Raw genomic sequence first — 57671 nt, 5'->3', positions numbered from 1 at the left:
ACCCTTCGATCGATATCCACGATCAGACAGTGGATCAGCGCGACGATCGCGGAAAGCTCTGCACGACTGGGGACTCCGTCACACACCCGGACCTCGATGGTGCCCCACTTGGGTGCGGGACGGATATCCCAGTGCATCCCGCCGAGCTGTTCGAACACCCCGGTCTTGGTCTCGTCGCGCACGAAAGCCTCGAACTGCGACCAGTTCTCGAACTGGAACGGCAATCCGGCGGTGGGCAGCTGCTGGAACATCATCGCCCGATTGCTGGCATAGCCGGTGTCCACACCCGTCCACATCGGCGAGGAGGCGGACAGCGCCAGCAGATGCGGATAGGACAGCAGCAGTGTGTTCAGGATCGGAAAGACCTTCTCCGGGTGCGAAACTCCCACGTGCACATGCACGCCCCAGATCAGCATCTGCCGCCCCCACCACTGGGTGCGATCGATCAGCTCGTCGTAATGCTCTGTGCGGGTGAGCAATTGAGCCGACCACTGGGCGAACGGATGAGTTCCGGCACAGAACAGATCCACGCCGAGTCGATTCGCGGCGCGACGCACGGTGTCCATCGTGCCGCCCAGATCGTCGACGACCTCACCGACGGTGTCGTGCACCCCGCTGATGATCTCGACGGTATTGCGCAGCAGCTCCTTGGTGAGCTGCGGCCTGCCGTCATGCGCCCGCAGATCTCCGACCTCGTCGAATACGGCCGCGGCGGTATTCGACAGATTGCGGGTCTGCTTGTCGACGAGTGCGATCTCCCACTCGACGCCGAGCGTCGGGCGGGGCGAGCCGTGCCAGTGAACCCGACTGATGCTTGCCCCGCCCATGGCGTACCTGCTACCCGATGACACCGCAGGCGATACGCCCGCCCGCGTCGCCGGTCGCCTGAGTGTCGGCGTCCGGGCCGGGCGTTCCGTTGGCCTGGGTGTATCGCGTCGGAATGTTGCCGAAGTTGTCCTCACCGGCGTGGATGATCAGGGCCTTGCCCTTGACCTGGTCCAGCGTGACCGCGTCGCTGGTGGTGACCAGATGCGCCGAACCGTCCTTGCGGACCTGCAGCGAGGTCAGATCACCACTGGCGGGCATCGCGTGCGCGTCGCCGACCTGCAGATGTCCGCCCGCGGACAGGAAGTTGCCGGGCGCGCCGCCCGCGGGGGCGACCGAATTGGGCTCGCACTTGCCGACCGAGTGGATGTGCAGGCCGTGGAATCCGGGCTGCAGACCGTGCGCGTCGACGGTCAACTCGAGGTGGCCGCCGGAGGAGGCGATGGTGGCCGTGCCGACCTGCTGACCGGAGGGATCCTTCAGCGGCACCGACACCGAATCACCCGCGGGCGCGACGCTCTCGGTCGGGTTCTCGGCCCCGGTCGGACCCGCGGTACCTGTCCACACCGGCGGCGTCGTCCCCTTGACGTTGCTCGACTCCTGACTGTTGGTGCAGGCTGCGAGCCCGAAGACCGCGACCGCCAGCACCGGGGTCACAATCCGCCAGGACGGGCGGCGTGTCGTGAACGGGGCCATCGGGGAACTCCTTTACGAGTACCGAGTTTACGAGTAAAGCTGGATGGACAAATTCGTTACCGGTCAAGATGATGCCAGAGCCGTTACGCAGTGCAGGCGCGGGGCTACTACACAACGTAGGCGCGTGGCATCGTGCCACCGGACTCAACCACCGGTGACCACGACGATGATGCCCGGGGGCGTACCCGAGAGCGCCGAGGTGCGGGGCTCGGCGATACCGCCGAGCTGACTGGCGATCGCCTGGGCAGTCGCCTGCTGATGTGGCGAATTCTCGTAGAAGACAGTCGTTTTCGACAACACGCCGGTGGCGTAGTTACCCGTCGAGGTGACGTTCCAGCCGCTCGCGGTGAGCTTGGCCCCGGTCTTGGCGGCCAGGCCCGCGACGGTGCTGTTGTTGAGCACCCGCACCGGGATCGACTTGTCGACCCCCGCGGCGGCGGTCGTGGTGGGCGCGGTCGTACTGGTCGTCGTCTCGGCCGCGGCGGAGGTGGTGCTGTGCGCGGTCGTGGCAGCGGGCTGCGCCGAGGTGGCCGCGGCCTGCGCGGTCGTCGAGGTGGCCGAATCCGAGGACGCCGTGCTGTCGGCCTGCGAACTCGACAGCGACATCGCGCCCAGGCCGGCGAAGACGATCGCCACCGCGATCAACACCATGGCGAGCGCACGCAGCGGCAGTCCACCCGGGGCCGGATTCTGGTTGCTCACGGTTGCAACCCTAACCGTCCGCGCATCCGAACGCGCGGATCACACCTGAAAGCCCAGTCGCCGTGCCGCCCTGGCTTTCTGACGGCTCGCCCGCAACCGGCGCAGGCGCTTGACCAGCATCGGGTCGGCGACCAGCGCCTCGGGCTTGTCGACGACGGCGTTGAGCACCTGGTAGTAGCGGGTGGCGGACATGCCGAACAGTTCGCGGATGGCCTCTTCCTTCGCCCCCGCGTACTTCCACCATTTGCGTTCGAAATCGAGGATCTCGAGCTCGCGACGGCCGAGTCCGTCGACGAGCTGTTCCGCACCCGGTGTGCCGAGGACCTCGCTCGCGGAAGAGCTGTCCTCGCTTGCGGAAAGATTCCGGGCCGCTGCGCTGTCCATAATGCTCCCTCGCCGAGTAACCACCAGACGATACGTCGTGGCTCATTCAATCACGGATACCGGAGATACAAGATGTGTCACACGGCGTGTCGGGACCCGCCACGACGCCGCGTAAAGTGTCCGACCATGGCGATTCTCCCCATTCGCATCGTCGGCGATCCGGTGCTGCACAATCCGACCGAACCGGTCACCCGGTCACCGGACGAGCTCGCCGAGCTGATCGCGGACATGTACGAGACGCTCGATGCGGCCAATGGTGTTGGCCTGGCGGCGAATCAGGTGGGCGTGGCATTGCGCCTGTTCGTCTACGACTGCCCCGACCTCGACGCGGACGGGACGATGCACCGCCGGCGCGGCGCGGTGGTCAATCCGGTGCTGGAGACCTCGGAGATTCCCGAGACCATGCCCGACCCCGATGACGACGAGGAGGGCTGCCTGTCGGTGCCCGGTGAGCAGTTCCCCACCGGCCGCGCCGACTGGGCGCGGGTGAGCGGCACCGACGAGAAGGGCGAGCCGGTCACCATCGAGGGCAACGGTTTCTTCGCCCGCATGTTGCAGCACGAGGTGGGCCATCTGGACGGCTTCCTCTACGTCGACGTGCTGATCGGTCGCAATGCCCGCGCGGCGAAGAAGGCGATCAAGCGAAATGGTTGGGGCGCACCGGGTTCGAGCTGGCTGCCCGGATCGGTAGCGGACCCGTTCGGACATGACGACTGAGCCCGACGACCTGGTTCCGGGGCGGCGCGTGGTGGTCCGCTATCGCCTGCCCGCCGACGATCCACATCAGTTCACCGACGTCATCGGCGAGTTGGTCACACTCGATCCGTTGACCGTGCGCACCCCGGACGGCGGCGTGATCACCGTTCCCGCCGAACGGGTCGTCGCGGCCAGGACGTTGTCCCCCAGGCCGATTCGCACCCGCGAGATCCGCGCGCTGGAGTCCGCGGCGGCCGACGGCTGGCCGGGTGTGGAGCGGGCCTGGATCGACGGCTGGCTGGTGCGCGCCGGAAACGGCTATACGCGACGGGCGAATTCGGCTCTGCCACTGGGGACGGTCGACGGTCCGGTGCAGCTGACCCCGGGCGCGCTGACCCGGATCGCCGAGTGGTACGCCGAGCGCGATCTGCCGATGCAACTGGCGCTGCCGGATCGGCTGGTTCCGGAACTGCCCGGGTACCGCACCTGGTGCGAGGTGGTGGTACTCGGCATCGATATCGACAATTTCGTTCTGCCGCAAGGTCCTTCGATGGTGCGCATCGATACCGTGCCGAATGCGGCCTGGCTGGATCTGCATCGATTCAAGGGTGAGGACACCACGCCGGTCGCGCCGATGGAACCCGATCGAGACGTGTTGACCGCGGTCCATCAGGGCGAAGTGGGTTTCGCGACACTGGGTATGCCCAGCGTGCTGGCGATCGGGCGCGGCGCGGTCACCGTCGCGCCGGACGGACGCCACTGGGTCGGGTTGAGCAGTATCGCGGTCGCCGCACCGCACCGCCGGCACGGACTGGGCACGCTGGTCTGCGCGGAGCTGATCCGCTGGGGCCAGCGGCGCGGCGCCACCCACGCCTATCTCCAAGTGGAGGTGGAGAATACGGGAGCGCTGGCGCTGTATCGGGAGATGGGTTTCATCGAACACCACCGGTACCGGTACGCCGCGCCCGACTGAACATCCGCACGGCCGCGCCGGGCCGGGAAGCGAAAGAGGTGAGCCGGCAGTGCGTCTGGCGACATGGAACGTGAATTCGATTCGGTCCCGGGTGGATCGGGTGATCGCCTGGCTGGATCGCGCCGATATCGACGTGCTGGCGATCCAGGAAACCAAGTGCCGCGACGACCAGTTCCCTTTCGAGCGTTTCGAAGAGGCCGGTTACGAGATCGCGCACGTCGGCTTCAACCAGTGGAACGGCGTGGCGATCGCCTCGCGCATCGGCCTGGACGAGGTGGAGATCGGCTTCCCCGGGCAGCCGGGTTTCGACAAGGATGCCGAGGCATCCCTGTTGACCGCGCCGGTGGTCGAGGCTCGCGCGATCGGCGCGACCTGCGGCGGGGTCCGGGTGTGGAGCCTGTACGTCCCCAACGGCCGCGCCCTGGACGATCCGCACTACACCTACAAGCTGCAATGGCTTGCCGCCCTGCGTGATTCGGGTGAACGCTGGCTGACCGAACACCCCGACGCGCAGATCGCCCTGGTCGGCGACTGGAATATCGCCCCCACCGACGACGACGTGTGGTCGGCGGATTTCTTCGAGGGCAAGACCCATGTCTCCGAACCGGAACGCACCGCGTTCACGGCCATGACCGACGCCGGTTTCACCGACATCATGCGCCCGTTCGCCCCCGGCCCCGGCGTCTACACCTACTGGGATTACACCCAATTGCGCTTCCCCCGTAAGGAAGGCATGCGCATCGACTTCATCCTCGCCTCCCCCGCGCTGTCCGCCCGCGTCACCGACGCGAACGTGGACCGCGAGGAACGCAAGGGCAAGGGCGCCTCCGATCACGCTCCGGTCGTCGCGGAGATCGCGGAGTGACCTCGCCCGGCTAGGCCGGGCGGGTCTTGATGGCGTCCTGGGAGATGTAGACGTCGTAGGCGCCGGTTGTGGCTATGACGGCGTTGCCGTAGGCGGAGCGGACGAAGGGGTGGGTGTACCAGGTGTGATTCTGCATGTCGGCGAAGAAGTCCCGATCGCTGCCGTTGAGGAAGATCTGGTTCTGCTTCACCGCCGTGCCGTCCTGACGCTCGCCGAACAGGCGGGTGAGTTTGTAGCCCGAGTGGAAGCCCAGGGCGTTGACCCACGGCTCGAGTTCGACGATATCGGCCTGTAGCGCCCACATATCGCCCTCGACCAGGTAGGTGGCGTGGGTGTCGGCGTGGTCGCGGTCGCCGTAGACGGTCACCTCCACGTCGAGCATATGTGGGCTGTTGGCAATGGATTTCGCGACGACGTGCGCCGCCTTCACCTCACCGGTCAGGCCGAGGTAGGCGCGCAGCAGCGTGGTCACCCACAGGATCAGCACCGCGATCAGGACCAGAACCAGTGCGCTGCTTCCCCTTCGGGCCAGCACCCGCCATCCGGCCCGGCGCGCTTTGAGCAGCGCGGTGACGAGCAACAGGACCGCGACCGCGAACAGCAGTCCCAGCAGCACTTGAATCCAGCCGAAATCCACCGGGAACACCATGTGGCTAGTTGTACCGCGCCACCGGCCGGAATGGGTGGTCGGTAGGTGAAGTTCGTCCGTATTTCCCGGCGCGTCTCCCGACACACGCCGGGAACGCGATCGTGCCCCTCGGCCGAAGCGACCCAGGGGCACGATCATTCGCGAATCGGCCCGCTAGAAGGCGGCCTCTTCCAGCTGCATGATGTCGTTGTCCAGATTCTCGATCACCGTGCGCACGCTGCTCAGCAGCGGCAACTGGTTCTTCGCGAACCACGAAGCGACAGCGGCCTTTCCGGTGTAGAACAACCGATCCTTCTCGGTCGGGCTGCCCTCGAGCGCGACCAGCGCGATCGTCGCGGCCTCCAGCAGTCGCCATCCGATGACCAGATCGCCGACCGCGTGCAGGAAACGCACCGAGCCCAGGCCGACCTTGTAGATCTCCTCCGGATTCTGCTGCGAGGCCATCAGATAGCCGGTCAGCGCGGCCGCCATGGCCTGCACGTCGGCCAGCGCGGCACCGAGCAGTTCCCGCTCGGCCTTCAGCGCGGCTCCGTCGGCCTCGACGAACTTCCCGATCAGCCCGGCCACATGCCCCAGTGCGACGCCCTTGTCCCGAATGATCTTGCGGAAGAAGAAGTCCTGCGCCTGGATCGCGGTGGTGCCCTCGTACAGCGAATCGATCTTCACATCGCGGATGTACTGCTCGATCGGGTAGTCCTGCAGATAGCCCGAACCGCCCAGGGTCTGCAGCGATTCGGTGAGCGTCTCGTACGCGCGCTCGGATCCGACGCCCTTGACGATCGGCAGCAGCAGGTCGTTCACCCGCGCGGCCACATCGGCGTCCGCGCCGAAATTGGCCTGTGCCACATCGGCATCCTGATACGCCGAGCAGTACAGATACAGCGAGCGCAGCCCCTCCGAATACGCCTTCTGCAACGCCAGGCTGCGGCGCACGTCCGGGTGGTGGGTGATGGCGACGCGCGGCGCGCCCTTGTCGCTGTTCTGCGTCAGGTCCGCGCCCTGGACGCGAGTCTTGGCGTATTCCAGCGCATTCAGGTATCCGGTCGACAAGGTCCCCGCCGACAGTACGCCCACCATCATCCGCGCGTGCTCGATCACCTTGAACATCTGCGCGATGCCGTTGTGCTCGTCACCGACCAGGTAGCCGATCGCGGGATGGTCGCCGCCGAAGGTCAATTCGCAGGTGGGCGAGGACTTGATGCCCATCTTGTGCTCGAGATTGGTGACGTACACCCCGTTGCGCTCGCCCAATGTCATCGTCTGCGGATCGAACAGGAATTTCGGGACCACGAACAGCGACAGTCCCTTCGTGCCGGGACCGGCGCCCTCGGGACGGGCCAGGGTCAGGTGGATGATGTTGTCGGCGGTGTCGCCGACGTCGCCGCCGGAGATGAATCGTTTGACGCCCTCGATGTGCCAGGTGCCGTCGGGCTGCTGGGTCGCCTTGGTGCGGCCCATGCCGACGTCCGAACCGGCGTCGGGCTCGGTGAGCACCATCGTTCCGCCCCAACGGTTCTCCCACGCGTGCGCGGCCCAGCGCTGCTGCTCCTGGGTGCCCTCGCGGAACAGCACCTCGTGCATGAGCGGGCCCATGTTGAAGAAGCTCGCAGAATTATGCGCTGCCACAAGCATTTCCTGCGTCGCCCAGATCAGCGCAGAGGGTGCGGGGACCCCGCCCATCCCCTCGGGCATGCCCAGTCCGGACCAGCCCGCCTCGTTCACCGCGGCCACGGTCTTGCGCATCGAATCGGGGACGATGGCCGAATGGGTGGCGGCGTCGAAGGTGACCGGGTTGCGGTCGGCGTCGACGAACGACTCGGCGACCGGCCCCTCCGCCAGGCGCAACACCTCGCCCAGCATGCCTCGCGCGGTGTCGGCGTCCAGATCGCCGTAGGCGCCGCCGTCCAGCAGCGCCCCGATTCCCAGCACCTCGAACAAGTTGAACTCGATATCACGAACGTTCGCCTTGTAGTGCGACACGGAACGGCCTCCTCGGCGGAATTGCAGCGTGCGAGGACGAAAATCCGATCCGCGAATCCGGCCCCGCGCACTGGTCGACAGTTACAACTGGAGGTTGCCGTACAACCGTCAGGCTACGCAACCGTAGGCTGACAGTCTCCCGAATCGTTAACTCGCCCAGCTGCCGAACAGGCGATTACTTCCTGCTCAGAGGCGTACCGGCCTTCACATCCGAATATTTGCCAGAAGTTATCCACATGCGACCGAAGGTTCACCCGCCCGATGCCGCACGCGGGTGCCCGATCAGTTCACAGCACTGCGGCGCGGCCGGCGTCCACCGCCGTGATGTAGCGGTCGAGATCCTCGATCAGGGATTGCAGCGTGTCCGGGCAGCCGCCGTCGTCGTGATGGCACAGCCAGTCGGTGACGAGTTCGAAGAGTCCGCCGATCGCGCCCAGGGCCAGTGCGAGCCTGCGGCGCTGCCGATCCGGCTCCGGATCCGGATCGCCGGACCACTGGGCGTCCAGGAAGGCCGCGGCCCACCGGCGGTAGCCGCGACGCTGCCGTTCCACGGCCGGCGAGATGCCCCCGGCCTGACCGAATCCGACGGCCGCGACTCGTGGATCGTCCGCGATGGCGTGCACGAATGCGGCGATCACCACCGGCGAGCGCTGCGACCAGGGCAGTTCGGCCACTGCGGCGGCACGCTCGGCAACATGTTGCTGAGTATGTGCCGTGACCTGATCGAGCAGTGCCCGATAGCAGGCCTCCTTACTCTCGAAGTGTTCGTAGAAAGCCTTCGTGCCCACATAGGCCGATTGACAGATGTGCTCGATCGAGGTGCTCCAAAACCCATGCTTCGCAAATAAATCCATCGCAGCATCCAGAATTTTCCGGCGGCGTCGAACGCTGCGCTGCTCCGCGTCCAGACCGCGGGTCCGCTGATTCACCGATGCGGATTCCGTCTGTGCGGAAGGTTTGCTGTGGGCCATTCCTTGACCATAATCGGTACCGAGCAAGCCAGTGAGCCGGCTGTCGTCGATCAGCTTCCCGTCGCGAAATTCCTGCCCGGGTCCGCTGACGCGCCCCGCCGGGGGCATGTACTCTCGGCCGGGTACCACAACCGAACATGCGGGGGCTCGCACCAGCGGGCTGAGAGGACGGCTAGCCCTTCCGGGCGAATCAGGGCCGTCGACCGTTCGAACCTGACCGGATAATGCCGGCGTAGGGAGGCTTCACATGTCATCGAATCATGTCCAGGGCACGGTCGACACCGTGACCACCGGTCCCGTTCAGGGCAGTGTCAAGCACTATCTGCAGGTCGATGACCTGCGTGTTCCGGTTCGCCGGATCAATCTCACCAATGGTGAGCACTTCGACGTCTACGACACCTCGGGCCCGTACACCGACGATGCGGCCGTGATCGATCTCGACGCCGGTCTGCCCGAACTGCGCGACGGCTGGGCCAAGCCCGACCTCGCCGGTCCGCCCACCCAGCTGGCCTGGGCCCGGCAGGGCATCGTCACCAGCGAGATGCGGTATATCGCTGCGCGCGAAGGGGTTTCGCCCGAGCTGGTGCGCGATGAGGTCGCCGCGGGACGCGCGGTGATTCCGGCCAATCACAAGCATCCCGAATCCGAGCCGATGATCATCGGCAAGAAGTTCGCGGTGAAGATCAATGCGAACATCGGCAATTCGGCCGTGAGCTCCTCGATCGCCGAGGAGGTCGAGAAGATGGTGTGGGCCACCCGCTGGGGCGCCGACACGATCATGGACCTGTCCACCGGCAAGAACATCCACGAGACCCGCGAGTGGATCCTGCGCAATTCGCCCGTGCCCGTGGGCACCGTGCCGATCTACCAGGCGCTCGAGAAGGTCAACGGCGATCCGACGCTGCTGACCTGGGAGATGTACCGCGACACCGTGATCGAGCAGGCCGAGCAGGGTGTGGACTACATGACCGTGCACGCCGGGGTGCTGCTGCGCTACGTGCCGCTGACCGCCAAGCGGGTGACCGGCATCGTCTCGCGCGGCGGTTCGATCATGGCCGCGTGGTGCCTGGCGCATCATCAGGAATCGTTCCTGTACACGCATTTCGACGAGCTGTGCGAGATCCTGGCGAAGTACGACATCACCTTCTCCCTGGGCGACGGCCTGCGTCCCGGCTCGATCGCCGACGCCAACGACGAGGCCCAGTTCGCCGAGCTGCGCACCCTGGGGGAGTTGACGAAGATCGCGAAATCCCATGGCGTGCAGGTGATGATCGAGGGCCCCGGCCACGTGCCGATGCACAAGATCGTGGAGAACGTGCGCCTGGAAGAGGAGCTGTGCGAGGAGGCTCCGTTCTACACCCTCGGACCGCTGGCCACCGATATCGCGCCCGCGTACGACCACATCACCTCCGGAATCGGCGCGGCGATCATCGCCCAGGCCGGTACCGCGATGCTGTGCTACGTCACGCCCAAGGAACATCTGGGCCTGCCCAACCGCGATGACGTGAAGGTCGGCGTCATCACCTACAAGATCGCCGCGCACGCGGCCGATCTGGCCAAGGGTCTGCCGCACGCGCAGGACCGGGACGACGCATTGTCCAAGGCGCGCTTCGAATTCCGCTGGCACGACCAGTTCGCGCTGTCACTGGATCCGGACACCGCGCGCGAATTCCACGACGAGACCCTGCCCGCCGAACCCGCCAAGACCGCGCACTTCTGCTCGATGTGCGGCCCGAAGTTCTGCTCCATGCGCATCTCCGCCGACGTGCGCGAATACGCCGAGAGCCACGGCCTCACCGACGTCGACGCGATCGAAGCCGGCATGGCCGAGAAGTCCGCCGAATTCACCGAGTCCGGCAACCACGTCTACCTCCCGGTCGTCTCGTAAACCGTTCCCCCACAATCGAGCCCGGTTCCGGCCTCCCAGCGGAGGTCGGGGTCCCGCCTGACCCCGACCTCCTCCGGGACGACGGACCCGGGTTCGCGTGCGTGTTCCCCACGGTACGAATGCCGTTATCTGGTGCGCACGCAGACTCGGCACCATCCGACCGCGCTCGCCGGGGGCCGTTGTCGCGGGGCCGATGCTCCACCGCGGGGGCTCCGCGCGATGATCTGATAGCCCCGACGACAGCGGGCCCGAGATCGCATATGAGCGCAGGGAGGACCGGCATTGGTTCGGGTTGGGATGCCACAGTGGGTACTGGTCGGGATAACGTGCGCCGCGGTGGTCGCGGGCATCACTCCGGCGACAGCGACGGCGCCTTCGGTCGCCACCGCGGGGTGCGGGATACCGCTGTCCGACCGCGAGGTCGAAGCGATTGCCGCACTCTCGGACACGAGCACATTGTCGGGCACTCCGATACGGCGATTGAGCGATGCCATCGAACGGCATCACCGCATCACCGACATTCTGGTGCGGCATCGGGATCGGCGAGGACTGTTTCCGATCGGGCTCGATCTGTCCGAACAACAGGCCGTGATGCCGTTACAGCGTGCCCCGGCGGCATTCGCCCACCCCGCGTACGCGCACGCGGTCAGCCTGGAGCTCGCCCGGCGGTTCCTGGTCGCGTTCCACCGCGAATTCACCGGTGGGATGCTGGAACCGCAGTGGGCTCGATACTTTTCCCAGGCAGCGGACTGCGGCATCTCCGGCGCCCGGGTGGCGATGGCCGGTTACAACGCCCATCTCACGGTCGATCTGGCGTATTCGGTTGCGGCGGTGGGCGCGCGGCCGGAGGATGCGGGCGACCACTTCGCAATCGTCGATGCGATCGCTCGACAAGGGTTGCCGATCACCGATCGCACCAAGGCTGCCTATGGTGTCGACATCGGCCCGCTGTGGCGATTCTACTTTCTCGGCGAGGGGCTGGATCAGCTTGTCGGACAAGGCGTTGCGACCGGTCCCATGCTCCGGGCCACAGACGACGGCTACAACGTGATCGTGTTCGGCAACGGGCTGACGCTGCAGGACCCGGCCCTCCACGACGCGACCGTGGGGGAGATTCGCGCACTGCACGAGTCCGCCGAAGCCGCGTTCGACGTCCTCACCCGACTCGACAAATTATGAGTACCGGTGCGGGCGTGACGGGCTTGTTCGTGCGGCTCGCCGGGCAACGCTCCGACCACCGGGTCGGGCAAGCCGCACGGAGCTGCACGAACGCGCCCCTCATGCGTGTTCGTGCAGCTCGCCCCAGGACGGGAAGGGGTCCGGATACTGTTGCCAGACAGCGGGTCCGGCCGCCAGTTCGGTGTCGGTGAGCAGGGCGGTGTTCAGCAGGTCCCGGATGTGCGGGCGGTTCAGGCGGACGCCGATGAACACCAGTTCCTGGCCGGGCGTCATCTCCAGCGAGGTCCAGTAGGCGGCGGCCTCGAAGGTCAGGTTGGGGCCCGCCTGCGACCAGATCGCGGCCATGTGAGGGCGGGTCGCGAGCCAGAAGAAGCCTTTGCTGCGCAGCAGCCGATGCAGTTGTGCCAGAGCCGATTCCAGCCGTTCGGGGTGGAAGGGGCGATCGGCGGTGAAGGTCAGGCTGCTGATGCCGTATTCCTCGGTTTCGGGGGTGTGGCCACCGGCGAGTTCGTCCTCCCAGCCGTCGAACTGGGCCGCGATGTCGGGGTTGTAGCGGCCGGTGCCCAGCACCTCGGCCAACTCGACGACGCCGTGCGCGGACCGCACGATGTGCGCGGCCGGATTGAGCCGCCTGATCGTCGCCTCCACGGTGCCCGCGGCATTCGCGCTCACCAGGTCGGTCTTGTTGAGCACCAGCACATTCGCGAATTCGACCTGATCGATGAGCAGATCGGCGATGGTGCGCTCGTCGCCCTGCGCGGCCTGCATGTCCCGGTCGGCCAGGGCTTGGCCCTTCACGACCTCGGCCAGGAAGGTGGAGGCGTCCACGACGGTCACCATGGTTGTCCAGCCGCGCGATGTCGCCGAGCCGGAAGCCGTCCTCGAATTCCCATTCGAAGGTGGCCGCGACCGGCATCGGTTCGGAGATCCCGGTCGATTCGATCACCAGCTGGTCGAAACGCCCCTCGCGGGCCAGCGCGCCGACCGATTCGATCAGATCCTCGCGCAGCGCGCAGCAGATACAGCCGTTGGTGAGCTCGACCAGTTTCTCCTCGGTCCGGTCCAGGCTCGCCTGGCCCGCGACCAGGGCCGCGTCGATGTTCACCTCACTCATATCGTTCACGATCACCGCGACGCGGCGGCCCTGGCGATTGGCCAGGATGTGGTTGAGCAGGGTCGTCTTACCCGCGCCGAGAAATCCGGACAGGACGGTCACGGGCAGCGGAGCGTTCGTCGATGCGGTCACGAGCTAATGATAATCGTTTTCATTAAAGAACTTGCAGCGGGGCCCGGATCGGCGCGACGTAATGTCTGAGGGTGTGAGACTTCTGCCCCTGACTCCCGATGGCCGCACGCCGGTCCGTGCGCTGACCATTGCCGGGACCGATTCCGGCGGCGGCGCGGGCATCCAGGCCGATTCCCGCACGATGGCCCTGCTCGGCGTGCACGCCTGTGTCGCGGTGGCGGCGGTGACGGTGCAGAATTCGGTGGGCGTCAGCGGATTTCACGAGATCCCGCCCGAGGTGGTCGCCGATCAGGTGCGCGTCGTCGTCAGTGATATCGGCATCGGCGCGGCCAAGACCGGCATGCTCGCCTCGACCCCGATCATCGAGGCGGTCGCAGACGTGTGCCGGGAGCTGGGCATCGGCCGCGACGGGCACATCCCGCTAGTGGTCGATCCCGTCGCGGCCTCCATGCACGGCGACCCGCTGCTGCACGCCGAGGCGCTGGATGCGTTGCGGCACACGCTGATTCCGTGTGCCACCCTGGTCACTCCGAATCTGGACGAGGTACGGCTGCTCACCGGGATCGAGGTCGTCGACGACCGCACGGCGCACAAGGCGGCCGAGGCACTGCACGGACTGGGACCGCGCTGGGCGATCGTCAAGGGCGGGCATCTGCGTTCGTCGGCGTTCAGCACCGATCTGCTCTACGACGGCGACACGTTCGTCGAACTGTCCGCCCCGCGCATCGAGACCGGCAACGACCACGGCGGCGGCGACACCCTGGCCGCGGCCACCGCCTGCGCGCTCGCGCACGGCTACACCGTTCCCGAGGCGGTGGAATTCGGTAAGGAGTGGACCAGGCGCTGCCTGGCCGCGTCCTACGACCTGGGCGCCGGCCACGGACCGGTTTCACCGCTGTGGCGGCTGCATTCCCACGATTGAGGGGCCAAATATTCTTTGTTTGAAACTTGAATCGCGCAACCCCTGCGGCCACTCTCCCAGGAATCTCCCAGCTCTGCCGCAGCCAGAACCAAGGCTGGTCCTCAACGGTGGAGCCCATGACCGACACCGCAACGGCGGCTCACGAGTGCGATCCGGACGATGCCGTACTGACGCCGGTGCTGGATGTGGTGATCCCGGTCTACAACGAGGAGCGTGATCTCGGCGTCTGCGTGCGGCGCCTGCACGAGTTCCTCGGTGACGGCTTCCCGTTCAGTGCGCGGATCACCATAGCGGACAACGCCTCCACCGATACCACTCTGGCCGTCGCCCAGGGGCTGGCCGACGAGCTGGACGACGTGCATGTGGTGCATCTGGATCGCAAGGGTCGCGGCCGGGCGCTGCGCGCGGTCTGGGAGGCATCGGACGCGCAGGTCGTCGCCTACATGGACGTCGACCTGTCTACCGACCTCAACGCGCTGCTGCCACTCGTCGCACCGCTGGTGTCCGGACATTCGGATCTGGCGATCGGCACACGACTGGCCAAGTCCTCGCGCGTGGTGCGCGGACCCAAGCGCGAATTCATTTCTCGTAGCTACAACCTGATCCTGAAGGCGTCGCTGCAGGCGCGGTTCTCCGACGCACAGTGCGGATTCAAGGCCATGCGCACCGACGTCGGCCAGCTGGTACTGCCGCTGGTGCAGGACGGGGAATGGTTCTTCGACACCGAACTGCTGGTCATCGCCGAACGCGCCGGCCTGCGGATCCACGAGGTTCCGGTGGACTGGATCGATGATCCCGATTCGCGCGTGGACATCATCGATACCGCCCGCAAGGATCTGCGTGGCATCTGGCGGCTCGGGCGCGCCCTGGCGACCGGTCGGCTGCCCATCAACGAACTGCGTATCGCGATCGGGCGGGAGCCGCTGGTGGAGGGCGTGCCGCTGGGCATGGTCGGGCAGGTGGTGCGATTCGGCATCGTCGGGGTGATCTCGACGCTCGCCTTCATGGTCCTGTACCTGGTGTTGCAGCCGCTCACCGGTGCGCAAGCGGCGAATTTCCTGGCGCTGCTGATCACGGCCATCGGCAATACGACAGCCAACCGGGCGTTCACCTTCGGTGTGCGCGGTTCCAGCAAGGCCGTCTCGCATCAGATCCAGGGGTTGTTGATCTTCGTCTTCACCTGGTTCCTGACCAGTGGTTCGCTGTTCGCGCTGCATCACTGGGCTCCCGGCGCGGCCGTGCACCTGCAACTGTTCGTGCTGGTGGTTGCCAATCTGGTCGCCACATTGATCCGGTTCATCGCGCTGCGCTGGGTGTTCCGCAATGCGGTCGGCGGCTCGCGGGCCGCCGAGAACGTCGCATAGCGACCCGAATTCGACCGGCCGCCAAGCGGATTCGTCGAGAAAGGAAAAAGCCGCGCACACTGTGCGCGGCTTCTCGATGTAGCCCCGACGGGATTTGAACCCGCGCTACCGCCTTGAGAGGGCGGCGTCCTAGGCCGCTAGACGACGGGGCCAGGAACAACCCGCCTAGCGTAACCGCGATCGGGCCGCCAGCCAAATCAAGTTGGGCCGGTCACACCCCGTCGACCAACCAAATACACAGCACAACTGAAATCACCTGAGAGCCGCCCACCCCGAGGCACGCCCACCCCAAGGCCGCGGCCCGCCCCGGTCCTGGACTGAGTGGAAGCGCAGGAGCGAAGCGGGGGAGCGGAGGGAGGGAAGGAGCGGGGTTAATAGGGCCCCGGCCCCGCCGCAGCGGAGCGGAGGCCGAATAACTCAGCGTGCAGGGTTTTGGCCCATTGGGCGACGATTTCCTTGCGACGGGACGAGTCGTCGGTGAGGACGTCGGCCAGGCCCAGTCCGCGGGCCAGGTCCATGGTGGCCTGGACGAGATGGTGGGCGACCGGATCGGAATCGTCGACGCCCAGCGCGCCCACGGCCATGCGGTGTGAGACTCGGCCGAAGCGGGCCTCCAGCGGGACGATGCGTTCGCGCAGGGCGGGGTCGGCGGCGGCGTGCGTCCACACCTGTAGAGCGGCCTTGAACAGCGGACTCGTATACGACTCGACCAGCGAGCCCACCACTGCCTCGGTGCGGCCGACACCCTCCGCGATCCGCCGCAGACTGCGCGCCTCCGTCTCGGCCTGCGCCATGCGGATGTCGAACATGTACTCGAGTGCCGCGGTGATCAGATCCTCTCGGGTCGGGAAATGATGTTGTGCCGCACCGCGTGACACCCCGGCCCGTTCGGCCACCACGGCCACGGTGGCCGCCGCCCAACCGGTTTCGGCCAGCGTGTCGATGGTCGATTCGAGCAGCCGCTGCCGGGTGGCCCGGCTGCGGTCCTGCTTGGGTTCGTGCGGGGTAGCCATGACGAGCTATTCTGCCCAGCTCGGCGGACGACGCTGAAAGAAGGCCGTCATACCCTCGACCACCTCGGGCGTTCCGAAATACGAGGCGGACCGTTTCGCCAGTTCATCCGCCGAACGATCGAACTCGGCGAGCAGGGACGCGTTCACCAGACGCTTGCTCTCGGCCAGACCCTGGGGTGAGCCCTTGCGCAGTTCGCCGCGCAACCGGTTCACCTCCGCGCCCGCGTCCTGCGCCGCCACGGTGATCAGGCCGATGCGTTCGGCTTCGGCGGCGTCGAAGGTTTCGCCGGTCTGGTAGTAACGCCCGGCCGCGCGGGAGGTCGTGCGCGGCAGCAGCGTCAGCGAAATCATGAAGGGGGCCAGGCCGATTCGTGCTTCGGTCAGCGCGAAGGTGCTGGACGGACCGGCCACGGCGATGTCGCACGCGGCCAGAATGCCCATACCACCGGCGCGGACATTGCCATCGACCTGCGCCACAACGGGTTTGGGAAGTTCCAGGATGTCCCGCAGCACCCGGATCATCCATCGGGTCCGGATATCCGCCGCCGCGGCCGGGTCGGCATCCAGGGCCTCCTTGAGATCCGCACCGGCGCAGAAGGTATTGCCGGTGTGGGTCAGGACGACACCGCGTGCGGACTCGTCGGCGGCGGCGCGCTCGAGACCCGAGAGGAGTTCACCGACCAGACGCGAGGACAGCGCGTTGCGATTGTGCGGCGAATCCAGGGTGAGCACGGCGAATCCGTCACTCACCTCGTAGTGCACGAAAGGTGAATCGGCACCGGAAGTTTCGCTCATCATCACCCCTCAGTAGGACCTGGGCAGGCCCAGCGAGTGCTGGGAGACGAAGTTCAGGATCATCTCGCGACTGACCGGCGCCACGCGCGCGATGCGGGCCGCGGCGAGCATCCCGGCCAACCCGACGTCACTGGTCAGGCCCGAGCCGCCGTGTGTCTGGATGGCCTGGTCCAACGCCTTGATACTCGCCTCCGCCGCAGCGTATTTCGCCATGTTCGCCGCCTCGGCCGCACCGAAGTCGTCGCCGGAGTCGTAGAGCACCGCGGCCTTCTGCATCATCAGCTTGGCCAGCTCCAGTTCGATCTTCACCTGGGCGAGCGGATGCGAAAGACCCTGGTGCGCACCGATCGGCACACCCTTCCACACCGCGCGTTCCTTGGCGTATTCGACCGCGCGGTCGATGGCGTAGCGGCCCATGCCCACCGCCATCGCCGCACCCATGATCCGCTCGGGATTCAGGCCCGCGAACAGTTGCGCGATGGCCGCGTCCTCCTGGCCGACCAGCGCGGTGCCGGGCAGGCGCACATCGTCGAGGAACAGGGTGAACTGGTTGTCCGGCTCGATGATGTCCATCTGCTGCGCCGTCTTGACCAGTCCGGGGGCGTCGGTCGGCACGATGAACAGGGCGGGCTGGAGGTTGCCGGTCTTGGCGTTCTCGGTGCGGGCCACGATGAGCACCGCCTCGGCCTGGTCGACGCCGGAGATGAAGATCTTGCGGCCGTTGAGGATCCAGTCCTCGCCGTCGCGGCGGGCGGTGGTGGTGATCTTGTGCGAATTGGATCCGGCGTCGGGTTCGGTGATGCCGAAGACCATCTTCGACGAGCCGTCGGCCAGGCGGGTGAGCCAGTACTTCTTCTGATCCTCGGTGCCGTACTTGGTGATGATCGTGCCGCAGATTGCCGGGGACACCACCATGAGCAGCAGGCCGCAGCCGCGCGCGGACAGCTCCTCCTGCACCAGCGCGAGCTCGTAGATGCCCGCACCGCCACCGCCGTACTCCTCGGGCAGATTCACGCCCAGGAAGCCGAGTTTCCCGGCCTCGGACCACAATTCGTCGTACGGCTCGTTGCGCCGGGCCTTGGGTCCGGCGTAGTCGCGGAAGTTGTACTTCTCGGCCAGCTTGGCCACCGCGGCCCGCAGCGCCTTCTGCTCGTCGGATTCGATGAAACTCATGGGCTACTCCTGATCTTCGCTGTGGACCACGGCGAGCACGGCGCCGACCTCGACCTGCTGACCGGCAACGACATTCAATTCGGCGAGGATCCCCGCGGCCGGGGCGGCGATGGTGTGCTCCATCTTCATCGCCTCCAGCCACAGGATCGGCTGCCCCTTCTCGACCGGGTCACCCGCCGCTGCGCCGAGACGGATGACCGCGCCCGGCATGGGCGCGAGCAGCGAGCCCTCGGCCACCTGATCGGCCGGATCCTCGAAGCGCGGCAGGCGTTTCACCGCTACCGGGCCCAGTGGCGAGTCGATCGTCACCAGATCGCCGTAGCGGGCGATCTCGAAGCGTCGGCGAACCCGGCCTCGGTCGCCGGGAACGGTCAGGGTGACCGAATCCGGTGTGGCCTCGATCAATTCGAGGCCGTCGACACCGTCGACCTCGAGGCCCGCGCGGGTGAGGCGGTAGCGGATCTCGTGCTTACCGCTGATCCGGGACTCGTAGGACTTGGCCTGCGGCTGAGAGGGAAGATTGCGCCAGCCGCTGGGCAGGCCCGCGCCGATGCGGGCCGCGGCGCGATTGGCCGCGGCGTCGGACAGGGCGGCGGCCACGATGGACAGCTTCTCGTCGCCTTCGGAAATCAAAGGAGCGGAAAGCTTTTCGAGTCCGTGTGTGGCGAAGAACGCGGTATCGGTATCACCTGCGAGGAAGGCCGGATGCCGCAGAACCCGGACCAGCAGATCGCGGTTGGTCACCAATCCGTGGATCTTCGCCCGCTGCAACGCCGAGGCCAGCAGATGCGCTGCCTCGTCCCGGGTTTCGGCATAGGAGATCACCTTGGACAGCATCGGGTCGTAGTGCACTCCGACCTGCGAGCCGTCCACCACACCGGTGTCCAGGCGCACGCCCGGTTCGGTCAGGACGGTGAACTCCCCTGTGGCGCCGGGAATGTCGAGCCTATACACCGGACCGCTCTGCGGCTGCCAATCCTGCGCCGGATCCTCCGCGTACAGGCGCACCTCGATGGAATGCCCGCGCAGACCCGGCTGCCGGGCGGGCAACGGACGTCCGGCGGCAACCTGCAACTGCAACCGGACCAGATCCAGTCCGGTGACCTGCTCGGTGACCGGATGTTCCACCTGCAGACGGGTATTCATCTCCAGGAAGAAGAAATCGCCCTTCTCGTCGGCCAGGAATTCGACCGTGCCCGCTCCCTCGTAACCGATCGCTTCCGCGGCCAGCCGCGCCGCGGTGAACAACCGCTCGCGCATGCTCGGCCCATCTGTCACACGGGCGCCGGGCTCTGCGTGGTTACGCTCCGCTGCCGCCTCCGAGCCCGCCGCCCGCATGCCGTCGATCTTCTCCACCAGCGGCGAGGGAGCCTCCTCCACGACCTTCTGATGCCGCCGCTGAATGGAGCATTCGCGCTCCCCCACCGCCCACACCGCGCCGTGCGTGTCGGCCATGACCTGCACTTCGATATGCCGTCCGGTCTCGAGATACCGCTCGCAGAACACGGTCGGATCGCCGAAGGCCGATTCGGCCTCACGCTGCGCCGCCTCGAGCTGCGCGGCCAGATCGGCCACCTCGCGCACCACCCGCATACCGCGGCCGCCACCGCCCGCCGACGCCTTGATCAGCACCGGCAGCACCTCGGCGGTGACCTCGGCCGGGTCGAGCTGCTTCAGCACCGGGACCCCGGCCGCGTCCATCATCTTCTTGGCCTGGACCTTGGAGCCCATCTGCTCGATGGCCGCGACGGGCGGGCCGATCCAGATCAGCCCGGCCTCCTGCACGGCCTTCGCGAATCCGGCGTTCTCCGAGAGGAATCCGTAGCCGGGATGAATCGCGTCCGCACCGGCGGCCAGCGCCGCCTCGATGATCAGCTCACCACGCAGATAGGTCTCACCCGGAGCGTTGCCGGGCAGCCGGACGGCCGAATCCGCCTCCACCACATGGGGCGAATTCGCGTCGGCGTCCGAATAGACGGCGGTGGTGGCGATTCCCATGCGGCGACACGTCGCGAAGACGCGCCGGGCGATCTCCCCGCGATTGGCGACCAGAACGTTCGTGATTTCCATACCTCGCCTCACATCCGGAAGACGCCGAAGCCCGCGGCGCCCTCGATCGGGGCATTGTGGATGGCGGACAACGCCATTCCCAGTACCGTGCGGGTGTCGCGGGGGTCGATGACGCCGTCGTCGTACAGGCGGCCCGACATGAACATGGGCAGTGATTCGGCCTCGATCTGCGCCTCGATCATCGCGCGCATCCCCTTGTCGGCCTCCTCGTCGAACGGCATCCCCTTGGCCTCGGCGGCCGCGCGCCCCACGATCGAGATGACGCCCGCCAGCTGCGCGCCACCCATCACCGCGGATTTCGCACTGGGCCAAGCGAAGACGAAGCGGGGATCGTAGGCCCGCCCGCACATGCCGTAGTGGCCCGCGCCGTAGGACGCGCCCATCAGCACCGAGATGTGCGGCACCTTCGAATTGGAGACCGCGTTGATCATCATCGCGCCGTGCTTGATGATGCCCTTCTGCTCGTACTCCTTGCCGACCATGTAGCCGGTCGTGTTGTGCAGGAACAACAGTGGCGTATCGGACTGATTGGCCAGCTGGATGAACTGCGCCGCCTTCTGCGCCTCCTCGGAGAACAGCACGCCGCGGGCGTTGGCGAGAATGCCGACCGGATAGCCGTGCAGTTCGGCCCATCCGGTCACCAGGCTGGAGCCGTAGAGCGGTTTGAACTCGTCGAAATCCGAGCCGTCCACCACCCGGGCGATCACCTCGCGCGGATCGAACGGAATCTTCAGATCCGTCGGCACGATGCCGAGCAACTCGTCCTGGTCGTGCAGCGGTTCGACGACCTCGGCCCGCGGCGCCGGACCGCGCTTGGTCCAGTTGAGGCGCTTGACGATCGACCGTCCCAGGCGGATCGCGTCCTGTTCGTCCGCGGCCAGATAATCGGCCAGACCCGAGACGCGCGCGTGCATTTCCGCGCCGCCGAGGGATTCGTCGTCGGATTCCTCACCGGTGGCCATCTTCACCAGCGGCGGACCACCCAGGAACACCTTGGAGCGTTCCTTGATCATGACCGTGTAGTCGGACATACCCGGGATGTACGCGCCACCGGCCGTGGAGTTGCCGAAAACCAGTGCGATAGTGGGTATTCCGGCTGCCGACAGGCGGGTCAGATCCCGGAACATGCGGCCGCCGGGGACGAAGACCTCCTTCTGCGTCGGCAGATCCGCGCCGCCGGATTCGACCAGTCCGATGACCGGGAGCCGGTTCTCCAGCGCGATATCGTTCATCCGCAGGTTCTTGCGCAACGTCCACGGATTCGAGGTACCGCCGCGCACGGTCGGATCCGGGGCCACGATCATGCATTCGACGCCCTCCACGATGCCGATGCCCGCGATGACGCTCCCGCCCACATGAAATTCGCTGCCCCAGGCGGCGAGTGGAGCCAGTTCCAGAAACGGCGAATCCTCGTCGATGAGCAGCTCGATGCGCTCACGCGCGGTCAGCTTGCCGCGCTTGCGATGTCGCGCCAGCTTGTCCGGGCCGCCGCCGGCGATGTTCTTGGCGTACTCGGCCTCCACCTCGGCCAGTTTCGCCGTCATGGCCTCGGCGGCGGTGGCGTAATCCGCCGACGCCGCGTCCAGGGAACTACGCAGGATACTCAAGACTGGAACCCCAATCGCTTGGCCGCGAGGCTGGTCAGGATCTCGTTCGTGCCGCCGCCGATACCGAGGATGCGCACATCCCGATAATGCCGCTCGACCTCGGACTCGCGCATGTAGCCGAGCCCGCCGAACAGCTGAACCGCCTGGTGCGCAACCCATTCCGCGGTCTCCACCGCGGTGTTCTTGGCGAAGCACACCTCCGCGATCAGATCGGTGTCACCGGCCGCCGCGCGCTCGACCACGTGCCGGGTGTACACCCGCGCCACATCGATCCGGCGGGCCATCTCCGACAACGTGTTCTGCACCGCCTGACGGCTGATCAGCGGGCGGCCGAACGTCTCCCGATCCCGGCACCACCGCAGGGTCAGGTCCAGGCAGCGCTGCGCATGCCCGTACGCCTGCGCGGCCAGGCCCGCCCGTTCGCTCACGAATGCCTGTGCGATCTGGGCGAATCCACTGTTCTCGACCCCGACCAGATTCGACACCGGTACGCGCGCATCGACATACGACAGTTCGGCGGTGTCCGAGGCGAGCCAGCCCATCTTCTCCAGTTTGCGGCTGACGGTGAATCCGGGCGTCCCGGACTCCACCACCAGCAGCGACACACCGGATGCGCCGGGACCGCCCGTGCGCACCGCGGTCACCACGTAGTCCGCGCGCACGCCCGAGGTGATGAACGTCTTCGAGCCGTTCACCACGTATTCGTCGCCGTCGCGCACCGCGCTGGTGCGCAGATGCCCGACATCCGAGCCGCCGCCGGGTTCGGTGATGGCCAGTGAGCCGATCTTCTCGCCCGCCAGCGTCGGTTTCACCCAGCGCTCGATCTGCTCGCGGTTCCCGGACGCGGCGATGTGCGGCACCGCGATACCGCAGGTGAACAGCGATGCGAACAGGCCACCCGAGCAGCCCGCGTAGTGCATCTCCTCGCACACGATCGCGGCATCGAGGCCGTCACCGCCGGAACCGCCCACCGATTCGGGGAACTGGATGCCCAGAAGGCCCAGCGCGCCCGCCTTCTTGTGCAACTCGCGCGGAATCTCACCAGCGCGTTCCCACTCGTCCAGCTGGGGCAGCACCTCGCGCTCGGCGAAACCGCGCACGGTGGCGCGCAATTCACGTCGCTCGGGAGTCTCCCAAGGGTTCACATAGGTCATAGCTGCGTCCTCCTGCGCTGCCGCCTCCGGCCCCTGACCGTTCACGGCAGCAGCTCCACGGGGATATCGATGTGCCGGGCACGGAGCCATTCCCCGAGCCCCTTGGCCTGTGGATCGAATCGGGCCTGATAGGCCACGCCCTCGCCGAGCAGTCCCTCGACGATGAAGTTCACCGCACGCAGATTCGGCAGGACGTGCCGGGTGACGGCCAGTTTCGAGGTCTCCGGCAGCAGTTCGCGTAGCGTATCGACGGTCAGAGTCTGTGTCAGCCAAGCGAATTGCTCGTCGGTGCGGACCCAGACGCCGATATTGGCATTGCCGCCCTTGTCGCCGGATCGGGCCAGGGCGATGCTCCCCAGCGGTTTTCGCTCGAATCCGCCCGCTGGAAGATACTGCGGCACAGCAGGTTCGGGAACGTCGGTGAGCTCGGACGTTTCGGCGGCGGGCGCGATGGCGACCTCGCGACCGTCCGGCAGCACCGCGACGTGCGGCACCTGCGCCGCGTCCACATACCCCGCGGTGAACACCCCGTAGGGACTGCCGTTACCCGGCGGCGCGGTCAGCGAGAATCCGGGATAGCTCGCCAGCGCCAATTCCACTGCCACACTGGAGAATGTCCGCCCGACCTTGTTCGGATCCGGATCGCGGACCACGCAGCGCAGCAGCGCGCTGGCCTGTTCCTCGGTCTCGGCGTCCGGCCGGTCCAGGCGGCTGAGGGTCCAGTCGAGTTCGGCCGGGCGCACGGTCAACCAGGACTCCAGCTGCCGACGCGCCAGCGCGGCCTTCTCCTCGATGTCCAACCCCGTGAGGATGAAGGCCATCTCGTTGCGGAATCCGCCGATGGTGTTGAGCGAGACCTTGGTTCGCGGCGGCGGGGCCTCCCCCGTCACGCCGTCGATCAGCACCCGGTCCGGCCCCTGCTGGGTGAGCCGGATGCTGTCCAGCCGCGTGGTCACGTCCGGTCCGGCGTATCGCGCGCTCTGGATCTCGTACATCAGCTGTGCGGCAACGGTATCCACGGTCACCGCGCCATCGGTACCGGCGTGTTTGGTGATGACGCTGCTGCCGTCCCGCCGCACCTCCGCGAGCGGAAATCCCGGACGTCCCAGATCACCGAGTTCGGTGAAGAACGCGAAATTGCCGCCGGTGGCCTGGGTTCCGCATTCGATCACGTGACCCGCCGTCACCGCACCGGCCAGCGCATCGTAATCGCCGCGCCCCCAACCGAAATGGGCCGCGGCGGGGCCGACCACCAGCGAGGCGTCGGTGACCCGGCCGGTCACCACGATATCCGCGCCCGCGGTGAGCGCCTCCGCGATACCCCACGCCCCCAGATAGGCGTTGGCGGTCAGCGGCGATCCGAGCCCGAGTTCACTCGCCCTCGGCAGCAGATCATCTCCGGCCACGTAGGCGATCTTCGGTGCGAGCCCGAGCTTTTCGGCCAGCTCACCGACCCGTTGCGCCAATCCGGCCGGATTCAGCCCGCCCGCGTTGGCGACGATCCGCACGCCGCGTTCCAGCGCCGTGCCCAAGCAGTCCTCCAGCTGCCGCAGAAATGTCTTGGCGTACCCGAGCGAGGGATCCTTCATTCGATCCCGCCCCAGGATCAACATCGTCAATTCGGCGAGATAATCGCCGGTCAGCACGTCGAGCCGACCGCCGTCGAGCATCTCCTGCATCGCGCCGGCCCGATCGCCGTAGAACCCGGAACAGTTCCCGATCCGGATCATCTCCGAATCGCTCGCCAAACCGCTCATCCGCGTGCCGCCTCCCAACCCGAGCCGAGACCGTGCGGCGTCCTCGCCGCATCGCATACAGGGTCACACCGGCCCGAGAAAAAATCAAGCCCGCGTGCTTGTTCTGTGTTTGATGGCCTCCGCTTCGCTCCGGCGGGGCCGCGGCCCCCAAGGCTCGATTCTTCCCTCCTCCGCTCCGCCGCTTCGCTCCCCCGCTCCGTCAGTCCAGAATCGAGCCGGGCCGCGACCCTCGGAGCTGGCGTTATTCGAGGCGGGCGGAACTTTGTGGTCCTGGGTGGGTGATGTCGACAGGGCGGGATCAGATGACGTCGAATCACCGGATGGCGTCGGCGTTCGGGGGGGGCCGCAGGTCCGCCGCAGCCGCGCGGAGGCAAGATTTATCCCGTGTCGCATTCCGTGATCGTGGTGGTACTTCTGGCCCTCGCCGGTTTTCTGGCCGGCGGGGCCTTCACCACCTGGAAGAACAACAGCAGGTTTCTCGCCGCCATCCTGGGCATCTGTGCCGTGCTGGCGGTGGTCGGCGCCGTGCTGTGGTGGCGGTAGGCGCGGTCAGGCGCCGTCCAGGCGGAAGATCTTCAGGTCCTCCGGGACGCCGCTGAGCGGTGCGGCGAACAGGCCGCGGCGATAGGGCCGCGCGGTGTGACCGAGGTCGGCGAGGGTGTCCGGGCGCAGTGCGTCCAGGGTGGTCTGCGAAATCATGGTGTTGCCGTTGCCGCCGGCCTCCATGACGCGCGCCGCGATGGTGACGTCCACGCCCAGCCAGTCGCCGCCGATCTCGCGCGGTGACCCGGTGTGCAGGCCGATCCGCATCTGCGGCCGATAGCCCGGCACATCCAGCGCGGTCAACTGCCGTTTCGCGGCGATGGCGGCACGCACGGCGGCATCGGGACTCAGGAAGACCGCCATCACGCCGTCGCCCATGCGTTTGATCACCCGGCCGCCACGGTCCACGATCGGCGGTTCGATCGCGGTCGCGACCCGACGCAAGAATTCCAGCGTCGCCTCATCCCCGGCGGTCAGCGACCAACGGGAGAACGACACCAGATCGGTGAACATCACAGTTATCGGCTCGCTACCTTTTCCGCGGCCGACCCGCTCCAGCATCGCCTGCCAGACCTGCAGCGCGCCGAGGCCGATCTCCTTGGCCGCACTGGGCGTATCGCCGACCAGTTTGTCCGCCGCGCGCGCCACCGCCTGCGGCCCGCCGGGACCGGAAACCGACAGCGGATCACCGAAAGCCGGGTCGCCGGGCAGATTTTCGCGCGCCTTGCGGATCACGCCGATCAGGTCCGTGCGCTGATTCGCGGCGGACATCAGCGCGGACAACTGTCCGGCACGCAACCGGGCGCTCGACCGGCGACCGGTCGGCTCCGCGTCGACCGGCGTGAGCGGAATCACCACGTCCGGGCCGGTTTCCGGACGTCCGTCACGCGACGGTGGACCGCCGTTCACAGCTTCCTCACTCTCGCCGCCCTGCTGCGGCTGCTCCAACTTGCGACGGCCGGAGGATTTACCGGCATCGCCAGCGCGACGCGCATTTTCGCCGTCGGCGGAGGAGGATTCACTCACGCCCCGAGGGTATCTCAGACGCCCCCCGGTAGGTGGATCGTCGATAATCGCCACCGTTCACCTCTCTATCGGACGGAGCGAACACGGCACTGGGTCCGCCGATGGATAGTGTTTGGTTGCTGACACGATGCTACGCACCGGTATTTCGGTGTCAAAGGGCTGCACTCAACAGTTAACCGAGGATTTCCATACGCACATCGGCCCGATGCGCCGAAACGCATCGGGCCGATGGTGTCACGCCGAGCGGGCAGTGCGCGGCATGAGGAGGGTGCGGCGATCGCCCGACGCGACCGCCTCCCACCCCGGGCAGCGAGGGAAGCTCCCGGGGAGTCGTGCGACTCAGGCGTCGCGTTTGTTCACCACGAACAGGGCCCCGCCGAAGATGATCGCCACGACGACCGCGAAGTAGACCAGCGCGCCCCACGGACCCCAGTGCCAGGGCAGATCGCCGCCACCGGCTGTGCCCAGGAATCGTCCGGCGTTCTGGAACGGCAGGAAGACCTCGATATTGCGGCCGACCTTGCCGAACGCGCCGACGATCGGCTCGATCAGCACCGGCCACACGATCAGCAGCGACAGCGCACCGGCCGACTGCCGGATCAGCGTGCCCACGCCGACCGCGAGGAACACCACCAGCGCCACGAAGATCGGCACCGAGTAGAACACGTGCGCGTCACCGTGCGACAGGCTCATGTTCCGGCCCGCGTCCTGGGAGAGCATCACCTTGAAGATGAGGAAGCTCAAGAGGGTCAGCACCACCGAGAGCACCGCGGCGGCCACGGCGATCAGCCCGGCCTTGGCCAGCAGGACGACGGTGCGGTTCGGCGCGGCCAGGAACGTCGCGCGGATCGTGCCGAAGCGGTACTCACTGGTGATCGCGAGCGCGGCCAGGATCATGATCATGATGTAGCCGAATCCGGGCATCCCCTGCGAGGCGCCGGTGATCCCCAGTCCCGCAATGGAATTGCCCGGCGAGGGATCTTCGGCGAGCATCGGATGCCCGTTGGCGAGCTGCCGGTGATATTCGTTGACGCTGACATTGACCAGCAGGCTGAACAGCGCCGCCATACCGAGCGCGAACACGACGGTCAGCGCCGTGCACCACATCGGCGACCGTGTCGAGGTGAGTTTGATCCGTTCCGCTGTCAACACGCCCATCAGAGCGCACCTCCCATCACCTGATCGAGACCTTCGCCGTGGTACTGCACCGCGCCTCCGGTCAGCCGCATGAACGCCTCCTCGAGCGAGGCACGTTGCGGCGCGAGCTCGTACAGTGTGATGCCGTTCGATCCGGCCAATTCGCCGACGGTATCGCTGGTTTCGCCGATCACCGTGAGCGCCGGGACCGGATCGACGGGACGGCCGTCGGGGCTGACCCGCTCGTTCCCGTCCTCGCGCACCGTCATCCCCTTGGAGGTGAGCAGGCTGCGCAGCTGATCCAGCTGCGGACTACGCACGCGCACAGTCGCTTCCGAGGCACGTTCGATGAAATCGGCGGTGCTGGTGTCGGCGATGAGCTTGCCACGACCGATCACGACCAGATGATCGGCGGTCTGCGCCATCTCCGAGAGCAGATGACTCGACACCAGGACGGTGCGGCCCTCCGCTGCCAGTCGCTGCATGAACCGGCGGATCCACAGGATGCCCTCCGGGTCCAGACCGTTCACCGGCTCGTCGAACAGCAGGATCTGCGGATCACCCAGCAGCGCCGCGGCCAGTCCCAGCCGCTGGGACATGCCCAGGGAGAACCCACCGGCCTTCTTGTCCGCTGCCTCGGCCAACCCGACCAGCCGCAGCACCTCCTCGACCCGCGCGTCGGGCAGATCGTTGGAGGCGGCGAGCCAGCGCAGATGGGCCCGCGCCGACCGGTTCGGATGCACCCATTTCGCATCGAGCAGCGCGCCGACGATGTGCAGCGGATGATCCAGCTGCTGGTACGGCTTCCCGTCGACCAGCGCGACACCGGCCGTCGGCCGGTCCAGCCCCAGAATCATCCGCATCGTGGTCGATTTGCCCGCACCGTTCGGACCGAGGAATCCGGTCACCTGGCCGGGCTCGACCTTGAAGGACAGATCGTCGACCGCGACGGTCGCACCGAACCGTTTGGTCAAGCCCTTGACTTCGATCATGCGACCAGTCTCGCCGACGATCCCCCCAACGACCATCGCTCCCAGGTCGCGAGTCGGTCATCCCAGCGGATGATTTGTCAGAGACCGGGGGACGAGGCTTGGGCCCAGAATCTCTTGGGGATGCGGCCTGCTTCCCTGGCCAGATACCCCGCTCGGACCGCGTCTGCCATGGCGGCGGCCATCAGGGCCGGGCGGCGGGCCCGGGTGACGGCGGTGGCCAGCAGGACGGCCGAGCAGCCCAGTTCCATGGCGAGGGCGGCGTCGCTGGCGGTGCCGATACCGGCGTCGAGGATGACCGGGACGCCCGCGTCGGCGACGATCATCTCGATATTGTGCGGATTGCCGATGCCCAGGCCGGTGCCGATGGGTGCGCCCAGTGGCATGACCGCCGCACAACCGGCGTCCTCGAGGCGGCGGGCCAGGATCGGATCGTCGGTGGTGTAGGGCAGGACGGTGAAACCGTCGTCGACCAATTGTTCTGCGGCGGTGACCAATTCGATGGCGTCGGGCAGCAGGGTGCGTTCGTCGGCGACGACCTCGAGTTTGACCCAGTCGGTACCGAGGGCCTCGCGGGCCAGCCGCGCGGTCAGCACCGCCTCGGCCGCGGTGCGGCATCCGGCGGTATTGGGCAGCGGGGCGATGTCGAGGCTGCGCAGCAGGTCCAGGACTCCGGTGCCGCCCGCGGCGTCCACCCGGCGCATGGCCACGGTCGTCAACTCGGTGCCCGAGGCCACCAGCGCCTCGGACAGCACGGCCAGATTCTCGGCGCCGCCGGTGCCCATGATCAGCCGCGAGCCGAATTTCCGGTCGGCGATCTGCAGAGGTTCGATCGCCGGATGTCCGGCGGGGATCAGCTCAGCCACCCTGCACCGCCGTCAGCACCTCGATGTTCCAGCCGCGGCCGACCGGGGTGTCCCATGCCGATTTCGGGAACACCGCGCCGTCGACCGCGATCGCGACGCCCTGACAGGGCAGATCCAGCCGGGTCAGCAGTTCGCGCACGGTGAGTTCGTCGGCGAACTCGTGGTCCTCGCCGTTGACGGTCACGCCGATCGGGATCGTGGTCATCGATTACCTCCTGCCGAGGGCGCCGCGCCGGTGAGATCGACAGCGCCGGAAACGAGTGGGGATGTCTGCGCCGAAAAGCGTTGCGGATCAGCCGCTTTCGCCTCGGGGAGTACGTCGTCGGCGAGCAGCGCCAGCACCGCGTCGACGGTGAGCGGCACACCCAGGATGCCGTTGCGGCCATGTCCGGCGGCCACGACGACGCGCTCGCTCAATCGACCGATCAGCGGCAGGTTGTCCGGGGTGGCGGGCCGCGATCCGGCGCTCGCTTCGGCCAGTTCGTATTCGCCGAGGGCGGGCAGTACGGCCTCGGCGTCGGCGATCAGATCGCGCACACCGGCCACGGTCACCGCGGTATCGAAACCGGCCTCGTACTGGGTCGCGCCGACGACGATCCCGTCCGCTCGGGGGACCAGATAGATCGGCCGGCCGTGCACGCGGGCGCGGATGACCCGTTGTGGTGGCGGCGGCGCCCCCGGTCGATGACGTAGTCGCAGGATCTCGCCCTTCAGCGGGCGTACCGCGAGTCCGGGCCACAGCCGGGCGGCAGCCGCACCGGTCGCCAGGACGATCCGGTCGAATTCGAGGTCGGCCAGGTTGTCCACAGCCTCCACCCTCATGTGAACACCTGATTGTTCACAACCCTGTCGCAGGGCGTCGACCAGGATGCGGTTGTCCACAGCCGGTTCGGTGGGCGCGAGCAGGCCCGCACGGGCAGTGCGCGCCAGACCCGGTTCGGCCGCGCGCACCCCGGCCCGGTCCAGCAGTTCGAGCCGATGACCGTACGAGCCGACGAAATCGGCGATGGTGCGCAGGTCGGCGGCATCGGCGGCATCCAACGCGACGGTCAGCGTCTCGTCCGCGACGAATACCGGAACGCCCGTCACCGCCTCCAGCCGCGCACCGAACTCGGGCCACCGCCCGAGCGAGGCCGCACCGAATTCCAGCGGCGCCTGCTCACCGGGCCAGCCCTCGGACAGCGGAGCCAGCATGCCCCCGGCAACCCAGGACGCACCCGATCCGGGCGCCGGATCGAAGATCGTGACCTCCCACCCGGCCTCGGCAGCGGACCACGCCACTGCCGAACCGATCACACCCCCACCCACGACGGCCAACGTTCGCATTACCTTCACCTCGCTCGGTTCCGCCTCGCGGAATCCGTACGCTGCGGGAACACCCGCATCGGATCGGCATCACCGCGCGGCCGCCTTCGCAGCGGAGATGCCGGACGTATTTCGTCTCCCACGGTAGCGCGGCTACGGTCGAGGGCGTGCAACCGTCCCACCAGTTCCGGCCCGTAGCCCCTCGCGAACGTCTCGCCTCCGCTCGGCTGTACCTGTGCACAGATGCCCGCCGCGACAAGGGCGATCTGGCCGCATTCGCCGAAGCAGCGCTGGCGGGCGGAGTGGACATCATCCAGTTACGCGACAAGGGTTCGGCGGGCGAGGAACGATTCGGCCCGCTCGAGGCGCGCGCGGAGCTGGGCGCACTCGCCGCACTCAAGGCCGCCGCCCGCCGCCACGGCGCGCTGGTCGCGGTGAACGACCGCGCCGACGTCGCCTTCGCCGCGGGCGCGGACGTGCTGCACCTGGGCCAGGACGATCTGCCGCCCTGGTACGCGCGCCGCATCCTGGGCCCCGACGTGGTGATCGGACGTTCCACGCACGATCCGGAGCAGGCCGGGAAGGCCACGACCGAGGAACACATCGACTACTTCTGCACCGGCCCGGTCTGGACCACACCCACCAAGCCCGGACGCAGCGCCGCCGGACTCGACCTGGTCCGCAGCACCGCCGCGGCCGAGCCGACCCGCCCGTGGTTCGCCATCGGCGGCATCGATGACGCCCGCCTCCCCGAGGTCCTCGACGCGGGCGCGACCCGCATCGTCGTGGTCCGCGCCATCACCGAGGCCGACGACCCCGAAACCGCCGCCCGCGCACTCAAATCCCGCCTCGAGGAGAACGGCACCGCCTGATCGCCGCTGTGATCCCCTGCGGCAGAACATATCGGCCCTCCGGTGCGATGGGTCGATCGCCGAATGCAGCTCAGGACAGGATCTGACTCAGGGTGAGATACAACACATCTGCCGAGGACTCCCCGTTCGACTCCGGGGATTCGGCGATGCGGACGCTGCGGCCACCGCAATCGGCGCTGTGCAGCCAGAGGAATCCCCGATCGGCCAGATCCAGGGTGCGGGGCAGCGCGGCGGCCAGTTCGGTGGCGTCGGGCAGGTCGTCGAGGCCGATGCGGGCCGAGCGGGCACGCAGCAGGGGCCAGGCGGCGGCGAATCCGGGGTGCAGCGGGCGGGCATCGACCTGCGCCTCGGGAACCCAGGCCAGTTCGGCGCTTTCAATGTTCGCCGTGGTCACCACCGGTTCGGCGATATCGGCGACGACGGTCGTGTAGATCCAACCGCTGGGTGCGGTCGCGGTCACGCGGCTGCCGCGCACGCGCACCGCGTCCGGTGCGATACCGGCCTCCTCGTATGCCTCACGCACCGCGGCACACTCGCTGGTCTCGTGCGAATCGCGGGCTCCGCCGGGCAGGGCCCAGGTGCCGCCCTGATGGCTCCACGGCGCGCGATGCTGCATCAACACCACCGCGCCGCCACCGGGCGCGGGCGCGCGGAGCAGGAGCCCGGCGGCACCGAACAATCCCCACTGCCGCGTCCCGTCGGGGCTGGCCAGAAAGCCGTCTCCGTCACCACGCATACTCGCCTCGTCCCATCCTCGCCCGCGCCGATCGCCCGGTGCTCCGGCCGCTCCGATGTAAAAAAGTCGGATCGACTGGGCGATACACCCGCGCGACATCGCCACGACCACAATAAGCTCTACCGGCACGGCCCTCGTCGGCGATGGAACGGAGGTGACCATGACCCGGACCGCGCAACCGCGGCTCGACGAGCTGACGCCCCGCGCCGCGGCCGCCGCCGTACGTCGGCAGATCGATGCCACCGATATGCGTTCCTTCGCCCGCTCCTCGCCCGCGAAACTCATTGCCGTCGGCCTGATTCTGCTCGGATTGTGCCTGGTGGCCGGGGCGGTGACCGCGTCGGAGGTGAGCAACCGCCAGCACGCGCTGCAGTATCTGCTCGACGACGCCGAGCCGGACGCGAATTCCGCTCAGCGCCTGTACACCTCGCTGTCGGTCGCCGACGCCGAGGCGGGCACCGCGTTCATCTTCGGCGGTCTGGAACCCCAGGACGTCCTGGACGCCTACAACCAGGCGATCGGCGACGCGTCGGCGGAACTGGTCGCCCAGTCCAGCCACGATTCGGCGGGCGCGAACGATCCCGACGCCGCGCTGCGCACCGGAATCGCCACCGAGATGCCGGTGTACACCGAGCTGATCCAGACCGCCCGCACCAACAATCGCCTCGGCCATCCCGTCGGCGCGGCCTATCTGAGTGAAGCGTCGAATCTGATGCAGACCAGGATGCTGCGGATGGCCCAGGAGTTGCAGGAGCATCGCTCGACGGCGATCTCGGACACCCAGCGGCGGCATGTGCGTCCGCCGTGGCTGGCCATCATCCTGCCGGTCGTCGCGCTGGCCGCGCTCGTGGTGGCGCAGCTGTATCTGGCGCGGCGCTGGCATCGCGTGCTCAACGCGGGTCTGCTGCTGGCCTCGGGCACGCTGGTGGTGCTGCTGGCGTGGACGGTGACGGCCGGGTCGATCTCGGCGTTGTCCACCACCGACGGCCGCGATGACGGTGCGGTGCCGACCTCCGAGCTGACCGACAGCCGCATCCTCACCCAGCAGGCGCGTGCCGCGGAAACCCTGAAACTGGTGCGTCGCGACGACAGCGGCGATTACGACCGCATCTACGACAACGCCACCAAAAAACTCACCGACCTGCTGAGCCACTATCCGCACGGCGCACCCGCCTCGGACGACGTCGCCACCGCGCGCGCCGCCCTGGATCGCTGGCGGCAGGCGCATCAGCGGATGACCGACGCACTCGGCCGCGGTGACTTCCCCGGCGCGGCCACCGTCGCGATCGGCCCCGGCCCCACCGAGGCCACCGCCAGCGTGCAGGCCCTGGACCACGCGCTCGCCGACGGAATCGGCAAGGCCCGCAACACATTGCGTAACGACATCTCCGATGCCGCCCGCTCCCTGGATATCCTGTCCCCGGGCGCGTTGACCCTCGCGGTGCTGTCCGCGATGTTCGTGGTGGCCGGGTTGTGGCCGCGTCTGCGGGAGTATCGATGAGCGAGTGCGGAAAGTATCGGCCGGGTTCGCGGGCCGATCGAGGCGCGCACCGGTGGACCGGTCTCGCGATGCCGGGCTCGGCCGGTCGGCGGGCGAACGGTCGGCGGGCGCTGGCCGGGTTGCTCGCGGCGACCGCGTTGCTGGTGACAGGGTGTGCGCAGGGCACCACCTCGCCGCGGTCGGATGCGGGGAGTTATACCGAACCCCCGCTTCCCGCGAATGCCGCTGTCGCGCGGACGAACACGCCGATCCCGCCTGCGGCCGGGGCGGGATGCGGGGATCTGACCGCGAGCCTGAGTCCGAACGGGACGTCGCACGGGCCGGACCTGGACGCGGTTCGCGCCCGGGGGCGGCTGATCGTCGGGCTGGACCCGGGGAGCAATCTGTTCAGCTTCCGCGACCCGGTCAGCGGCACGCTGGAGGGATTCGACGTCGATATCGCCGGGGAGATCGCGCGGGATCTGTTCGGTGATCCGCAGCGCGTGGAATACCGGATCCTCGGGTCGGCCGATCGCGAACGCGCCCTCGAGGACCACACCGTCGACGTGGTGGTCAAGACGATGACGATCACCTGCGCGCGCAAACAGCAGGTGGCATTCTCCGCGCCGTATTTCATGGCGCACCAACGGATCCTGGCGATCAAGAATTCCGGTATCCGGAGTCTGGCCGATCTGGCGGGTAGGCGGGTGTGCATCGTCACCGGCACCACCTCGCTGGATCAGATCCGGCGCGGGCAGCCCGCCGCATCGATTCTCACCGTGCCCACCTGGGCCGACTGCCTGGTGGTACTGCAACAGCGTCAGGTCGACGCGGTCAGCACCGACAACACGATCCTGGCCGGACTGTCGGTGCAGGACCCGTACTACGCCGAGATGGTCGGCGCCGATATCAGCGACGAACCGTACGGCGTCGGAATCCCCAAGGGCGAGGACGATATGGTGCGCTTCGTCAACGGCACCCTCGACCGCATCCGCACCGACGGCACCTGGAACCGCCTCTACCAGCGCTGGCTCCAAGCCGCCCTCGGCCCCTCCAGCGGCCCACCCCAACCGGACTACCAGGGCTGATATCGATGCACCGGCCCGACGAAATCAATTCCAGCACAGCAGAACCCACGTCCGAGGAACAACCCGCGACCGCCCGCGCCTCCATCGCAGATCCCGAACCCCTTGCTACAGAAGCCGCTGCGCCGACACCGCCGGACACCCACCGCGCCCACACTGCACAACCGCCCACCAAGGCACCTTCGGCCGGTTCTCCGGATACCGCAGTTGAATCCGACACCTCTGACGACGAGCGTGAACCTCCGGCCACACAGGCAGTTGCCGCTACTGCTGCGGCGGTACCACCGGATATCCACGGCTCCGAAAGGTCCGACACTGCGCAACCGCCTGCCGAGGCGTCTTCGGTCGGTTCCTCGGATACCGCAATCGAATCCGGCACCTCGAACGACGGCCGAGAATCTCCAGCGACGCAAGCGGTTGCCGCTACCGCTGCGGCTGCACCACCGGATGCCGACGGCTCCACTGGTGCGGGCAGCGAGCAACCGGCGACCCGGGCGGTGCTCGTGGGGACTTCCGCGGACGGTGGGGTCGGTACCGAGCAGTCTCCTGCGACGCAGGCGGCCGTCGTAGCGGAGGGTTCGGATACGCAGGGGCGCAAGGGATCCGCGGGGAGGGCCGGGGCAGAGGAGACTTCGGGGCAGACTGTGGGGTCCGGGTCTTCTGCGCGCGGTAGCGGGCGGACGGTTCGTACCCGGCCCAGTGTGCGGCGGCTGGGGGCGGGACTGGTGGAGATTCCGGTGGTGCCGCCGATCGATCCGCTGTCCGCAGTGCTCAACGATCCGATGGTGAGCGAGGGGCGGCGGTTCTGCTGGCGTTGCGCTAAACCGGTCGGACGCGCGGGGCCGGGACGTCCGGCGCAGGCGGCGGGAACGTGCGAAATCTGCGGTGTGCCTTATGATTTCCGACCGTTTCTGCAGTCGGGCGATATGGTCGCCGGGCAGTACGAGATCCAGGGGTGCATCGCGCACGGCGGGCTGGGCTGGATCTATCTGGCCATCGACCGCAACGTCAACGATCGGTGGGTGGTGCTCAAGGGCCTGCTGCACGGCGGGGACGCCGAGGCGCAGGCGGTCGCGGTCACCGAGCGGCGGTATCTGGCCGAGCTGGCGCATTCGAGCGTGGTCAAGATCCACAACTTCGTCGAGCATCCGGCACCGGGCGGCACCCCGATCGGATACATCGTCATGGAGTACGTGGGCGGTCGGTCGCTGCGTGACATGCTCGACATCTACACCCGGCCCGAGCGGATGCCGGTCGCCGAGGCCATCGCCTATCTGCTGGAAATCCTTCCGGCGCTGGAATATCTGCACTCCCAGGAGCTGGCCTACAACGATCTCAAACCCGACAACATCATGATCACCGAGGATCAGGTCAAACTGATCGACCTCGGCGCCGTCGCGGTCTTCGAATCGTACGGAAACCTGTACGGCACCAGGGGTTTCCAGGCCCCGGAGATCGCTCGGACCGGCCCCACCTCGGCCTCGGACAGCTACACCGTCGGCCGCACGCTGGCCGTACTCACCCTGAACATGCCGACGGACAAGGGCCGCTATCTCGACGGAATCCCCAGCCCGGCAGACGAACCCACACTCGCCAGGTATGAATTCTTCCACCGGCTGCTGCTGCGGGCCACCGACCCGGACCCGGACCGCCGCTTCCTCTCCGCGCGCATCATGGCCACCCAACTCGCGGGCGTCCTGCGCGAAATACTCTCGGCCGACAGCGGAACAGAACATCCACAACTGTCCACACTGTTCAGCGCGCCCCGGACCAGCTTCGGCACCGAGGAGATACTCGCGCAGACCGACGCCTACGCCGACGGTCTCGAGCGCAGCAAGAATCTGCGCGCCCGCGATGTCGCTGCGGCACTTCCGGTTCCGCTGATCGACCCGGCCGACCCGTCCGCGGCGCTACTGGCCGGGACTGTGCATCCCGAACCGCTGCACGCGCTCGAGTCGGTCCGCATCGCCCGCGCCCGTGCAGAGGCCGGATCGGCCGAGATGCCCGACACCTTCGAGGTCGAATGCACACTCGCCGAGGTACGCATCCAACTGGTTCTGGAACGACCCGAATCGGCCCGGCAGCTGCTGAGCCGTCTGGACGAATCCGATTGGCGCGTCCAGTGGTACCGGGGCCTGGCCGGACTGCTCGAACTCGACTACGAGCACGCGTTCGACCGGTTCGACACGGTCCTGCAGGCGCTGCCCGGCGAGATCGCCCCCAAACTCGCCCTGGCCGCCACCGCTGAACTCGTTCTGCAACAGTGGGATTCGCCGGATCCCGAGCAGTGGCGCAGTTATGCCGAGAAGTTCTACGCAACCGTCTGGCGGACCGATCGCGGCGTGGTCAGCGCCGCATTCGGCCTGGCCCGCCAGCTCGCCGCCGACGGCCGGGTGCAGGAGGCCGTGGACGCCCTGGACCAGGTCCCGCCGGCCTCACGCCATTACAACGAAGCCCGCCTGACCTCGGCACTTCTGCTGCTCACCGCCGCTCCCGTCGCGGAACTGGAGGAGGACGCGCTGCACGTCGCCGCCTACCGCGTCGACCAGATCCCGAACGGCGAACACCGCGCGAACCAGATGCGTGTCCTGGTCCTCGGCACCGCCCTGGCCTGGCGACAGGCCGGGAACAAACCCAGAAATCCGGACGCCATCCTCTTCGGCGCCCCCTTCACCGAACGAGACCTGCGCAACGGTGCCGAGACCGGCCTGCGCGGCCTGGCCCGGACCGCCCCCGGCCGCACCCACCGCTACGCCCTGATCGATCTCGCCAACGCGCTACGCGCCAAAACCTGGTTCTGAGCTGTATTTTCGGCCTCCGCTTCGCTCCGGCGGGTCGGGGCCCCCGAAGGGCCGATTCTTCCCTCCTCCGCTCCTCCGCTTCGCTCCCCCGCTCCGTCAGTCCAGAATCGACCCGGGCCCCGACCTTCGGAGTTGGCATTACCTGGAGTCGACGGGCCTGGGTTGTCCTTGGACTCCTTCGCTGAGCCGCTCCGTCACTCCGGAATCGCCCCGCGGTACGGCCGATGCCGATGTCCTGTCGGGGTGGACGAGCCTAGGTGACCAGTGCGGCGGCGGCGCGGGCGATGGCCAGTTCTTCGTTGGTGGGGACGACGAGTACCGGCGTCTCGGCGTCGGAGGGTGAGATGTACCGGGCCGCACGGTCTTTCGCGGTGTTGCGGGTCGGGTCCACCGTGATACCGAAGCGGGTCAGGCCCGCCAGGGCGTCGGCGCGGACCTGGGGGCTGTTCTCACCGACTCCGGCGGTGAAGGTGATCGCGTCGACCTCGCCCAGTTCCACCAGGTAGGCGCCGATGTAGTGGCGCAGGCGATGGATGTAGACCTCGTAGGCCAGGCTCGCGGCGCGGTCACCGGTGTCGATCAGGCGTTGCAGCTCGCGGAAGTCGTTCACGCCGGACAGGCCCTTGATACCCGAATTCCGGTTCAGGAGTTGGTCTATCGCATCGATATCGAAATCCGCGGTGCGCATGAGGTGCGCGATGATGCCGGGATCGATGTCGCCCGAGCGAGTGCCCATCACCAGGCCCTCCAGCGGGGTGAGCCCCATGCTGGTGTCCACCGCGCGACCGCCCCGGATCGCCGAGGCCGACGCGCCGTTACCCAGATGCAGCACGATCTGATTCACCGTCGACGCATCCCGGCCGAGCACCTCGGCCACCCGGCCCGAGACGTACTCGTGCGAGGTGCCGTGGAATCCGTAACGTCGGATCCCCTGCGCAGCAGCGACTTTCGCATCGATGGCGTAGGTCTTCGCGGCATCGGGCAGCCCGTGGAAGAACGCGGTGTCGAACACCGCGACCTGCGGAACATCGGGCAGCAACCGGCGTGCGGATTCGATGCCGACGACATTGGCCGGATTGTGCAGCGGCGCAAGGGCGGACAGCTCGTCGATCGAACGCACCACCGCGTCGGTGATGAGCGTCGGCCGGTAGAACACCTCGCCGCCGTGCACCACCCGATGCCCGACCGCGTGCAGACCCTCGCCGGTCAGATCGTGCCCGCTCTGCGCGAACAGCTCGAACACCACCCGCAATCCCGCCGCGTGGTCCGCGATCGCCCCGTCGTGTTCGAGGGTGTGCCCGTCGCTGTCGTGCTCGACCGTCACCGCACCCGGCTCGACCGGCTCACCGATCCGCGAGACCATGCCCGAGGCCGCGACCGTGCCCGAAACCGGGTCCAGCAGTTGATATTTGATCGACGACGACCCGGAATTGATCACCAGGACCCGCATCATGCCTCCTGTTTCCTCGCGCACGCCGCTCACTGGAGTCCGGTCTGTGCCTGGATGGCGGTGATCGCCACGGTGTTGACGATGTCGGCGACCAGCGCGCCCCGGGACAGGTCGTTCACCGGTTTGCGCAGCCCCTGCAGCACCGGACCGATCGCCACCGCGCCCGCGCTGCGCTGCACGGCCTTGTAGGTGTTGTTGCCGGTGTTGAGATCAGGGAAGACGAACACCGTAGCGCGACCGGCGACTTCCGAATTCGGCAGCTTGGTGCTGGCCACCGTCGGCTCGATCGCCGCGTCGTACTGGATCGGGCCCTCCACCAGCAGTTCGGGTGCGCGCTGGTGCACGAGGGTGGTCGCGGTGCGGACCTTGTCCACATCCGCACCGCTGCCGGACTCCCCCGTCGAATAGGACAGCATCGCCACCCGCGGCTCGATGCCGAACTGCTGGGCGGTGCGAGCCGAGGAGATCGCGATGTCGGCGAGCTGTTCGGCGGTCGGATCGGGCACCACCGCGCAGTCGCCGTAGGCCAGCACCCGATCCGCCAGGCACATCAGGAACACACTGGACACCGTCGACACGCCGGGCTCGGTCTTGATGATCTCGAACGAGGGCCGGATGGTGTGCGCGGTGGTGTGCGCCGCACCGGACACCATCCCGTCGGCGATCCCCTCGTAGACCATCATCGTGCCGAAATACGAGATGTCGGTGAGGTATTCGCGCGCCCGATCCTCGGTCATCCCCTTGTGCGCGCGCAGGGCCGCATATTCCTTGGCGAATTCGTCACGCAGACTGGATGTTTCGGGATCCAGGACCTCCGCGTCGGCGATGTCGACGCCGAGTTCGGCAGCCCGTCCACGCACCGCGGCCTCGTCACCGAGGATGGTCAGATCGGCGATCTTGCGCTGCAACACCCGGCCCGCCGCGCGCAGAATGCGATCGTCACCGCCCTCCGGCAGAACGATGCGCCGACGATCCGCGCGGGCCCGCTCGATCAGCTGATATTCGAACATCTGCGGCGTGACCACCGAGGGGATGGGAACCTCGATGCGCTGCAACAGCTTTCGTGCATCGACCCGCTGTTCCATGAGCGCCAGCGCGGTGTCGACCTTGCGGATACTCGACAGCGACACCCGGCCGCGGGTGCGCGCGGCGACCGCGGTGTCGAAGGTGCCCAGCTCGGTGGTGAGAATCGGGAGTTTCGGCTTCAGACCCGCGATCAGCCGCGCGATCGAGGGATGCGGCAGCATACCGCCGTTCATGATGATTCCGGCCAGCGACGGAAAGCCTTCGGCCTCATGGGCGTTCACCAGGCTCAGCAGCGCGTCGGAGCGATCGCCCGGGACGATCACCGCGTCACCGTCGGACAGCCGCTCGAGGATGTGTTCGGCGGTCATCCCGCCGACCATCACGTGCAACGCCTCGCGCTGCATCAATTCCGGGTCGCCGGAATATATTTCGCCGTCGATGGCCTCGCACAGCTCGGCTATGGTCGGCGCGGTCAGCAGCGGGACCTCCGGCAGCGTCCAGGACGGCACGTCCACCACATCCAGCGCCGCGGCGACCTGGTCGAGTGCCTCGGGATCGCAACGGTTGGCGATGACCGCGACCAGCTGGGCGTGTTCGTAGCCGAGTTCGCCCGCGCAGAGTTCGGCCAGCTCGGCGACCTGATCGGGGGTGCGCTCGGACCCGCGCAGCACCAGTACCACGGGTGCGCCGAGATTGGCGGCGATGCGCGCGTTGTAGCGCAGTTCGCTGGGACTGGCCACGTCGGTGTAATCGCTGCCGACGATCACCACCGCATCGCACACCTTCGCGACCTCGTGGAAACGCATCACGATATCGCTGATCGCCGCATCCGGATCGGCGTGCACCTGCTCGTAGCCGACGCCGATCGCCTGCTCGTAGTCGATATCGGCGGTGCTGTGTTCGAGCAGCAGCTCCAGAATGTAGTCCCGCTGCCTGGTCGAGCGGCTGATCGGCCGGAACACCCCCACCCGCGCGGTGGTCGCGCACAGCATCTGCAGCACCCCGAGCGCCACCGTCGACTTCCCGGTGTCCCCCTCGGGGGAGGCGATGTACACGGTGGACGGTGCGATCTCGGCCATGACCGCGAGCTTAACGAGCACGCGTGCCGGATTCGCCCATCGCACGGCAAACTACTGGAAAATCACATTCACGCGCCTAGAATCCGTCCATGGCAGCACCGTTTCCGGATCGTCAGTGGGGCTCGCGGACCGGGCTTCTCGGGCGCACGTTGAGCGCGTTCGCGGCGACCGACGTCGGATCCGCGCTGGTCCACGCACTCGGCCCGCTGGATCGCAGAGTCCTCGAACGCACCGGGGCCCGGTACACGGCGCTGGGGCCGGTCGGCGCACCCGTACTCCTGCTCACCACGACCGGGCGCAAGTCCGGGCAGCCGCGCACCACTCCGCTGCTCTACGCGCACGCCGGAGAGGTGCTGTATCTGGTCGGCAGCAATTTCGGCGGCGAACATCATCCGGCCTGGACCTCGAATCTGCTCGCCCATCCGGAAGCCGTGATAACCATTGCGGGAGAACGCATTCCGGTCCACACCGAACTGCTCCAGGACGCCGACCGCAAAGCCGAGGTCTACGCGCAGTTCGAACAGATCTCCCAGGCGTACACCGCATACCGCGACCGGACCAGCCGCGACCTGCGCATCTTCGCGGTCCGCCGAAGCTGATCCGCCCCGGCTGCCGCGCAATCGGCGGCAGCCGGAGGAAAGGATCTACAGCGCCCGCAACCGCGGAGCGAGGTCGCGCTCGAACAGGTCCAGGAAACGGCGCTGGTCGTGGCCCGGGGCGTGGAAGACCAGGTGGTTCAGGCCCGCGTCGAGGTACGGCTTGATCAGCTCGACCGTCTCGTCCGGGTCGCTCGCCACGATCCAGCGCTTGGCGATCTGCTCGATCGGCAGGGCGTCCGCCGCGGCCTCCATCTCGATCGGGTCGGTGATGTCGTGCTTCTGTTCCGCGGTCAGCGACAGCGGCGCCCAGAAACGCGTATTCTGCAGTGCCAGTTCGGGATCGGTGTCGTAGGAGATCTTGATCTCGATCATCCGATCGATGTCCTCGGCGGTGCGACCGGCCTTCGCCGCACCCTCACCGAGCGCGGGCATCAGCTTCTCGGTGTACAGGTCCATCCCCTTGCCCGAGGTGCAGATGAAACCGTCGCCCGCACGACCGGCGTAGCGGGCCACCAGCGGGCCGCCCGCGGCGATGTACACCGGGATGCCGCCCTTGGGCACGTCGTAGATCGAGGCGCCCACGGTGTGGTAGTACTCGCCCTCGAAGGTGACCCGGTCACCGGTCCACAGCGCGCGCATCAGATCGACCGACTCGCGCAGCCGCGCGAAACGCTCCTTGAACTCCGGCCATTCGCCCTTGTACCCGGTCGCGATCTCGTTCAGCGCCTCACCCGAGCCCACGCCGAGCATGATCCGATCCGGGTACAGGCAGCCCATCGTCGCGAATGCCTGGGCGACCACCGCGGGGTTGTAGCGGAAGGTCGGGGTGAGCACCGAGGTGCCCAGTTGGATCCGGGTGGTTCGTTCACCGACCGCGGTCATCCATGCCAGCGAGAACGGCGCATGCCCGCCCTCGTGCCGCCACGGCTGGAAGTGATCGCTCACCGTCGCGCTGTCGAGCCCGTGCTCCTCGGCCGCGACCGCGAGCTCCACGAGCTCACGGGGGCCGAACTGTTCCGCCGACGCCTTGTATCCGAGCTTGAGATCACTCACTGCGTCCACTCCTGTTCACCGTTGCCGACAGTCCCGTCGACCCTGTGCAGCGCCGAGCGGGTGTGCCACATTCCACAGCACCCCGTCCTATGGGGCCTTCTTCGACCATAGTCAGCTCCGAAACGGTCTGTGTGAACGGTCGCACCTTCACACAACGCCCCCGGCCGAAACCTCCATGGCCCACAATGTGCTGGTGACTGCCGACGACGAACCGATCCTGTCCTACCTGACCGATATGGACGGGGTCCTGGTGCACGAGGACCACCCGATCCCCGGCGCCGACAAGTTCCTGCAAGAACTGCAGGCCAACGACGTTCCCTTTCTCGTACTCACCAACAATTCGATCCGCACCCCGCGCGATCTGGCGGCCCGGTTGCGGCACAGCGGCCTGGACATCCCGGAGGAGTCGATCTGGACCTCCGCGCTGGCCACCGCGACCTTCCTGAGCGAACAGCGTCCCGGCGGCACCGCCTATGTCGTCGGCGAATCCGGCCTGACCACCGCGCTGCACGAGATCGGCTACGTGCTGACCGACAGCGCCCCGGACTACGTCGTGCTCGGCGAGACCCGCACCTATTCGTTCGAGGCGATCACCACCGCGATCCGGCTGGTCGAGCGCGGCGCGCGGTTCATCGCCACCAACCCGGACGCCACCGGCCCGTCGCGCGAGGGCCTGCTGCCCGCGACCGGCTCGGTGGCCGCCCTGATCACCCGCGCCACCGGCCGCGACCCGTACTACGTCGGAAAACCGAACCCGCTGATGATGCGTTCGGCGTTGCGCCGCATCGGCGCGCATTCACAATCGACGGTGATGATCGGCGACCGGATGGACACCGACGTCATCGCCGGTCTGGAAGCGGGCATGCGCACGATCCTGGTCACCTCCGGCATCTCCACCCGCGAATCGGTCGAGCAATACCCCTACCGCCCAACGGTTGTCGTCGATTCGGTCGCGGATCTGGTTGGGCGAACGGCGAATCCGTTCGACGCCTGAGCGGGCCGGGGCGAATCTCGTTCGGACCGAATCACGCTGCGGCCGACTCACGTTCGGATCGAGGGACCACATGCCGCCACTGCGGCTGGAGCTATTCCTGAGCAGTTCGGTTACAAGGCCGAGCGGACGGTGTTCCACCCGAGCTCAGGACAGCACCTCGTCGACACTGCCAGCGGTCAATATCCGACGGCTCCACAGCTTCAACTGCGCGACGTCGGCTTCACGAACCACCCGCACGACCGAAGAGTCCAGAGAACCGAACCTGTCAGCCAACTGTTCGAGAAGCATCTGGGCACGTCCACGCGCCTCCCCACGTGCTTCGAGGGTTTCAACGTTCGACACAGCGACCTCCTTGGCTACCGGACCGAGCGGATCTACGAATGATGATGCGTTCGCCACTGCGCCGCATCGGCGCGCATTCGCAATCCACGGTGATGATCGGCGACCGGATGGACACCGACGCTCAGGCCAGCACCTCATCGACGCTGTCGGCCGTCAATATCCGACTGCTCCACAGCTTCAACTGCTCGGCATCGGCATCACAAACGACCCGCTCGAGCGAGGCATCCAACGGACCGAACCTCTCGACCAAAAGTTCGACAAGCAGTTCGGCACGTCCACGTGCTTGAAGGGTTTCAAGGGCTGTCACAGTGACCTCCTTGGCGATGGGGCCGAGCGGATCGGCGAATTGATCGACCGCGTCCGGAGACAGTTTACCGGCGACCAGGACGTAGTTGACGAACGTATCGAAGACCTCCCGGCCTTCCGGCGAATCCAGAATCTGCTGGAAGTCAGGACTAAGGTGCAGGAGGACCGGCAGTGCAGCCGGGTCACCGGGCGCGAGCCTCTCCGCAACGAATGTCACCCGCACCTTCGGAGTCAATGCGCGATCCATCAGCGCGGGCATGCCGATCGCGTTGACGTCGTCGAGGAAGTACCTCATCCGGGGCAGGTAGTCCGCCAGCGCCGCATGGGTATCCGGGTCCAGGTCGAACAGTTCGCTGACCTGCAACGGGGCGCGCCAGATCAGGCCCTGCGGCCCGACGTGCACGACCAGCGGAACGACCGCAGGAATTTTTCGAGCATTCTCATGCTCGAGCAGATACTTGCGGATGATTGCGACGACGTACTCGAGCATCCGGAACGCCATCAGCGAGTGCGGTTCGCTCTGATGCTCTGCCAGCAGGTAGACGAACGCCGGGCGGTGATCCGTGCGGGTGCGGGTGCGGAACAGCAGATCTATGTAGCGGCTGCGCAGATCGAACGGGACCATGCTGCCGTCCACTCGCTCGAGGTCGGTCCAAACGAGTTGATCAACAACCTCTTTCGGCAAAGCAACCCGGAACTCCGATGCGGCATCGGCCGGGTTGTCCAGCATTTTGCGGAACAGCGCGTCGTGTGGGTTCGGCGGACCGGACGTCATGTTGGAAAGATTACCCACACCCGCCCGACATCCGGAAAAACTAAAATGTTTGCGTAACAACAGCTTTCACTGAAACTGCAGCAACCTAAAACCCGGCCACTCTGGCTATTTCATTGCGAAACCTGTTCCAGACGTATCAGTTTCAAGTAAGTACAGTTCGAAACAGCACGAGTCATTCACCAGAGATAGATGAATCCATTTATGCGACAAGGACTTCGACATGATTCGCACCGCACCGCACCGAGATGTTCAGGGGCGCTGCGAAGCCGGGGTCCAGCCCTCCTCGGCCGCCCCGGCCACGCCACCGCCCGATTTCACCCGGTAGACGATCTCCACCGCGCCGGCGTCCAGCGTGCGGGAGCTTTCGAATTCGAGCCCGGTCTCGACGCTCACCGCATCGGTCAGGCGCAGGCCGCCGCCCAGCAGGAACGGCAGCACGACCAGTTCGAGTTTGTCCAGCGCACCGAGTTCGCGGAAGGTCTCGATCGTGCGCGGGCCGCCGATCAGGTGAACATCACCGCCGTGATTGGCCGCCCGCAACGCCGCCAGCAGCCGGACCGGATCACTGTCCACCGTCACGTGGTCGGGCGTCCCGGCCGGACGCTCGGACGCCAGTACGAACACCCGCAGATCCGGCCAGGGCCAGAAGTCGTTGGTCAAGGCGGGTTCGAAGGTGGTGCGGCCCATCAGCGCGGCCTCGCAGGTCTTCAGGAATTCCGCGATGCCGTGGCTGCCGTGTCCGTGGGCGGGGTCGAGCACCTGCGGCGGCCACCCGTTGGGCGTGCTGACATAACCGTCGGCGCTCATGCACAAGCGAGCCAGGATCTGCATGCGAATACCTTCCCTGCGTTGTCGATTGCAGGTAGGACGACGCGGAATCGCGAAAATCATCGCTTGGCCGGGAAACGTCGGACGCTTCCCGGCCGCGATGCTCAGCCCAGCGCCTGATCCAGGTCGCCGAGCAGATCCTCGACGTCCTCGAGGCCGATGGAGATGCGCAGCACGCCGTCGGTGATCCCCACGGCCGCACGGCCTTCGGCTCCCATCGCGCGGTGCGTGGTGGTGGCCGGATGGGTGATCAGCGTCTTGGCGTCGCCCAGGTTGTTGGAGATGTCGACGATGCGCAGCCGGTTCAGCACCTCGAACGCGCGCTTCTTCGCCTCGGACGGGTCGGCGGCCAGTTCGAAGGTGACGACCGTACCGCCGCCGCTCATCTGCTGCCGCGCCAATTCGTACTGCGGATGTGACTGCAGGAAGGGGTATTTCACCCACGACACGGACGGCTGCTGCTCCAGGAATTCGGCAATCTCGTGTGCCGCCTGCACCGAATGACGCACCCGCAGCGGCATCGTCTCGAGCCCCTTGAGCAACGTCCACGCGTTGAACGGGCTCAACGCCGGACCGGTGTGCCGCATGAGATTCTTCACCGGGCCGCCGATGAACTCGCTGTCGCCCAGGATCGCGCCGCCCAGCACCCGGCCCTGGCCGTCGATGTGCTTGGTGCCCGAATACACGACCACATCCGCGCCCAGCGTCAGGCTCTGCTGCAGCAGCGGTGTGGCGAAGACGTTGTCCAGCACCACTTTCGCGCCCGCGGCATGGGCCAGCTCGGACACCCGGCGCACGTCCACCAGGGTCTGCATCGGGTTGGACGGGGTCTCGAAGAAGACGGCCGCGGTCGGCACCGACAGCGCCTCCTCCCACTGGCTCAGGTCCTCGCCGTCGACGAAGACCGTCTCCACACCCCAGCGCGGCAGGATCTCGTTGCACACCACGAAACAGGAGCCGAACAGGCTGCGCGCGGCGACCAGCCGGTCACCGTTGCCCAGCAGCGCGGCCAGCGCGGTGAACACCGCGGACATCCCGCTCGCGGTCGCGAAACACGCCTCCGCGCCCTCGATCAGCCGCATCCGCTCCTCGAACATCGCCACGGTCGGATTCCCGTAGCGCGAATACACGAAATGCTCGACGTCGCCGGTGAACGACGCCTCGGCCGCCTCCGCACTCGGGAACACGAAACCCGAGGACAGGTACAGCGCCTCGGAGGTCTCCTCGAATCCGGAGCGGCGCAGGCCGCCTCGCACACCAAGCGTGGCCGGGCCGACGCCCTCGGGCAGCGGTTTGTCGAAGGCTCCGCCGGTGATCACGACTGCCTCCAGGGCAGCCCCTCGGCACGCCAGCCCGCGCCGCCGCGATGGCCGTCGGCATCGAGCGGGCCCTCGAAACCGGCCAGGACGTTGTAGGAGGGTGTGAATCCGGCCGTGGTCGAGGCCGTCGCCGCACCGATGGATCGCTGGCCGGAGCGGCACAGGAAGATCACCGGCGCATCGCTGTCGGCCGCCCGGCCGGCGAGCGTCTGCTTCAGCTGATCGACGAAGGCGCCGTTGCGCTGACCGGCGCCGTCGACCCACTCGATCAGGGCCGTCGGCCGGTCGATCGCACTCGTCTCGGGCACCCCGACGAACCGCCACTCGGCCTCGGTGCGCACATCCACCAAAATGGCATCGGGATTGTCGCGCAACAGATCCCATGCCTGCTGGACAGTGATGTCACCCGCGTAACTCACTAGCTGAACCTCCTCGAAGAATCCGCACTTGCCGCGCCTGTTCGGCGGCGTGGCCAGGTCGTCACCCGGAGCACCCCACCGCGGAGGAGGGTTGCCGACCAGCGAGCCGGGGCTTGACGCTGGTGCTCATGACCTGAGATCGAGATTGCCTGGCCGCACACCCGCCTGTCAATCAGACACTGCAGACGAACCAGTCGTTGCCGGTTTGCGTGAGGTTCCAGGTCGACGTCGATTCGTGGCCGTCGACCGAGCTGGTCACCGTGACCTTGGCGCGTCTGCCGTTCGCGGTGGGGTCGGTCATGCGGACGATTTCGATCTTCTTTCCGGCCGCGTCCGGGCCCAACGGCGAGTGCGCGGGGTCGAATCCGCTGCATGCGGTGGCCGCGCGGCGCGCCGGGTCGGTGCCGCTCTGGGCAGTGGCGAAATTCTGGATCGCGGTGGCCAACCGGTCCGAAGTTGTGACATTCTTCTCAGCCGGCCGCAGCGCCGCCGCAATCAGGACACCGCCGATCACCAGAAGTGCGATCACCGCGGCAGCAATGAACGGCACCGGCGAGCGGACCGCCTCGTTCTGATCGATCGGGGTCGCGTCGGCGGCGGATTCCGGGTCACTCATATCTCGATCATCCCTGGTAGGGAGTGAGGTTCTCGCGCGCACCCCGAATCCGCGACCCGGACCGGGAACCGCGGCCATAGCAGTCACCGATAGAATCACCGCCAGCCCCGGCCACGGTCGGCGCGAACTCCGATCCCCGAGCGGCAACGATGCAGCATCGATCGGTATGAAGGATCGGCCGGAAACCCGGACCCACGTCAACTTAGCCTAAGCTAAGAACGACGGCTGAGAACATGACGACACAGATTTCGACCAAAGGGTGCGCAGAAGAATGACCGAAACCAGTGCAGAGTCGAAGGGCGAGGTGAACCCCACCTCCGAGTCCGACGCGCGCCCGCTTCGCATCGCGATCGTCGGCGCGGGACCGGCCGGAATCTACGCCGCCGACGCCCTGATGAAATCCGACGCCGACGTGAGCATCGACCTGTACGAGCGCATGCCCGCGCCGTTCGGCCTGATCCGCTACGGTGTCGCGCCCGATCATCCGCGCATCAAGGGCATCATCACCGCACTGCACAAGGTCCTGGACAAGCCGCAGGTGCGCCTGCTCGGCAACATCGACTACGGCACCGACATCACCCTGGCCGATCTGCGCCGGTTCTACGATGCGGTGATCTTCTCCACCGGCGCGAACGCCGACCGAGCACTGCCTGTCGAGGGCATCGACCTGGACGGCAGCTACGGCGCCGCGGACTTCGTGTCCTGGTACGACGGGCACCCGGACGTGCCGCGCGCCTGGCCGCTGGAGGCCGAGAAGGTCGCCGTGCTCGGTGTGGGAAATGTCGCACTGGACGTCGCGCGAGTGCTCGCCAAGACCGGCGACGAACTGCTGCCGACGGAGATCCCGCCGAACGTGTACGAGGGCCTCAAGGCCAACAAGGCCGTCGAGGTGCACGTCTTCGGGCGTCGCGGCCCGGCCCAGGCCAAGTTCACTCCGCTCGAACTGCGCGAACTCGACCACTCGCCGAATATCGAGGTCATCGTCGACCCCGAGGACATCGACTACGACGAGGGTTCCGAAGCCGCCCGCCGGCATTCCAAGCAGGTCGACATGGTCTGCAACACCATCGAGCAGTGGGCGATCCGCGACGTCGGCGCGCGCCCGCACAAACTGTTCCTGCACTTCTTCGAGTCACCCGCCGAACTCGTCGGCGAGGACGGCAAGGTCAAGGGCCTGCGCACCGAGCGCACTCAGCTCGACGGCACCGGAAACGTCAAGGGCACCGGCGAATTCCGCGACTGGGACGTCCAGGCGGTGTACCGCGCCGTCGGCTACCTGTCGCAGAACATCCCGCAGCTGCCGTTCGACGACCAGGCCGGAACCGTGCCCAACGAGGCCGGACGCGTCCTGGTCGACGAGAACGCCGACGGCGCCGGACGCTACCTGCCCGCCACCTACGTCACCGGCTGGATCAAGCGCGGCCCCGTCGGCCTGATCGGCCACACCAAGGGCGACGCCAACGAAACCATCGCCTGCCTGCTCGACGACGCCGCCGCTTTCACCGCCGCCGCCGAACCCGAACTCGACGCGGTCACCGACTTCCTGGAAAGCAAGGGCATCCCCTTCACCACCTGGGCCGGTTGGTACCGCCTCGACGCCCACGAACGTGCCCTGGGCGAGCCCCAGGGCCGCGAACGAGTCAAGGTCGTCGAACGCGAAGACATGCTCCGCGCCAGCGAGCCCCACAAACGCTGAAATTTTGGCCTCCGCTTCGCTCCGGCGGGTTTTCGGCGCTGTAAGGCTCGTCGCTGCGCCCTCGAGACTCGGCCTTCGGCCATGCGCTTCGAGGGCGCAGCGACGAGCCCGCGCCGAAAACCTTGGGGTTGGCCTTGTTGAGCCTTTCGCTTCGCGGGCGATTTCCAGCCGGACGGAGACGATTCGCCGCTGGGCGCGTCAGCCTTTCGCCTCGCTTCGCTTCGGCCGGCGAGGTTCGCGGGTGAGTCCAGTGCTGTCGAAGCGAAGCGAGACCGGCGTGCCGGGGGCGAAGCGTCTCTGTACGCCGGAACCGTCAGGCAAGTAACGTCAACCGTCAAGGTTTTCGGCGCGGGCTTGTCGTTGCACGCTCGAAGCGCATGGGCGAAGCCCGAGTCTCGAGCGTGCAACGACAAGCCTTACAGCGCCGAAAACCCGCCGGAGCGAAGCGGAGGCAATCAGACACAGTGTTCGACGCCCATGTCCATCTGATCGATCCGCGGTTTCCGCTGATCGAGAACGAAGGCTTCATCCCGCCGCCCTTCACTATCGCCGACTATCGAAAGCGCATGTCGCGCTTCGATATCGACGGTGGTGCGGTGGTGAGTGGGTCGTTTCAGGGGACCGATCAGGGGTTTCTGCGGGCGGCGCTGGCCGAGCTGGGGGACAACTGGGTCGGGGTCACCAATCTGCATCCGGAGATCTCCGACGCCCAGATCGTCGAGTTGAGCAAGGCGGGGGTGCGGGCGCTGCGGTTCAATCTCAAGCGCGCCGCCACGGACATCGTCGAGCTGACCATGTTGGCGCTGCGCGTGTACGAGCTGGCGCGCTGGCATGTCGAGCTGTACATCGACGGGTCGATGCTGGGATCGCTCGAGCCGGTGATCAGCAAGTTGCCCGCGCTGTCCGTCGACCACATGGGCATGTCCGACGAATGCCTGCCTTACCTGCTCAACCTCGTCGATCGCGGGGCGAAGGTGAAGGCGTCCGGATTCGGGCGGGTGTCGATGGATGTGCGCACGGCGTTGCGCCGCATCCACACCGTCAATCCCGGCGCCTTGATGTTCGGCTCGGATCTGCCCGGCACCCGCGCCGGACGCCCGTTCCGCGACGCCGACGTCGAGCTGATCGGCGAGGTCATCGGATCCGACGTGCACCGCGTGCTGGAGGACAACGCCCGAGCCTTCTACGGCCTGCCGGTCAAGGCGCATCCGCCGGAGGCCAGCCCGCCGACCCGGCCGTTGCCGATGATCGGGCAGCCCACCCTGCGCCTGGGCCGCACCGATCTGCCGTAGCCGCGCCCGACCGAATCAGTTCGGCCGCTCGACGAGGTAGTTCGCCGCGGCGAGGCCGACTCGGTAGGCGTTCTCGACCGAGATCGCGAAGCCGGTGTAGGTGGCGTTCAACAGGTCGGTGACCGAACCGCCAGCCGGTGGCTGGTCGAAGTCGCTGGCGGTGCGCAGATCGACGTAGCGGTCCAGTTTCCCGGCGCGGGCCAGGGCCCCGGCGGTGGCGTTGTCCTCCATCTGCGTGGTGCAGTAGTGGGCCTTGCCGCCGGTCTGCAGGCCGACGATGTACCCGGTCTGCGTCGAGGAGGCCGCGCCGGAGAAGAAATTGTCGCCGGTGGCGCTGTCGCATTCGGCGACGAACGGTTTGTCGTGTCCGGCCTGCGCGGGATAGGCGGCCCGCACTGCGGCCAGTCCGGGATCGTCGGCCAGCGCGACGTCCTTGGTGTTGCGGTACACCTCGTCGACGAGGACACCGTTCAGCTGATATGCCTGGGTCACCGGCTTGTCCGAATCACCCAGCGACAGATAGCCGTTGGGCGCGGCGGGATCGTCCTGCGGCAGGATGTGATGCCCCAGATCGACGTCGACGACCCAGTTCGCCCACGCGGCGAATCCGAGCGTCCCGGCCGTGGGCGGCGTCCCGCCGATACCGGCGGTGATGAAATATGCCTTGTCCAGGTTCAGTTTCGGGCTCGCGAGCATGGTCGACACGGACAGCGCCGCATTGACCTTGCCCTCGCCGGTCACCATCATGCACAGCCCGGAATCGTTGCAGCGCACCGGCGTTCGGATACCGGGCAGGGCGATCTCGTGGGTCCACCGCTGCCGGTCCACCCAGGGCTTGGCCTCCGGGTCGAACATGGTGACGACCATGGCCCGCACCGGAATCGGCTCGTCGGCGTGGGATGCGCAGCCCGCGGCGGCGAGCGTCACCGCGAGAACCGATATCAGTGTGCCGAACGTTCTGGTGATCACCCGAACTCCCCTCGTGGAACATGCGTCGAGACAAGAGATAGCGCATCCGCGGCGAGTGCACGGCATTATCGACGCAACACGTGTTGATGCATCCACCGCGGGCCATGCCCGCCACCCCCGTGACGCACCCCGTCCCCAGGTTTTATTGTCGGTATGTCAACACCGGCGGCCGGCGCCGGTGCGAGGAACGACGAGCTGAGGTTTTCGTGACCGATTCATCCACCCCCGCACAGGGCCCGCTCGCGGGTATCCGGGTTGTCGAACTGGCCGGTATCGGCCCCGGTCCGCACGCGGCGCTGCTGCTGGCCGACCTGGGCGCGGACGTCGTGCGAGTACAGCGCCCCGGCATGCTGCCCGGATTCATGGAACGCCCGCAGTGGCGCGGCCGGACCATCGTCGAGGCCAACCTCAAGGACCCGGCCGACATCGAGAAGGTGCTCGGCCTCGTCGAGAAGGCCGACGTTCTACTCGAAGGCTTCCGCCCCGGCGTCACCGAACGGATGGGCCTGGGCCCGGACGTCGCGCTCGAGCGCAATCCGCGACTGATCTACGGCCGCATGACCGGCTGGGGCCAGTACGGACCGATGGCCGACCGCGCCGGACACGACATCAACTACATCTCGCTGACCGGCGTCCTGCACGCCATCGGCCACAAGGGTGAGCGGCCGGTGCCGCCGCTGAACATGGTCGGCGATTTCGGCGGCGGTTCGATGTTCCTGGTGTTCGGCGTGCTCGCCGCGCTGGTGGAACGCCAGAACTCCGGCAAGGGCCAGGTCATCGATGCCGCGATGGTCGACGGCGCGCTGGCGCTGTCGCACATGATCTGGGGCATGAAGGGTGTGGGCCTGTGGTCCGACGAGCGCGGCTCCAACCTGCTCGACACCGGCATGGCCTTCTACGACACCTACGAGACCTCCGACGGCAAGTACATGGCGGTCGGCTGCATCGAACCGCAGTTCTACGCCGAATTCCTGAAGGGTCTCGAGATCGAACCCGAGGGCCTGCCCCAGCAGATCGACCCGGCCGGGCAGGACCAGCTGCGCAAACTGTTCGCCGAGAAGTTCAAGACCCGCACCCGCGACGAGTGGACCGCGGTCTTCACCGGCACCGACGCCTGCTGCACACCGGTGCTGACGATGACCGAGGCCGAGCAGAACGAGCACATCGTCGCGCGCACCGGCCTGGTCGAGATCGATGGCGTCGTGCAGCACGCACCCGCGCCCCGGTTCTCCCGCACCCCCGGCGCGGTGCCGACGCCGCCGCCGTCGGAGGGCACCCCGATCGAACAGGTCTGGGCGAACTGATCCGCTACCCGGCGGGGGTGTCCGGTCCGGACATCCTCGCCGGGGGCGAGCTGCGAAATCGCAGCTGAACTCGTAGCATGCATTCGAGGTTTCCGATCCGCTTGCCGCCGTGCGGGGTTCACCCTCCACGCGCGGAATCATGAGGCACTAAAGTAAGTTCCATGGCTCGGAACTGGCCGATGATCGAGCGCGGCAGCGAACTGGAGTTACTGCGCGCCGCCCTCACCGGCACCGAATTCGTCGGGGCGGTGCTCACCGGCGACGCGGGGGTCGGCAAGACCACCCTGGCCAGGCAGGCCGCCACCACGATCGGCGGCAACATCCGATGGGTCGCCGGAACCGAATCCGCGCGCAGCATTCCGCTCGGAGTCTTCGCGCACATGGTCGGCGTCTACACCGCACACGATCCGGTGACGTTCATGGCCGCGGCGCGCGAGGCGCTGCTGGCCGACGGGCACACCATCATCGGCGTCGACGACGCGCATCTGCTCGATCAGCTCTCCGCGACACTGCTTCTGCAACTGGCCATCGACAAGGCCGCGCACATCGTCTGCACCGTCCGCAGCGGCGTCACCGTGCCCGACGCGGTGACCTCGCTGTGGAAGGACGGGCATCTGCTGCGAATCGACCTGTCCCCCTTCAGCGAACGCCAGAGCGTCGAACTGGTCGAATCCATGCTCGGCGGGCAGCTCGAGGGTTTCACCGCGAATCTGATGTGGGAGTCCTCCGGCGGAAACGCGCTGTTCCTGCGGCATCTGGTCGAGGGTGCGCTGGAGGCGGGCACGCTGCGTCAGGTCAACGGCGTCTGGCAGTTACGCGGACGCGCGGCGGTCACCTCCGAATTGGCTGCGCTGCTGGAGGATCGGGTCGAGCAGCTCCCCGACGAGGTGCTGCGGGTACTGGAACTGCTGACCTTCTGCGAGCCGATCGACCTGGACGTGATGGCCGAACTGACCGGTGAGGAGGCGGTGGAGAACGCCGAATCGCGCGGCCTCGTCCGGATCGTCGAGAACGGCCATCAGCTGCTGGTGCGGTACAACCATCCACTGTTCGGCGAGGTCATCCGGCGTCGGCTGGGTATCGCCTCGGCCCGTCGATTACGTGGGCGGCTGTACTCCTCGTTGAAGGAACGTCCGGTCAAATCGGCGTCCGATCGGATCCGGCTCGCCGAATTGGCCTTGGACAGTGACCGTTCCGCGGATCTGGAACTGTTCGAGGCCGCCGCCGAGGATGCCATCGGCCTGGCCAACATCCCGCTCGGTGAGCGTTTCGCGCGGGCCGCGGTGGAACGTCGCGGTGGTGTGGAGGCGGCGGATCTGCTGGCCCGCGCACTGCTGTGGCAGGGGCACCGGATCGAGGCCGAACGCACCCTGGCCAGTTTCGACGCCGATCAGCTCGACGAGGTGCAGCTCGCGCGCTGGGGCAGCACCCGCGTGGCGAATCTGTTGTGGGCCATGGGCGATGCCGATCGCGCCGACGAGGTGCTCGCGCTGGTCCGGAGCAAGGTGCGGCATCCCAAGATCCAATTGACGTTGCAGGGCTTGGCTTCCGCGTGCGCGGTGAACGAGAACCGTTTGCAGGACGCGTTCATCGACGCCGACAACGTCATGTCGACGCCGCAGGCGCCCTCGTGGGCGGTGTGGTGGTCGGCGTTCGGCGGCGGATTGTCGCTGGCGCTGATGGGGCGCGGGGAGGCCGCGCGCGCCTATGCCGCGCGGGGGCACGAGGTGGAGTCGGACATCGATGGGCTGAACCGGTTCATGTCCACCCATGCCGAGGTGCTGGCGCTCACCTTGACCGGCGATCTGCCGAGCGCACGTCGTTGTGCCACAGCGTATTTCGGATACTCCGCGCCGGGTCAGTATCTCGCCTGGGGGTTGTCGAAGATCCTGCAGGGCACCGTCGACGTCGCGCAGGGCCGGTTCCTGGACGGGGTGGAGAATCTCGAACAGGCGCTGGCCGCATTGACAGCCGAGGGTGCGGCGGCGTGGATGTTCCCGGCGAGAATCCGTCTGGCCGAAGCATATTCGGCATTGGGCCGGGGCACCGAGGCCGCCGACAGCATCGCCGAGGCGATCGCCCGCGGCGGGCGGCACAGCGCGGTCTACGAACCGCAGCTCGAGATCGCGCGGGCCTGGCAGGCCGCCGCCGAGGGCACGGTGACCCCGGCCGTGCGGCTGGCCATCGGTGCCGCCGATGCCGCCGCGCGGTCGAATCAGCACGCGATCGAGGCGATGGCGTTGCATACCGCGGCGCGATTCGGCGATGCCAGCGTCGCGGGACGGCTGGCCGATCTGGCGGCCCGCATCGACGGGCGGCTGGTGCAGGTGCAGGCGCGGCACGCGGTGGCGGTCGCCTCCCACGACGGTCCCGGATTGGACGCTGCCGCAGCGGAATTCGAGGATATCGGCGCATTGCTGTCGGCGGCCGACGCCGCCGCGCAGGCCGCGTCGGCGCATGAGCGTTCCGGGGATCGGCGGCGGCTGCTGGAATCGGCCGCGACGGCGAACCGGCTCGGCGCGGCCTGTGGCGGCGCGGGGACCCCGGCACTGCGCCAGTCCGCGCAACCGCTGCCGCTGACCGCGCGGGAACGCGAGATCGCGAATCTGGTCGCGGCCGGGCTCAGCAATCGCCAGATCGCCGATCGACTGACGGTGTCGGTGCGGACCGTCGAAGGCCATCTCTATCGGGCCTGCATCAAGCTGGATGTGACCGATCGGGAGGCGCTCGCCGATCTGATGCGCGGAGAGCCACCCAGCGGCAAACAGCGCAATTAGCATCTCGCACCACAAATACCGCCTAATAGCTGAGTTTTCTGTCGAATAGCTCGGATTTCGTGTGCGGCTATTCACATCGATTTGCCATCTTTAGTTATTGAACAGTTATCATCTCCGGACGCGCGGCACCGCAGGTCGCCGCCGGATCCACGCCCGATTCCGGGGGATCCGTCACATATCCGAAATTTCCGAAGGTGGGGTGTTCGACGTGGCTCGTCGTTTCGCGGTGGGTTCCGGTGCGCGAGGGCGCGCGCTCATTCTGGGGGCGATTCCGCTGGCGCTGGCCGTCGGCTGTTCGTCCGGCGGACAGGTGGGCAATTCGCCGAATCCCGCTCCCGCGGCGTCCGGGCCCTCCGCGTCGAGCCACCCGTCCGCTGCGGACCGGCTCGGCACGGCGACCCCACCCCACGCCGAGGCCCCCGACGAACTGCGGGATCCGGCCGTGAGCAGCTCGCCGCAGCCCGGGGTGATCGGTCTCGGCGCACCGAACCTGCGGATCGGCGGATCGGTTCAGCCGGGTGTCACCGCGGCGCCCGCACCCTTGCGCGCCCTGATCGGACCGGTGGCCCCGCAGTACGTGATTCCGCGGAACTTCCGAGCCGCCCCCGACACCGAGGCGGCTCCGGCGATCGAACTCGGACATCTGCACGCGCCGACACCCGTGGCTCCGGTCGCGCCGATCGCGCCGCCGCCGCGCACCCTGCGCCTGGGCGCGTTCAGCACCACGGTCCCCGACGATGTGCCCGATACCGTGCTGACCCCCGCGAACACCGCTGCGGCCGATACCGAGGCGGCCATCGCGACGGGCCTGAACTCGGTCGGCATCAATGCCGGCCGCTCGGACAAGATCGCCGGTCTGACCATTGCCGGAGCCGCGGGCGGCGCGGCACTGGGCGCTACCGCGCTGGGTGTGCCCGCCGCCGTCGTCGGCGCGATTCCGGGTGCGGTCGTCGGCACCGGCGTCGGCGCGGTCGCGGGCGGACTCATCGGCGGTGCGGCCGGGACCCCCCCCCCCGGGGGGGGCAATGTCGCGGGGGGGGCCGCCCGGGCGGGGCTCGGGGCGGGGGTCCGCGCCGCG

General features: G+C 67.4%; 50 protein-coding genes, 1 tRNA gene, 2 pseudogenes and 1 riboswitch (1 of these 54 running past the window's edge). Of the genes and pseudogenes, 20 read left to right on the top strand and 33 right to left on the bottom strand.

Annotated elements, in window-relative coordinates; all coding sequences use genetic code 11:
* The 4 genes from K7711_RS44900 to napA form a co-directional block, all read right to left on the bottom strand.
* Positions 1-827 carry the 5' portion of a glutamate--cysteine ligase gene (locus K7711_RS44900; protein ID WP_222978914.1) on the bottom strand. It extends 319 nt beyond the left edge of the window, so only the first 827 of its 1146 coding nucleotides appear in the window; its start codon is at positions 825-827; its stop codon lies beyond the left edge, outside the window.
* 10 nt (positions 828-837) lie between these two features.
* A complete protein-coding gene (gene sodC / locus K7711_RS44895; RefSeq protein ID WP_222978912.1) occupies positions 838-1521 on the bottom strand; it encodes a superoxide dismutase[Cu-Zn] in 684 nt (227 codons plus the stop codon).
* A 144-nt stretch (positions 1522-1665) separates the two neighbouring features.
* Positions 1666-2223 carry a LytR C-terminal domain-containing protein gene (locus K7711_RS44890; protein ID WP_308015224.1) on the bottom strand — a complete coding sequence of 186 codons (558 nt, stop codon included), beginning with the start codon at positions 2221-2223 and terminating at the stop codon, positions 1666-1668.
* A gap of 39 nt (positions 2224-2262) precedes the next feature.
* Positions 2263-2607: a nucleoid-associated protein NapA gene (napA, locus tag K7711_RS44885; RefSeq protein ID WP_222978910.1), complete on the bottom strand. Its 345-nt coding sequence runs from the start codon at positions 2605-2607 to the stop codon at positions 2263-2265.
* A 126-nt stretch (positions 2608-2733) separates the two neighbouring features.
* On the opposite strand from napA, the gene K7711_RS44880 reads away from it, so the two are divergent.
* Genes K7711_RS44880 through K7711_RS44870 form a run of 3 tightly spaced genes read left to right on the top strand, consistent with a single transcriptional unit; the run spans position 2734 to position 5141 of the window.
* Positions 2734-3324, top strand: coding sequence for a peptide deformylase (locus tag K7711_RS44880; protein ID WP_222978908.1), 591 nt, complete (start codon positions 2734-2736; stop codon positions 3322-3324).
* Positions 3314-4276, top strand: coding sequence for an N-acetylglutamate synthase, CG3035 family (locus tag K7711_RS44875; RefSeq protein ID WP_222978906.1), 963 nt, complete (start codon positions 3314-3316; stop codon positions 4274-4276). The genes K7711_RS44880 and K7711_RS44875 overlap by 11 nt, the downstream gene beginning before the upstream one ends.
* Positions 4277-4325: 49 nt before the next feature.
* A complete protein-coding gene (locus tag K7711_RS44870) occupies positions 4326-5141 on the top strand; it encodes an exodeoxyribonuclease III (protein ID WP_222978904.1) in 816 nt (271 codons plus the stop codon).
* A gap of 10 nt (positions 5142-5151) precedes the next feature.
* Here the strand turns inward: K7711_RS44870 and K7711_RS44865 are convergent, their stop codons facing one another.
* From K7711_RS44865 to K7711_RS44855, 3 genes are all read right to left on the bottom strand, one after another.
* The gene (locus K7711_RS44865; RefSeq protein WP_040828591.1) at positions 5152-5790 is read right to left on the bottom strand and encodes a hypothetical protein; all 639 of its coding nucleotides are present in this window, start codon (positions 5788-5790) and stop codon (positions 5152-5154) included.
* A gap of 153 nt (positions 5791-5943) precedes the next feature.
* Positions 5944-7770, bottom strand: coding sequence for an acyl-CoA dehydrogenase (locus K7711_RS44860; protein ID WP_222978902.1), 1827 nt, complete (start codon positions 7768-7770; stop codon positions 5944-5946).
* 287 nt (positions 7771-8057) lie between these two features.
* Positions 8058-8741, bottom strand: coding sequence for a TetR/AcrR family transcriptional regulator (locus K7711_RS44855; RefSeq protein WP_268929814.1), 684 nt, complete (start codon positions 8739-8741; stop codon positions 8058-8060).
* Positions 8742-8988: 247 nt separating this feature from the next.
* On the opposite strand from K7711_RS44855, the gene thiC reads away from it, so the two are divergent.
* Together thiC and K7711_RS44845 are read left to right on the top strand one after the other, a co-directional pair.
* Positions 8989-10629, top strand: coding sequence for a phosphomethylpyrimidine synthase ThiC (gene thiC, locus K7711_RS44850; protein ID WP_222978891.1), 1641 nt, complete (start codon positions 8989-8991; stop codon positions 10627-10629).
* Positions 10630-11109: 480 nt separating this feature from the next.
* On the top strand, positions 11110-11808 hold the full coding sequence (locus K7711_RS44845) for a DUF5995 family protein (RefSeq protein ID WP_235748775.1): 699 nt from the start codon (positions 11110-11112) through the stop codon (positions 11806-11808).
* Positions 11809-11907: 99 nt separating this feature from the next.
* Here K7711_RS44845 and K7711_RS48790 read toward each other — a convergent pair.
* Positions 11908-13054 (bottom strand): annotated as a pseudogene (locus tag K7711_RS48790) (GTP-binding protein).
* 73 nt (positions 13055-13127) lie between these two features.
* Between K7711_RS48790 and thiD the strand changes: the two are divergent.
* Together thiD and K7711_RS44830 are read left to right on the top strand one after the other, a co-directional pair.
* Positions 13128-13976, top strand: a complete 849-nt coding sequence (thiD, locus tag K7711_RS44835; protein ID WP_222978888.1) for a bifunctional hydroxymethylpyrimidine kinase/phosphomethylpyrimidine kinase — start codon at positions 13128-13130, stop codon at positions 13974-13976.
* 116 nt (positions 13977-14092) lie between these two features.
* Positions 14093-15340: a bifunctional glycosyltransferase family 2/GtrA family protein gene (locus K7711_RS44830; RefSeq protein WP_222978887.1), complete on the top strand. Its 1248-nt coding sequence runs from the start codon at positions 14093-14095 to the stop codon at positions 15338-15340.
* A 79-nt stretch (positions 15341-15419) separates the two neighbouring features.
* Here the strand turns inward: K7711_RS44830 and K7711_RS44825 are convergent.
* From K7711_RS44825 to K7711_RS44790, 8 genes are all read right to left on the bottom strand, one after another.
* Positions 15420-15492: transfer RNA gene (locus tag K7711_RS44825), tRNA-Glu, on the bottom strand.
* 219 nt (positions 15493-15711) lie between these two features.
* Positions 15712-16353, bottom strand: coding sequence for a TetR/AcrR family transcriptional regulator (locus K7711_RS44820; RefSeq protein ID WP_222978886.1), 642 nt, complete (start codon positions 16351-16353; stop codon positions 15712-15714).
* Positions 16354-16359: 6 nt separating this feature from the next.
* A complete protein-coding gene (locus K7711_RS44815; protein WP_222978885.1) occupies positions 16360-17148 on the bottom strand; it encodes an enoyl-CoA hydratase family protein in 789 nt (262 codons plus the stop codon).
* A gap of 9 nt (positions 17149-17157) precedes the next feature.
* Positions 17158-18321, bottom strand: a complete 1164-nt coding sequence (locus K7711_RS44810) for an acyl-CoA dehydrogenase family protein (RefSeq protein ID WP_222978884.1) — start codon at positions 18319-18321, stop codon at positions 17158-17160.
* Positions 18322-18324: 3 nt separating this feature from the next.
* A complete protein-coding gene (locus tag K7711_RS44805; RefSeq protein ID WP_222978883.1) occupies positions 18325-20391 on the bottom strand; it encodes an acetyl/propionyl/methylcrotonyl-CoA carboxylase subunit alpha in 2067 nt (688 codons plus the stop codon).
* Positions 20392-20399: 8 nt separating this feature from the next.
* Positions 20400-21998 carry an acyl-CoA carboxylase subunit beta gene (locus tag K7711_RS44800; protein ID WP_222978881.1) on the bottom strand — a complete coding sequence of 533 codons (1599 nt, stop codon included), beginning with the start codon at positions 21996-21998 and terminating at the stop codon, positions 20400-20402.
* Positions 21995-23143 carry an acyl-CoA dehydrogenase family protein gene (locus K7711_RS44795; protein WP_222978962.1) on the bottom strand — a complete coding sequence of 383 codons (1149 nt, stop codon included), beginning with the start codon at positions 23141-23143 and terminating at the stop codon, positions 21995-21997. The genes K7711_RS44800 and K7711_RS44795 overlap by 4 nt, the downstream gene beginning before the upstream one ends.
* A 50-nt stretch (positions 23144-23193) precedes the next feature.
* Positions 23194-24909 carry an acyclic terpene utilization AtuA family protein gene (locus tag K7711_RS44790; protein WP_222978879.1) on the bottom strand — a complete coding sequence of 572 codons (1716 nt, stop codon included), beginning with the start codon at positions 24907-24909 and terminating at the stop codon, positions 23194-23196.
* Between the two features lie 384 nt (positions 24910-25293).
* Here K7711_RS44790 and K7711_RS44785 point away from each other — a divergent pair, with 384 nt between their 5' ends.
* Positions 25294-25452: a CG2302 family histidine operon protein gene (locus K7711_RS44785; protein WP_222978877.1), complete on the top strand. Its 159-nt coding sequence runs from the start codon at positions 25294-25296 to the stop codon at positions 25450-25452.
* A 6-nt stretch (positions 25453-25458) separates the two neighbouring features.
* On the opposite strand, the gene K7711_RS44780 is transcribed toward K7711_RS44785, so the two are convergent.
* The 6 genes from K7711_RS44780 to thiO all read right to left on the bottom strand — a co-directional run bounded on the left by K7711_RS44780 (position 25459) and on the right by thiO (position 30796).
* On the bottom strand, positions 25459-26307 hold the full coding sequence (locus tag K7711_RS44780) for an adenylate/guanylate cyclase domain-containing protein (RefSeq protein WP_222978961.1): 849 nt from the start codon (positions 26305-26307) through the stop codon (positions 25459-25461).
* Positions 26308-26817: 510 nt separating this feature from the next.
* Entirely contained in the window at positions 26818-27636 is an 819-nt protein-coding gene (locus tag K7711_RS44775) for a DUF2705 family protein (RefSeq protein WP_222978875.1), read from the bottom strand.
* A complete protein-coding gene (locus tag K7711_RS44770) occupies positions 27636-28607 on the bottom strand; it encodes an ABC transporter ATP-binding protein (RefSeq protein ID WP_222978873.1) in 972 nt (323 codons plus the stop codon). Before K7711_RS44770 ends, K7711_RS44775 begins: the two co-directional genes overlap by 1 nt.
* Before the next feature lie 77 nt (positions 28608-28684).
* Positions 28685-29461, bottom strand: coding sequence for a thiazole synthase (locus K7711_RS44765; RefSeq protein WP_308015226.1), 777 nt, complete (start codon positions 29459-29461; stop codon positions 28685-28687).
* Position 29462: 1 nt separating this feature from the next.
* Entirely contained in the window at positions 29463-29675 is a 213-nt protein-coding gene (gene thiS / locus K7711_RS44760; RefSeq protein ID WP_040828599.1) for a sulfur carrier protein ThiS, read from the bottom strand.
* Positions 29672-30796: a glycine oxidase ThiO gene (thiO, locus tag K7711_RS44755; RefSeq protein ID WP_222978871.1), complete on the bottom strand. Its 1125-nt coding sequence runs from the start codon at positions 30794-30796 to the stop codon at positions 29672-29674. Before thiO ends, thiS begins: the two co-directional genes overlap by 4 nt.
* A gap of 146 nt (positions 30797-30942) precedes the next feature.
* Between thiO and thiE the strand changes: the two genes are divergently transcribed.
* Entirely contained in the window at positions 30943-31647 is a 705-nt protein-coding gene (thiE, locus tag K7711_RS44750; RefSeq protein WP_222978869.1) for a thiamine phosphate synthase, read from the top strand.
* A gap of 70 nt (positions 31648-31717) precedes the next feature.
* Here the strand turns inward: thiE and K7711_RS44745 are convergent, their stop codons facing one another.
* On the bottom strand, positions 31718-32383 hold the full coding sequence (locus K7711_RS44745; protein ID WP_222978867.1) for an NUDIX hydrolase: 666 nt from the start codon (positions 32381-32383) through the stop codon (positions 31718-31720).
* A gap of 160 nt (positions 32384-32543) precedes the next feature.
* Between K7711_RS44745 and K7711_RS44740 the strand changes: the two genes are divergently transcribed.
* The 3 genes from K7711_RS44740 to K7711_RS44730 all read left to right on the top strand — a co-directional run bounded on the left by K7711_RS44740 (position 32544) and on the right by K7711_RS44730 (position 37749).
* A complete protein-coding gene (locus K7711_RS44740; protein WP_235748784.1) occupies positions 32544-33884 on the top strand; it encodes a GlnX family signal transduction membrane protein in 1341 nt (446 codons plus the stop codon).
* Positions 33885-33952: 68 nt separating this feature from the next.
* Positions 33953-34951 (top strand): glutamate ABC transporter substrate-binding protein, encoded by a 999-nt coding sequence (locus K7711_RS44735; RefSeq protein WP_222978957.1) that lies wholly within the window; start codon positions 33953-33955, stop codon positions 34949-34951.
* Between the two features lie 500 nt (positions 34952-35451).
* Positions 35452-37749, top strand: coding sequence for a serine/threonine-protein kinase (locus K7711_RS44730; protein ID WP_308015222.1), 2298 nt, complete (start codon positions 35452-35454; stop codon positions 37747-37749).
* Positions 37750-38002: 253 nt separating this feature from the next.
* Here K7711_RS44730 and K7711_RS44725 read toward each other — a convergent pair whose 3' ends face one another.
* Positions 38003-39199 (bottom strand): acetate kinase, encoded by a 1197-nt coding sequence (locus K7711_RS44725; protein ID WP_222978955.1) that lies wholly within the window; start codon positions 39197-39199, stop codon positions 38003-38005.
* A gap of 29 nt (positions 39200-39228) precedes the next feature.
* On the bottom strand, positions 39229-41304 hold the full coding sequence (pta, locus tag K7711_RS44720) for a phosphate acetyltransferase (protein WP_222978862.1): 2076 nt from the start codon (positions 41302-41304) through the stop codon (positions 39229-39231).
* 89 nt (positions 41305-41393) lie between these two features.
* On the opposite strand from pta, the gene K7711_RS44715 reads away from it, so the two are divergent.
* Positions 41394-41903: a nitroreductase/quinone reductase family protein gene (locus K7711_RS44715; RefSeq protein WP_222978860.1), complete on the top strand. Its 510-nt coding sequence runs from the start codon at positions 41394-41396 to the stop codon at positions 41901-41903.
* A 45-nt stretch (positions 41904-41948) separates the two neighbouring features.
* Here K7711_RS44715 and fgd read toward each other — a convergent pair whose 3' ends face one another.
* Positions 41949-42956: a glucose-6-phosphate dehydrogenase (coenzyme-F420) gene (fgd, locus tag K7711_RS44710; RefSeq protein WP_222978857.1), complete on the bottom strand. Its 1008-nt coding sequence runs from the start codon at positions 42954-42956 to the stop codon at positions 41949-41951.
* Positions 42957-43191: 235 nt separating this feature from the next.
* On the opposite strand from fgd, the gene K7711_RS44705 reads away from it, so the two are divergent.
* Positions 43192-43950 (top strand): HAD-IIA family hydrolase, encoded by a 759-nt coding sequence (locus tag K7711_RS44705; protein ID WP_372460267.1) that lies wholly within the window; start codon positions 43192-43194, stop codon positions 43948-43950.
* A gap of 144 nt (positions 43951-44094) precedes the next feature.
* Here the strand turns inward: K7711_RS44705 and K7711_RS44700 are convergent, their stop codons facing one another.
* The gene (locus tag K7711_RS44700; RefSeq protein WP_222978853.1) at positions 44095-44292 is read right to left on the bottom strand and encodes a hypothetical protein; all 198 of its coding nucleotides are present in this window, start codon (positions 44290-44292) and stop codon (positions 44095-44097) included.
* A gap of 38 nt (positions 44293-44330) precedes the next feature.
* Between K7711_RS44700 and K7711_RS49495 the strand changes: the two are divergent.
* Positions 44331-44378 (top strand): annotated as a pseudogene (locus K7711_RS49495) (hypothetical protein); the annotation flags it as partial.
* Positions 44379-44413: 35 nt separating this feature from the next.
* On the opposite strand, the gene K7711_RS44695 reads toward K7711_RS49495, so the two are convergent.
* From K7711_RS44695 to K7711_RS44675, 5 genes are all read right to left on the bottom strand, one after another.
* Entirely contained in the window at positions 44414-45433 is a 1020-nt protein-coding gene (locus K7711_RS44695; protein ID WP_222978852.1) for an Rpn family recombination-promoting nuclease/putative transposase, read from the bottom strand.
* 189 nt (positions 45434-45622) lie between these two features.
* On the bottom strand, positions 45623-46204 hold the full coding sequence (locus tag K7711_RS44690; RefSeq protein ID WP_222978851.1) for a dihydrofolate reductase family protein: 582 nt from the start codon (positions 46202-46204) through the stop codon (positions 45623-45625).
* 101 nt (positions 46205-46305) lie between these two features.
* Entirely contained in the window at positions 46306-47520 is a 1215-nt protein-coding gene (locus K7711_RS44685; protein WP_222978850.1) for an O-succinylhomoserine sulfhydrylase, read from the bottom strand.
* Positions 47517-47939, bottom strand: a complete 423-nt coding sequence (locus K7711_RS44680; RefSeq protein ID WP_222978849.1) for a rhodanese-like domain-containing protein — start codon at positions 47937-47939, stop codon at positions 47517-47519. Before K7711_RS44680 ends, K7711_RS44685 begins: the two co-directional genes overlap by 4 nt.
* Before the next feature lie 19 nt (positions 47940-47958).
* Positions 47959-48073: riboswitch (SAM riboswitch) on the bottom strand.
* A 38-nt stretch (positions 48074-48111) separates the two neighbouring features.
* Positions 48112-48555, bottom strand: a complete 444-nt coding sequence (locus K7711_RS44675; RefSeq protein ID WP_222978848.1) for an Rv0361 family membrane protein — start codon at positions 48553-48555, stop codon at positions 48112-48114.
* 271 nt (positions 48556-48826) lie between these two features.
* On the opposite strand from K7711_RS44675, the gene K7711_RS44670 reads away from it, so the two are divergent.
* A complete protein-coding gene (locus tag K7711_RS44670; protein WP_222978847.1) occupies positions 48827-50251 on the top strand; it encodes an FAD-dependent oxidoreductase in 1425 nt (474 codons plus the stop codon).
* A gap of 464 nt (positions 50252-50715) precedes the next feature.
* Positions 50716-51543, top strand: a complete 828-nt coding sequence (locus K7711_RS44665; protein WP_222978845.1) for an amidohydrolase family protein — start codon at positions 50716-50718, stop codon at positions 51541-51543.
* Positions 51544-51558: 15 nt separating this feature from the next.
* On the opposite strand, the gene K7711_RS44660 is transcribed toward K7711_RS44665, so the two are convergent.
* Positions 51559-52512 (bottom strand): purine-nucleoside phosphorylase, encoded by a 954-nt coding sequence (locus tag K7711_RS44660; protein WP_222978843.1) that lies wholly within the window; start codon positions 52510-52512, stop codon positions 51559-51561.
* 206 nt (positions 52513-52718) lie between these two features.
* Between K7711_RS44660 and K7711_RS44655 the strand changes: the two genes are divergently transcribed.
* The 3 genes from K7711_RS44655 to K7711_RS44645 form a co-directional block, all read left to right on the top strand.
* Positions 52719-53816: a CaiB/BaiF CoA transferase family protein gene (locus K7711_RS44655; RefSeq protein WP_308015221.1), complete on the top strand. Its 1098-nt coding sequence runs from the start codon at positions 52719-52721 to the stop codon at positions 53814-53816.
* 161 nt (positions 53817-53977) lie between these two features.
* Positions 53978-56593 carry a helix-turn-helix transcriptional regulator gene (locus tag K7711_RS44650; protein ID WP_222978839.1) on the top strand — a complete coding sequence of 872 codons (2616 nt, stop codon included), beginning with the start codon at positions 53978-53980 and terminating at the stop codon, positions 56591-56593.
* Positions 56594-56801: 208 nt separating this feature from the next.
* Positions 56802-57671 (top strand): hypothetical protein (locus K7711_RS44645; protein WP_222978838.1); only part of this gene is annotated, 870 nt, incomplete at its 3' end.

Origin of the sequence: Nocardia coffeae (assembly GCF_019890715.1) — a bacterium.
GTDB lineage: Bacteria > Actinomycetota > Actinomycetes > Mycobacteriales > Mycobacteriaceae > Nocardia > Nocardia jiangxiensis.
This window is presented reverse-complemented; position numbering and strand designations above follow the sequence as displayed.

Excerpts from the sequence above, each read along its gene's own strand:
- K7711_RS44810 (WP_222978884.1), bottom strand. The coding sequence starts at position 18,321 with ATGAGTTTCATCGAATCCGACGAGCAGAAGGCGCTGCGGGCCGCGGTG.
- K7711_RS44670 (WP_222978847.1), top strand. The coding sequence starts at position 48,827 with ATGACCGAAACCAGTGCAGAGTCGAAGGGCGAGGTGAACCCCACCTCC.
- thiO (WP_222978871.1), bottom strand. The coding sequence starts at position 30,796 with ATGCGAACGTTGGCCGTCGTGGGTGGGGGTGTGATCGGTTCGGCAGTG.
- K7711_RS44820 (WP_222978886.1), bottom strand. The coding sequence starts at position 16,353 with ATGGCTACCCCGCACGAACCCAAGCAGGACCGCAGCCGGGCCACCCGG.
- pta (WP_222978862.1), bottom strand. The coding sequence starts at position 41,304 with ATGGCCGAGATCGCACCGTCCACCGTGTACATCGCCTCCCCCGAGGGG.
- K7711_RS44790 (WP_222978879.1), bottom strand. The coding sequence starts at position 24,909 with ATGAGCGGTTTGGCGAGCGATTCGGAGATGATCCGGATCGGGAACTGT.
- K7711_RS44715 (WP_222978860.1), top strand. The coding sequence starts at position 41,394 with ATGGCAGCACCGTTTCCGGATCGTCAGTGGGGCTCGCGGACCGGGCTT.
- K7711_RS44705 (WP_372460267.1), top strand. The coding sequence starts at position 43,192 with ATGGACGGGGTCCTGGTGCACGAGGACCACCCGATCCCCGGCGCCGAC.
- K7711_RS44770 (WP_222978873.1), bottom strand. The coding sequence starts at position 28,607 with ATGATCGAAGTCAAGGGCTTGACCAAACGGTTCGGTGCGACCGTCGCG.
- K7711_RS44650 (WP_222978839.1), top strand. The coding sequence starts at position 53,978 with ATGGCTCGGAACTGGCCGATGATCGAGCGCGGCAGCGAACTGGAGTTA.
- K7711_RS44875 (WP_222978906.1), top strand. The coding sequence starts at position 3,314 with ATGACGACTGAGCCCGACGACCTGGTTCCGGGGCGGCGCGTGGTGGTC.
- K7711_RS44745 (WP_222978867.1), bottom strand. The coding sequence starts at position 32,383 with ATGCGTGGTGACGGAGACGGCTTTCTGGCCAGCCCCGACGGGACGCGG.
- sodC (WP_222978912.1), bottom strand. The coding sequence starts at position 1,521 with ATGGCCCCGTTCACGACACGCCGCCCGTCCTGGCGGATTGTGACCCCG.
- K7711_RS44735 (WP_222978957.1), top strand. The coding sequence starts at position 33,953 with ATGCCGGGCTCGGCCGGTCGGCGGGCGAACGGTCGGCGGGCGCTGGCC.
- K7711_RS44775 (WP_222978875.1), bottom strand. The coding sequence starts at position 27,636 with ATGGGCGTGTTGACAGCGGAACGGATCAAACTCACCTCGACACGGTCG.
- K7711_RS44740 (WP_235748784.1), top strand. The coding sequence starts at position 32,544 with ATGACCCGGACCGCGCAACCGCGGCTCGACGAGCTGACGCCCCGCGCC.
- K7711_RS44880 (WP_222978908.1), top strand. The coding sequence starts at position 2,734 with ATGGCGATTCTCCCCATTCGCATCGTCGGCGATCCGGTGCTGCACAAT.
- K7711_RS44855 (WP_268929814.1), bottom strand. The coding sequence starts at position 8,741 with ATGGCCCACAGCAAACCTTCCGCACAGACGGAATCCGCATCGGTGAAT.
- K7711_RS44675 (WP_222978848.1), bottom strand. The coding sequence starts at position 48,555 with ATGAGTGACCCGGAATCCGCCGCCGACGCGACCCCGATCGATCAGAAC.
- K7711_RS44690 (WP_222978851.1), bottom strand. The coding sequence starts at position 46,204 with ATGCAGATCCTGGCTCGCTTGTGCATGAGCGCCGACGGTTATGTCAGC.
- K7711_RS44725 (WP_222978955.1), bottom strand. The coding sequence starts at position 39,199 with ATGCGGGTCCTGGTGATCAATTCCGGGTCGTCGTCGATCAAATATCAA.
- napA (WP_222978910.1), bottom strand. The coding sequence starts at position 2,607 with ATGGACAGCGCAGCGGCCCGGAATCTTTCCGCAAGCGAGGACAGCTCT.
- thiS (WP_040828599.1), bottom strand. The coding sequence starts at position 29,675 with ATGACCACGATCCCGATCGGCGTGACCGTCAACGGCGAGGACCACGAG.
- K7711_RS44815 (WP_222978885.1), bottom strand. The coding sequence starts at position 17,148 with ATGAGCGAAACTTCCGGTGCCGATTCACCTTTCGTGCACTACGAGGTG.
- thiC (WP_222978891.1), top strand. The coding sequence starts at position 8,989 with ATGTCATCGAATCATGTCCAGGGCACGGTCGACACCGTGACCACCGGT.
- K7711_RS44805 (WP_222978883.1), bottom strand. The coding sequence starts at position 20,391 with ATGGAAATCACGAACGTTCTGGTCGCCAATCGCGGGGAGATCGCCCGG.
- K7711_RS44830 (WP_222978887.1), top strand. The coding sequence starts at position 14,093 with ATGACCGACACCGCAACGGCGGCTCACGAGTGCGATCCGGACGATGCC.
- K7711_RS44865 (WP_040828591.1), bottom strand. The coding sequence starts at position 5,790 with ATGGTGTTCCCGGTGGATTTCGGCTGGATTCAAGTGCTGCTGGGACTG.